Raw genomic sequence first — 57,671 nt, 5'->3', positions numbered from 1 at the left:
CGCGTAACATGGAAGTTGCACGGCTCATTTCTCCAATAATTCGGTCTCCAGCTTTCGCATCGACTAATTTAGCTAAACCTTCTTCCCATTTTGCAATGGAATCTTTTAGGTCGCGCTCCATTTCTTCCACCGCTTTACCCTCAGCCACGGTACGCACGATTACACCGTAATTTTTCGGCTTAATCGAGGTCATCAGCTTTTGAAGGCGATTACGCTCTGCTTTCGACGTGATCTTTTTCGAGATGTTCACACCATTTGCAAAAGGAACTAAAACAAGGAAACGACCTGCGATAGAAATATCGCAAGATAAACGAGGGCCTTTAGTAGAAATAGGCTCCTTAACGACTTGAACTAAAGCTAAATGTCCTTTTTGAACTGCTTTCTCAATCTTCCCTAATTTATCAATTTCGGGCTCAAGCTTGAAGTTCTCTAAACGAATAACTTTATTTTTCTTCGTCATCACCTCCCGCGTAAACTTCTGCAAGGTCGGTAAATTAGGGCCAAGGTCATGGTAATGCAAAAAGGCATCTTTCTCATAACCAATGTCGATAAAAGCGGCGTTCAGTCCTGAAACCAATTTCTTCACCGTACCGAGATAAATATCTCCTACGGAAAACTGTGGTTCAGACTGTTCAATATGGTACTCTACTATCCTTTTGTCTTGCAAAAGGGCGATCCGATCCCCCTTGGGAGTCGAATTAATGATTAATTCATTGCTCACAATTTATGTCGAGAAGAAGGGTACAAGGCTATTCTAGCCTAGATAGTCTAAAGATACAGGAAATTAAACACCAAAAACAGGCTATTTCGAAAAATGCCTGTTCCTGGGTTACCTAAATACAAATCCCAATCTGGAAAATGGATTTACGAAGACTACTTCTTCTTGTGACGATTCTTGCGAAGACGCTTCTTTCTTTTGTGAGTAGAGATCTTGTGACGTTTTCTTTTTTTACCGCAAGGCATAATGTTAAGAATTAATGTGTTAAATACTATACGAAGTTGACTTTCAACCTCAATGCTCCTGCATTTCTGCAAGCAACTCTTTCGCGGCTTTCTGCTCTTCTGCGTCCTTAGATAACTCTAAAACGCGCTTCAGAATCTTCTGAGCCTCTTCTTTTTTATCTAACTGGGCTAAACAAAAACCGAGATTTAACGCGGCTTTGTGGTTATTCGGCTCCAGCTTCAATATCTGGGTGAATCGTTCTTGGCCTTTGCCAAACTGATTCGATTTAATCGATAATATCCCTAAATTAAACAGCGCTGGCACAAACGTGGGCTCTTGTTCAATCACTTCGCGAAGTAGCGTAATGCCCTTCATCGGAGTAGGTGTATCTACGTAAGTCATCGCCATGTTCGACTTAACCAGCAGATTGTTCGGGTCGATGGCTAAAGCCTTCGTGAAGTACAATCTCGCTTTTTCGCCCATTTTACCGCCTTTCTGCGCATTCAAAGCATAAGTCTGTGCTTCGAAATACAGCTGACCGGCACGCAAAACGTTCGTCAAACTGGGATGCTGATCCGCATAATTCGCTGCATAAACCGCAGCAGAATCATAATGACTCGCATTCATAAAAGCACGCATCAAATTCTCCAAGGCTTTCACCTGTGAAGCATCTGTCTTAGCTGCAGCAAAAGCCGATTTCAATCCTGAAATCTCCTTTAGTTGAGCCGGAGTCAAAGGGGCTGCATGCTCCTCTTTCTCTTTTTCTGCGACTTTTTCCGTCTTTTCGCTACCCGCATCTCGGTTAGCGCCTCCCGCAGGAGTAGTTTGTGTTTTTCCCGCCACATTACCCTTTGGTAATTGGAATAACAGGGCGGAGAACCCTAGGCCTACCAGAAGAATGATCAAAAGGTTTTTTTTCATTATTCTAGACCCTTATCGCTTTGCAGCTTATTTAGTGGGGTCAGTACTAGTTTTTACTTGCTCTACAAACACTTTCGCTGGCTTAAAGCTAGGCACATAATGTGCATCGATCGTGATCGCTGTATTTTTAGAAATGTTGCGAGCGATCTTCTGCGCGCGTTTTTTGTTGATGAAGCTACCGAATCCACGAACATAAATGTTCTCTTGTTTCGCTAAATTATCTTTTACTACTTCGAAAAATGACTCTAACGTTTCCGATACATCTTTCTTGTCAATCCCTGTTTTGCTGGCAATCTCAGCAATTACATCTGCCTTAGTCACGTTTTATAAATTTATTAAATGATGATTCTTAGGTAATTACAATTTCCCTTCCGTAAAAGGGACACAAAAGTAACGTTTTTCTCCCAATTCTCTAAAATTTCTTTCGAAATAGGGCTGATTTTTTTCGTAAATTTGATTTCAATCATGCAAAAAAGCCCTATCCATCCTTTTTCGGCCACAATTATGGCTTGGTATGTCGAGCACCAGCGCGAGCTGCCTTGGCGACAAACGAAGGATCCGTATGCGATTTGGCTATCAGAAATCATTTTGCAGCAGACCCGCGTGGCGCAGGGCTTGCCCTATTACGAGCGTTTGCTGGCGGCTTTTCCTGCGGTGAAGGATTTAGCTGAGGCGCCGGAAGCCTCGTTGCTGCGTTTGTGGCAGGGTTTGGGCTATTATTCCCGGGCTAGAAACTTGCAAAAGGCGGCTCAGATGGTTGTGCGCGAATTTTCGGGTTCCTTCCCACAAACTTATGACCAGATCATCCGCCTGCCCGGCGTGGGACCTTATACGGCGGCGGCGATTGCGTCCTTTGCTTTTAATGAGGCCAAAGCCGTAGTAGACGGCAACGTCTTCCGGGTTTTGTCACGCGTGTTCGCGGTAGAAACAGATATTGCCTCTTCTGCGGCTCGAGGAGTTTTTACTTCACTAGCTCAGTCCTTGATTCCGGATGCGGATCCAGCGGGATTTAATCAGGCGATTATGGAGTTTGGCGCTTTGCAATGTACGCCGGCACCAGATTGTTCTGTTTGTCCTTTACGGATTTCTTGTGCTGCTTTTAGTGCTAGCCGAGTTGCTGAGTTACCGATAAAATCCAAGAAGACGAAGGCCAAAGAAATACAAATGGACTACCTGGTCATCGAGCAGAAGGGTGAACTTTTAGTGCGCGAGCGGACTGAAAACGGGATTTGGAAGGGATTGTGGGAGTTCTATTTAATCGAAGGATCGCTGGAATGGCTCCCATTTCCTCGTCAAACGCTTAAGTCCCCACCCGTTCATCTGTTAAGTCACCGAAAAATCAATTGCGAAGCGTGGCATGTTCAGGTTCCTGATAATTTTGACTTGGAAATTCCAGCGGGATATGGCTGGATGAGCCCCTCAGAGTTCGAGAGCAAAGGAAAACCAGTTTTGCTTTTGAACCTAATAACTGATAATTTAGACTGTCCTATTTTACAAGACATTTCACCCGCTTACCTTTAGGCAATGCAAGGAGCCTTGCTAAGCTAACCCTTTAAACGACAAATCATTATGGCTGGAGTAAACAAAGTTATTTTACTAGGAAATTTAGGCGCTGATCCGGAAGTGCGCGCGCTTCCTAGCGGTGTGAAAGTAGCAAACATTAACATCGCGACCTCCGAGTCGTATACCGGAAAAGACGGACAACGGGTAGATCAAACCGAATGGCATCGCGTGGAGCTTTGGGATAACCTGGCGAACATCGCGGAGCAGTATTTGAAAAAAGGAAATCAAGTATATATCGAAGGAAAAATTCGTTCCGAAGAATGGCAAGATAAAAATGGGGCAACCGTTCGCGGCTATAAAGTACGTGCTACCTCGATTAACCTAATCGGAGGACGAAATGAAGGCTCGCCAGCGTCTGCTCCAGCAGCAGAAAGACCGAAGCCAGAAGCCGTTTTAGCAGGGGCGACGAAGTCAGAGCCTTTCCCTCCGATGATGGAAGAAGGCGATGACCTGCCGTTTTAAATTTAATGTGACAAAAAAGGGAATATCGCTTTTCGTATTCCCTTTTTTGTAAATTTGCATCGATCAGTTCACTCAAAATATGGACCCAGACCCCTTACCCAATCTCTTTTTACTCGCCGTGGAGCCTTCCATTAGTGTGAGTTCAATTGCGCTTATTTCCTTCGTTTTAGTGGCTCTGTTGTTTCTATCTGCCGTTTTAGCCGGATCAGAGGTAGCTTTCTTTTCCCTGAATGCAGACCAGCGAATCTACTTGCGTGAAAGTGAGGTTAGCAGTGAGAAAAAGGTCAGTGTATTACTCGAAAAACCACAGCAATTACTCGCTACTTTGTTGATTTCCATCAACTTTGTGAATATTATTTTCATTACACTTGCAAATTATTTGACCTCTCAGGTGATGGGAGAACAGTCGATGGAGACGGTGTTAGTGACCCTGTTTTTATTGTTTGGGGTGACCTTTATTATTACGTTTTTCGGGGAATTAATTCCCAAAGTGTGGGCACAACAGAATAACCTGAATTTCGCCCGCTATTCTGCTCCGCTGATTAGCTTTTTAAGTTTCGTTTTTGCCCCGCTTTCGAAAGCGCTCTTAGGCATTTCTGGGTTGATCGAGAAACGCGTGAAGAAGAAGTCCTACACCCTGACTTCCCAAGAATTAAATCAGGCGCTGGAGATTACCACCGATGAGAATACGAGTGATCGGGAGAAGGATATTTTACGCGGCATTCTGAATTTTGGGAATATTTCCGTGAAATCGGTGATGCAGGCAAGACGCGATATTGTTGCCTTCGACACGAGCATGAATTTCCACGAATTAATGGACCTCATTAATAAGAATGGCTACTCTCGTGTGCCGGTATTCAATGAGACCATCGATAAAATCGAGGGTATTTTGTATATCAAAGACTTATTAAAACACATCGACCAAGACGAGAATTTCGATTGGATTCCCCTTTTGCATACCCCATTCTTCGTTCCGGAAAATAAGAAAATTGATGATCTTTTGTACGATTTCCAAGAGAAAAGGGTGCACATGGCCATCATCGTAAATGAATACGGCGAGACCGAAGGTTTAGTCACGATGGAAGATATCATCGAGGAAATCGTGGGTGAGATCAATGATGAGTTCGATGAGGTGGAAGCGGATTACAAGAAAATCGCTGAGAACATCTATGTTTTCGAGGCGAAGACTTCGCTAAATGATTTCTGCCGGGTATTTGAAATTGATGGAGCTTATTTCGAGAAGGCCAAAGGCGAGAGTGAAACCCTTGCCGGTTTGATTATCGAACTTTTTGGAAGAATCCCAAGTGCAGGAGAGGAAATCGAATTCGAAGATTTTACCTTTAAAGTGCAGTCTGTCGATACACGACGCATCAAAAAGGTGCGAGTGACCCAGCGTTTATCCGCGGATCAAGACGATTCCCAAAACTAATTAGCTTACCACCATCAGTTTCGCGAAGCTCAACAAGAGTGTCTTCTCGCCTACCCCTTTTTCAAAATCAATCACCGCTTTGCGTTCTGCGCCATTTACATCGATGCGTTTGATGAGACCGAAACCGAATTTAGCGTGTTCGACTTTTTGGCCGGCTGCTAAAGCTAGGGCATCCGTTGCTTGAAAGTTCGTGGACACCACGTGCTGGTAATTCGTATTCGTCGTTGACTTTTGAATCAGCTGAGCAGCTGAAGGCGCTGGTTTAGCCGTAAAGCCTGTTTTCTGAACGGGACGGAAACTCGCCACTTCTTTGCGAGCGCCGGCCGGCTTCGCCATTTTGACAAAATTAGGATCTAGTTCATTCAAGAAACGACTCGGCTCGCACGCTTTTCTTCGTCCAAATTGGTATCTTTCTTCTGCGTAAGAAATCATTAACTTCTTCTCTGCCCGAGTCACCGCCACATAAAACAAGCGACGTTCCTCTTCCAGGTCCTGCTGGGATTGCAACATCATTTGAGATGGGAATAAATCCTCCTCTAATCCCACCAAGAAGACGCGATTAAACTCCAAACCCTTTGCCGAGTGTATCGTCATCAAAGTCACCTTATCGCGATCGGCCGGATCTTCGTCCGCATCAGCGTTTGTTAACAGGGAAACGGATTGCAAGAAGGTCGCAAGTGACTTGTCCTCGTTTTCCGGATTGTCCACGAAGGACTTGATGGCATTCAGTAATTCTTGTAAGTTTTGGTAGCGTGCTAAACCCTCTACCGTCTTGTCTTCGTACAATTCGCGCAATAAACCCGAGGCTTTCGCCACGTGGTTCGCCACCTCGTAGGCATCTTTTTTCTCAACCTCGACCATCAATTTGAAGGACTTGATCAAATCAGAGAAAGCCTCGATTCCCGCACTTCCACGTGCCGCTTGAAATTGCCCAATATTCGAAACGATGTCCCAAACCGGCACATTGTTTTCAGCAGCCGTCACCACGATTTTAGCGATGGTCGTGTCACCGATGCCGCGTTTTGGCAAATTGATGATGCGCTTGAAAGCCTCCTCATCGTTCTGGTTCACCGTAAAACGCAGGTAGCCTAACACGTCCTTAATCTCCTTGCGTTGGTAGAAAGAAACGCCACCGATGATGCGGTATTTGATATTTAAGCGGCGCAAGGCCTCCTCAAAAGAACGTGATTGCGCATTCGTACGGTACAAAATAGCGAAGTCAGACCAGGTCAAATTCTCTTTCTGAGCTGCCTCGAAAATCGTCGAAGCAATCATCCGACCCTCTTCATTATCACTCGAAGCACGGATGATTTCGATATCATCTCCATCCTCGTTCGAAGTGAAGACGTCTTTCTTTAATTGATTCTTATTGCGAGAAATAATCGAATTTGCGACGGCCACAATGGCCTTCGTGGAACGGTAATTTTCTTCTAATTTAATGGTCACCAAGTCCGAATAATCACGCTCGAAATTCAGGATATTCTGGATATCCGCGCCACGGAAGGCATAAATGGACTGCGCATCGTCGCCCACCACACAGATGTTTCGATTCACCGCAGACAATTTCTTCGTGATCAAATATTGGGAAACGTTCGTATCCTGAAACTCATCCACCATCACGTGCTTGAACTTGTGTTGGTATTTGTTCAGTACGTCCAAATGGTCGCGGAAAAGGATGTTCGTTTGGAATAACAAATCATCAAAGTCCATCGCATTCGCCGCGAAGCAGCGCGCGCAGTAGAGTTGGTATAATTCGCCCATCGCTGGGATGCGAGCCAGGCGATCTTCTTCGGCTAAAATGGAAGAACCGGTATATTGTGCTGGACCGATTAAGCGGTTTTTCGCATTCGAGATGCGGTTCAAAACCAGGTTTACTTTGTATACTTTATCGTCTAAATTCTTCTCTTTAATCAGCGCACGGATTAATGATTTCGAATCGTCGGTATCGTAAATAGAAAAGTTCGAGGTATAGCCTAGACGTTCGCCTTCGAAACGAAGTATTTTGGCAAAAATCGAGTGAAACGTACCCATCCAAATGTTCTTCGCCGCATTCCCTATCACCGTCTCGATACGATGGCGCATCTCACCTGCCGCCTTGTTCGTAAAGGTCAACAGTAAGATCGCAAATGGATCCACGCCCTTCTCAATCAAATGTGCCGTACGATACGTCAGCACGCGGGTCTTTCCAGATCCGGCGCCGGCGATGATCATCAAAGGACCATCAATATGTTCGACTGCTTTTCGTTGAGGCTCGTTCAGGCCAGCTAGGTAATCCATCTGTTTTGGGCTAATCAATAAGGGCTGTAAAAATACGAAATTAAGCCCGGATTTGCCCTATGAAATTAGACTTTATAGTATCTTTTTCGGGAGTCGAAGAAGGCCAAAATCCCCGCCCAAATCACCACATAAATCAGCGCTCCCGCTAGTGAGGCATTGATTTTATCCGCAAAAAGCGGCTCGATTCCCTGCGAATAAATCCAAGAAGTTAGGCCATCCTCTCCTATTTTGATCATTCCCAAAACCCTGGGGATAATCCCCGAGAAGAAAAACACTAACATCGGGTTCATCCCAAAGATCAAAACCGGCTTCCAATAATGATCAGAACGAATCGTCGCCTGCAAAATGGCGAGCAATAAAAGATCCCAACCCGCCGCCACGAGCACATAAGAACTCGTCCACAAAGCCTTATTAATGGGAAAATACCAGCCCCAAATGGTCCCCGCTACTAAGGCAATTGCCCCCGCAGCAAACAATACGGAAGCCTTGGCTGATCCCTGCAAATACCTACCCGCAAACAATCCCGCTAATCCCGTCGCGACCGCCGGCAACGTGCTGAGAATTCCTTCCGGATCCCACGTCTTCGAGCTCGCCCAAAGATGTCCTTCCAACAAATAATTATCTAACCAAGCCGCTAAGTTCTTATTCACCTCCAGGTTAGCTGCACCGATACCAGGCACCTCCACGAAATGCATCAAGGCCCAATAACCTACAAGGCTAGCGATAAAAACAACGATCTGAATTCGCAGAGAGGCATAAAAATGCAATAATCCAACGAGCAAATACACCACTGCGATCCGCTGCAAGACTCCAGGAATACGCACATGCTCGAAATCAGTCAAACCAGAAAAGCAGAGGACTATCATAAACACAAAAGCACCCACGGCCACCCAAAACTGCTTCTTCAAAGAATAATCCCCTAAAAAGGCCACGGTTGCAGCCGCCATCGCGAGCAAGCGAACGACCAGCGTAAAGTCGCCGGCGTGGATTTTGGAGAAAAAACTTAGCGAAAGGCCTAGCAAAAATATCCGCAGAGCGCGTTTGAAAATCTTCCATAATTGATCCTCAGAAGGCTTCGAAAGAACCGTCGAAATCCCCACGATGAAAAGGAAGGACGGAAAAACGAGATCCGTCAAGGTATAGCCATGCCACTCCGCGTGCTCTAAAGGCGCATAAATGTGCCCCCAATCCCCCGGATTGTTCACGATCGTCATCAAAATGACCGTGAGTCCGCGGAAAATGTCAATCGATAAAAGTCGTTTGTTCTCCATATTATTTATATGACTACTGCTTCTCATGTAATATAAAAATACTAAATTACCTTAGAAATATACCCTATGATTCCTCAAATCTACGAATTAGGCGACAGCGCGCTCACGATCGAATTCGGCAACGAAATCAGCGAGAAATTGCACGAGGAGGTCATTAAGCGCTTTTATCAGTTTCAATCCGAGCCGCTTCCTGGGACTTTGGACTTAATTCCAGCCTATGCCAGCCTGACCATCGTCTTCGATTTAGGTTATGTGGCAAGTCGCTTTCAGGGCTTGTCCGGAATGAAAACCCTAATTGAAGAAAAATTAGCCCAGTCCTTCACTTCGCCAGCCATGGAAGGACGCCTCCACGAAATCCCCTGCGACTATTCAGGGCCAGATTTAGCAGCCGTGGCCTCCGCTTGTGGACTAACTGAAAAAGAGGTCATCACCATTCACAGCGAAAAAATATATACCGTTTTCTTCCTCGGCTTCTTGCCCGGATTCGCCTACATGGGCACCACAGACGAACGAATTACCGTGTCTCGTAAAGATCAACCCACCAGCATTCAAGCTGGGGACATCGGCCTAGCTGGCAACCAAACCGGCATTTATCCGAGCGCTTCTCCAGGAGGCTGGCAAATTATCGGTCACACCACTCAGATTCCCCATTTCAAAGCGGGGGATCGTGTCCGTTTTATCCCCGTAAAGGCATGAAACTAATCAAGAAAGGTTTATTGGATTCCTGGCAAAGCCTACCTATCTACGGCCTGCAACACGAGGGTATTCCGCCTGGAGGGGCCATGGACACCTTTTCTTTGCAATTGGCGAACGCGCTCGTGGGAAACGATGTATACGATAAAGCATTGGAAATGCACTTCCCGACTGGAGTTTATCAGTTCGAAACAAGCACCTTGATCGCTGTTTGTGGCGCAGACTTCTCGGCCTGCATCGATAACGTAGAAGTTCCCATGAACCAGCCCATCAAAGTTCCACCGGGAGCGATTATCAGCTGTAAAAAACCGGTTTCAGGTAAACGCGTTTACATTGCCGCAAAGGAATTAAAAGACGAAAAAGTCTCTCGCGTAAAAATTATGCCTTGGTCCATGGGACCCGAAGATGCCCCAAGCCAAGATCCGATTCGAATTCTGTGCGGAAGAGAGTGGGATCATTTGAAGGCTTGTTCGCAACAGCTAATATTAAGCAAGGATTTTGCCATTTCCGCGACGTCGAATCGCATGGGTTATCAGCTTGTTCAGGAACCCATGAAAACGGTTTCTTCGGCGACGATGTTATCCAGTGCCGTGACCGTAGGAACCATTCAACTCCTCCCCTCAGGGCAATTAGTTGTCTTGACGGCGGCGCACCAAACCACCGGAGGCTATCCTCGTATAGGCCACGTCATTTCGGCGGATTTGCCACGACTAGCGCAAATGGGGCCAGGAGATAGCGTCCGCTTTACGATGACAGACGCGATGACGGCTGAATACGAGTGGATTCTACAGCAAAATTACTTGCAACAAGTTCGGAATGTGTGTGCCTTGAAATTAGACCAGCATCGAATCGATCACCGCTAGTTCATCGCGAAGACGCGCGGCTAATGGGAAATCAAGATCACGCGCTGCTTTCTCCATCTCTTTTCGGATGGTTTCGGATTGCTTCTTCAGCTCTGCCGGTTTCATATAAGCTAATAATGGATCTGCCGCGACTGGCGCTTGATCTGGGTGAATCGTGTAATTCTTCGTCGGTTTCGCCATGCGATCTGCGATGGAGGTTTGCTCCATGATTTCATCGTGCGAACGCCAAATCGTTTTGGGCGTAATCCCGTGCTTCTCGTTATAGGCCATTTGGATGGCTCGGCGGCGATTCGTTTCAGAGATTGCAAGTTCCATCGAACCCGTGATCTTATCCCCGTACATCAACACCTTGCCATTTTCATTACGTGCCGCACGACCGATGGTCTGAATCAGCGAACGAATGTCGCGCAAGAATCCTTCTTTGTCCGCATCCATAATCGCAACTAAAGAAACCTCCGGTAAGTCCAAGCCTTCTCTCAATAAGTTCACGCCTACTAATACATCGATGACGCCTAAACGTAGATTGCGGAGTATTTCGACACGTTCCAGCGTTTTCACCTCCGAGTGAATGTACTGGCATTTGATTCCTACGCGGTCAAGGTATTTCGAAAGTTCTTCCGCCATACGTTTCGTCAGCGTCGTGATTAAGACACGCTCATTTTTCTTAATGCGATCGTAAACCTCTTCGAGTAAATTATCGATTTGATTTTTCGTAGGGCGGACTTCGATTAATGGGTCCAAAAGCCCCGTAGGCCGTATAATCTGCTCAACTACAACTCCTTCCGAGCGACGCAATTCGTAGTCGGATGGGGTGGCGGAGACGAAGATGGTTTGGCCGATTAAGTCTTCGAATTCATCGAATTTTAAGGGGCGATTGTCCATCGCAGAAGGCAAACGGAAACCATATTCTACTAGGGATTCCTTGCGGGAGCGGTCGCCGCCATACATCGCGCGGATTTGGGGCATCGTGGCATGGCTTTCGTCCACGACCATTAAGAAGTCGTCTGGGAAGAAGTCCAAAAGACAGAAGGGGCGCTGGCCGGATTTTCTTTGGTCAAAATACCTCGAATAATTCTCAATACCCGAGCAATAACCTAACTCGCGCATCATCTCTAGATCAAACTCCGTCCGCTGCTTAATCCGCTCCGCTTCCGTCAATCGACCTTCGCGACCGAAATAGGAAATCTGGTTCACTAAATCCTCCTGAATATGTGAGATGGCATTGTTCAAAGTCTCGCGACCCGTCACGAAGAGGTTTGCTGGGAAAACGGCCACCATCGTCTCCGATGAAATCTTTTTACCTGACCAAGGATCGATGCGGTGAATCTCCTCGATCTCATCACCAAAAAACACAAAGCGATAACCAAAGTCCGCATAAGCTAAGAAAATATCCACTGTGTCGCCCTTTACACGGAACGTTCCGCGCAAAAATTCGCCTTCCGTCCGCGCATACAAAATCTCGACTAAGCGGAATAAAAACTGATTACGCGAGATAACATCTCCCACGGCCACACGCATGATCGAGTTCCGGTATTCCTCCGGATTTCCCATACCATAAATGCAGGAAACGGAAGCAATCACAATGATGTCGCGGCGGCCAGACATCAACGAAGAGGTCGTAGCTAAACGCAATTTTTCAATCTCCTGGTTAATGGAGAGGTCTTTTTCTATGTAAGTACCCGTGGAGGCGATAAAGGCCTCGGGCTGGTAATAATCGTAATAGGAGATGAAATACTCGACCGCATTTTCCGGAAAAAAGGACTTGAATTCCCCGTATAATTGGGCGGCCAGTGTCTTGTTATGGCTCAAAATCAGCGTAGGCTTGTTCGTCTGCTGAATCACATTCGCGATCGTGAAGGTCTTTCCGGAACCTGTCACACCTAGTAACGTTTGTGCCTGCTCTTCCTTCTTTACCCCCTCGACTAATTGCCGAATTGCCTCGGGTTGATCACCGGTAGGTTTATAAGAAGAAATCAGTTTAAAATCCATCCCGAAATATACGAATATTGGAGAGGATAAATCCGGAGGAAATACTATTTTTGGGAAAAATCTATCAACACTATGCTTCGTCTTGCCATTCTATTCCTAAGTCTCGGTACTTTCACTTCGTGTAAATCCGAAGAGCCTGTAAAGCCTGCCATTAATATGAACGACTTTGTTGTTCCTCCTCCCAAAGAATATACCTTTGCGACGACGCCGTTTTGGGCGGATGAATTCGAGAAAGAAGGTTTGCCTGATGCTTCGAAATGGAGTTATGACGTAGGAAATAGTGGCTGGGGAAATAATGAACTTCAGAATTATACCAATGCGAATATTAAAAATGCGCACATCGAAAATGGCATTTTAACCATCGAAGCCATCAAGGAAACGGCAGGATCGAGTGCTTATACTTCAGCTCGTATCGTAACGAAGGGAAAGAACGACTTTTTATATGGTCGTATTGAGGCTAGGGCGAAGATTCCAGCAGGTCGTGGAAACTGGCCAGCGATCTGGATGTTAGCTAGTCAATCCGATTATGGTACACAATACTGGCCAGACAATGGTGAGATTGATATTTTAGAGCACGTAGGTTACAATCCTGGTGTTATTCATGCCAGCGTTCATACAAAAGCATATAACCACATCATAAATACTCAGAAGACAGCGACGACTGTGTTGGAAAATTGGGATACCGAATTCCATAAATTCCGTGTAGACTGGACACCAGACTATATCCGCGCTTTCATCGATGATAAGCAATATTTCGAATTCAAGAATCCGAAGGGTGGCTGGGAGCAATGGCCTTTTGACAAGAAACAACATATCTTGATGAACCTGGCGATCGGTGGAAACTGGGGAGGCCAAAAGGGTGTGGATGACACGATTTTCCCTAATAAGTTCCAAATCGACTACATTCGCGTTTACGCGCTGAACCCTTAATCATGAAATACCCCAAAGCCGCGGAGGCATTCGACCGATTACTCGTCATCATGGATGACCTACGCGAAAAATGCCCTTGGGATAAGAAACAGACGCTGGAATCATTGCGGCATTTGACCATCGAAGAGACCTATGAGCTTTCCGATGCGATTTTGGAAAATGACCTGCCTGAAATCCGTAAGGAACTAGGGGATATCTTCTTGCACCTCGTATTTTACAGTAAAATAGGCTCAGAAAAAGGGGCCTTCGATGTCAGCGACGTATTGCACGGCGTGTGCGAAAAACTCATCAGCCGCCATCCACATATCTACGGAGATGTAGTCGCTGAGACCGAAGAGCAAGTAAAACAGAACTGGGAAGCTTTAAAATTGAAAGAGGGGAACAAGTCCGTTTTAGGCGGCGTTCCGGGATCACTTCCAGCGCTTGTAAAGGCGATGCGCATTCAAGAAAAGGCACGCGGTGCGGGTTTTGACTGGGAAGAAAAAGAGCAGGTGTGGGAGAAAGTGGAGGAGGAGCTGGGCGAATTCAAAGAGACTTTCGTAGGCAAAGAATTAGACGAAGCGGGGAAAGCGGAGGCAGAGGGTGAACTAGGAGATTTGATTTTCAGTCTCGTAAACTTCGCGCGATTCATCGATATTAATCCAGAAACGGCCGTAGAGCGGACGAATAAAAAATTCATTAAGCGCTTCCAGCACCTCGAAAAGCGCGCAGCAGAGAATGGGAAGGCGCTTTCTGAGATGACTTTGGCAGAAATGGATGTCTACTGGAACGAAGCGAAAACGCTCTAGTTTACGCTAAATTGATACGCAGTCTTCGTTTTATAGGTGTCTCCTGGACGTAAAACCGTCGTAGGGAATGCCGGCTGATTAGGCGAATCCGGAAAATGCTCCGTCTCTAAACATAGCCCAAATCGCTTCCCATACGCTACCCCATATTTTCCTGTCAAGTGCCCATCTAGGAAATTCCCCGTATAAAACTGCACCCCCGGCTGATCTGTCGAAACCACCATCTTGCGTCCTGAAACGGGTTCCACGACAGTTGCGATCTTAGCATAAGTTCCGAAAGCCTTGTCCAAAGCCCAGCAATGGTCATATCCCCCACCTAATACAATCTGCTCCGATGAAGTATCGTTAATGCGATCGCCCACCACATGCGACTTCGTGAAATCAAATGGGGTACCCGCCACAGCGGTCAACTCGCCCGTCGGAATCAATACTTTATTCACCGCCACTAAACGTGACGCATCGATCTGCACCTCATGCGCTAAAATATCGCGCTTTGCATTTCCGCTCAAGTTAAAATACGAGTGATTGCTCAAGTTTAAAACCGTCGCTTTATCAGTCGTAGCCTCGTAAGAGATCCCTATTTCATTATCCTCCGATAAGGTATAGGTCATTTTAACGCTCAAGTTCCCAGGGAAACCCTCTTCCAGGTCTTTAGAAATGTAGCTTAATGATAAACTGCGATCCGACGCCTCCAGTACCTGCCACACTTTCTTATCAAAACCCACCAAACCGCCGTGAAGGTGTTGGCCGTTATTTTGGGCAGCTAAAGTATATTCCTTCCCGTCTAATGTAAATTTCCCTGCCGCAATCCGGTTTCCGAAACGTCCGACAATCGCTCCGAAATAGGGCGTGTCCTTGATATATTCATCTAGTGTTTCAAAACCCAACACGACATCCTCTAATTTCCCCGTGCGATCAGGCGTTAGGATTTTTTGGATGATGCCACCGTAGTTCATGATGTGAACTTCCATTCCTTTGGCATTCTTCAAAGTAAAAAGTGTAACTGACTCGCCCGCAGGCGTTTGGCCGAAAGGTTTTCCGGGATTATGCATGGCTAATAGGTTTTGGGACAAGAAAAACAGGGCTAAAAAGCAATATTTCATCGATTAAAGAGGTTTGTGGATTCAATTTACCACAAAAGATGGAAAATAAAATTATTCTTCGTAGCTTTGCACCCCAATTTAAAAATTGTTTCAAACTTAATTTCAGCAAGTTAGCCCAGCTTGTTGATGTAGGCAAAAAGCCAAACGGGCAAAAAATATGTCAAAACAACCAAAAGATTTCGACTGGGATTTAGTTGAAGGAAAAGGATTCGGTGGTAACTATACTACGGAGCAAAAAGAAAAAATGGAGGCTGCTATCGAAGCAACCTTGAACTCGGTCACTGAGAAAGAAGTAGTGAAAGGTATTGTGGTAAGCAAGACTGACCGTGAAGTAATCATTAACATTGGATTCAAATCTGATGGTTTAGTATCTGCTTCAGAATTCCGCGATATGCCGGATTTGAAAGCTGGTGACGAAGTGGAAGTATACATCGAGAACCAAGAAGACGCAAACGGACAATTAACGTTGTCACGTAAGTTAGCTAAGGTGATGGGTGCATGGACTAACATCGAGAAAGCATTAGAAGAAGATACCATCATCAATGGTTTCGTTAAGCGCCGTACAAAAGGTGGTTTAATCGTAGATATCTTTGGAATCGAGGCATTCTTACCTGGTTCTCAAATTGATGTGAAGCCTATCCGTGACTTCGATATTTTCGTAGGTAAAAACATGGAGGTTAAGGTGGTTAAAATCAACCACACAAATGACAACGTAGTTGTATCTCACAAAGTATTAATCGAGAAAGATCTTGAGGCTCAACGTCAAACGATCTTAACGAACTTAGATAAAGGTCAAGTACTAGAAGGTGTGATCAAAAACATGACTAATTTCGGTGTGTTCATCGATTTAGGTGGTGTAGATGGTTTACTTCACATCACAGATATCTCATGGGGTCGTATCAACCACCCACAAGAGGTATTGAAATTGGATCAAAAAATCCAAGTGGTGGTATTAGACTTCGACGAAAACAAAAAACGTATCTCTTTAGGTATGAAGCAATTACAAGCTCACCCTTGGGAAGCTTTAGCTGCTGGAACGGAAGTAGGTTCGAAAGTAAAAGGTAAAATCGTTAACGTAGCTGATTACGGTGCTTTCTTAGAAGTATTGCCAGGCGTTGAAGGTTTAATCCACGTGTCTGAGATGTCATGGTCTCAACACTTACGTAACCCACAAGATTTCTTAAAAGTAGGCGACGAAATGGAAGCAGTAGTGTTAACATTAGATCGTGCTGAGCGCAAGATGTCATTAGGTATCAAGCAATTAACAGAAGATCCTTGGACTAAAACTGATTTATTAGCGAAATATGCAATCGGTACGAAGCACAAGGGAACTGTTCGTAACTTAACTAACTTCGGTTTATTCCTTGAGTTAGAAGAAGGAATCGACGGTTTAGTTCACGTTTCTGACTTGTCTTGGACAAAGAAAATCAAGCACCCATCTGAATTCGTTAAAGTTGGTGATTCTTTAGATGTTGTTGTCATCGAATTAGACGCGGATAACCGTCGTTTAGCTTTAGGACACAAGCAATTAGAGGAAAACCCTTGGGATACTTTTGAGAGTGTGTTCACTTTAGGTTCTACGCACAAAGCAACGATCATTTCTAAGAATGAGAAGTTCGGTGTATTAGAATTGCCTTACGGTATCGAAGGATTAGCTCCTTTGAAGCAATTAACTAAGGCGGATGAGTCAGCAGCGGAAGCTGGTGAGGCGTTAGACTTCGTGGTAACTGAGTTCCACAAAGAAGAGCGTAAGATCATCTTATCTCACACACGTACCTTCACTGCAGCTACGGCTGAAGAAGTAGCGGCTGATGCTGCTGCGGCGAAACCAGAGAAGAAAAAAGCAACTAAGTCTGCTGACAAACCAGCGACTACTACAGCTGAGAAATCGACTATGGGCGATATCGGTGCATTATCTGCTTTAAAAGAGCAAATGGAAGGCGCTGAAAGAGAACAAGCGATTAAAAAATTAGAGAAGAAATCTAAAAAAGCTGAATAAGAGCGTTTATCTGTTCTATCATGAAAGGGGTTAGCGAAAGCTGACCCCTTTTTTTGTTTTCTTGATTTTTTTTCCAAACTTACACTCCATCATTAAAACCTATCAACCATGAGTAACAATTCAAGACGGGACTTCCTGCGTAAAGCTGGATTAGCCGCAGCTAGTTTCTACATTGTCCCTCGCCACGTCCTAGGCAAAGGGTACATTGCTCCTTCAGATAAATTAAACATTATGGGTGTCGGTGGTGGCGGAAAAGGCTACAGCGATATCATGAGTTCTTATAATAAGGGAGCTGAAAACATCGTCGCTATCGTCGATGTAGATGATCGCCAAATCGCTCGAATCAAAGGCGACCTCCCGAAAGCAAATTACTACCGTGATTTCCGTGCTGCCTTAGATAAAGAGGGTAGCAATGTAGATGCGGTCATCGTTTCTACGCCAGATCATACCCACGCAACGATTGCGATGGAGGCAATGCGTCGCAAGAAGCACGTATATGTACAAAAACCTTTAACGCACGACATCTACGAGGCGCGTCTTTTAGGCGAAAAAGCAGCAGAGATGAAAGTGGTAACCCAAATGGGTAACCAAGGATCTTCGGGCGATGGCGTTCGTAAAATGGTCGAATGGTTCGATGGTGGTGCGATAGGTAAAGTAAAAGAAGTCTATGTATGGACGAACCGTCCGGTTTGGCCACAAGGAATTGCTTATCCATCTGCTGGATCACCTACTCCATCTGAGGTGGATTGGGATCTTTGGTTAGGACCTGCAAAATACAGAGAATACAATCCGGCTTTCCTTCCATTTAAGTGGAGAGGCTGGTGGGATTATGGTACAGGTGCATTAGGTGATATGGGATGTCACTTATTAGATCCTCCATTCAAGGTATTAGGTATCCGTGATGCGATCGACGTAGAATGTTCGGTGGGTTCTGTCTTCTTGCAAGATTGGACGCCAGAATACATTCCACAAGGATGTCCTCCTAGCTCGATGGTCACTTTACACTACGGGCCTTCGAAAAAGAATAATTCCCCAGTGAAATTAACCTGGTTTGATGGTGGCCTTCGTGCTCCACATCCAGAAGGTATCCCATCGACCGATGTCATCGGAGATGCAGATGGATCAAACGGTGTCATCTTAATCGGATCGAAAGGAATCATGACTTGCGGTACCTATGGTATGAATCCAAAAGTATACAGAAACGGAGCTCGTGTAGATGAGTCTGAACTTCCGAAAGCAAGCATTCCGCGTGTGAAAGGTGGAGACGGCGGTCATAATACTCAATGGGTAGAGGCTTGTAAGGCTGGTTTTGGCAATATGGAAGTAAGTTCTCCATTCGAATATGCAGCACCATTTACGGAATCTGTTTTAATGGGTAACCTAGCGATTCGCTCGTACATGTTACGCGAGGGCGAAGGCCGTAACGCGAAGTTCACCGGTCGTCAAAAACTGGAGTGGGATGCGAAAAACATGCGCATCACGAACTTCGATGCTGCGAACCAATTCGTACGTCGCGAATACCGCAACGGCTGGACGCTATAATTGACCATTCGATAATTAGATCAGAAAAGACGGGATGCTCTCCCGTCTTTTTTTTATTTTTGTCCCATGAATTTTAGCTCAACTACCCCTGCTTCTGAAGTCTTCGCGCAAGTCGAAGCTTACATCATCTCTCAAGGTTATACGATTATTGACAAAGACCACAGCCGCCCATGGGGAGGATTCTTTGTGTTAGATGAAAACCAAGCAGCGAAGTTCGCAGCACAATTCTTTCCACAGCTTACCCTTGATTCCATTCAGATCACCCAAAAGCTAAGCCCTAAGTTCCTAGTGGTTGCTCCTAATAAGCGCTTGTCTTGGCAATACCATTTCCGCAGAGCGGAGGTTTGGACGGTCAATGCAGGTCCGGTAGGGGTCGTTATCTCCGAAACGGATGAGCAATCCGATCCTGGAATATATCAAGAAGGTGATTTAATAACTTTGCCCACGGGCATGCGCCACCGTTTAGTTGGATTAGACAGCTGGGGTGTGGTGACGGAGATTTGGCAGCATACGGATGTGGAGCATCCATCGGATGAATCGGATATCGTCCGTTTGCAAGATGATTTTGGCCGTTAATCAAATTTAACCGAGTCATAATCTTAAAATAATACAAGAAAACTTTGTAGTCTCTAAAAGTTTCCATAGTTTTGCTTCCCGATTAATCAAAGGGATTAGCAAATGAAATCGCGTATTCTAGAAAAAGGAACTGAATTATTCTTCCGCTATGGTGTTAAGACCGTAACGATGGATGCGATTGCGAGCGATCTAGGCATTTCTAAAAAAACGATTTATCAACATTTTCCGGATAAGGATTCGATGGTATATGAAGTCGTGAAAAACTTCATTGAACTGGATGTGGCGAAATGGGAAGAGCTCGATCGGCTGTATTCGAACGTGATTGAAAAGATGTTTAAGTCCTTTGAAATGACGAAGGATCTTTTAACTCAAATGAATCCTCGCTTACTTTTCGAAATTCAAAAATACTTTCCAGCGGCTTTCGAACTTTTTACTAATCACGGCGAAAAATACATTCACAGCAATCTCATCGCGGACTTTAAAAAGGGCGCCCAATTCGGCTATTTCAGAAGTGATATCGACTTCGAATTGCTTGCGCGTTTGCGTATGGCTGAAGTGAACTTAGCCTTCAACCCAGACTTCTTTCCGAATAATAAATTACCCCTTTTCGAAACTCAAATGGTCCTGATGGATGTTTTCATGCGCGGGATTTTGACCGAGAATGGTTTAACACTTTATACATCTTACCAAAACAATTTAAAATGATGATCCGCCTAAGAAAAATTTGTGCCGGTCTATTTTTACTGACCTCCCTAGCAGCAAACGCGCAGAGCTTCAGCTTGAAGCAGGCCGTGGATTATGCCATCACGCACCAAGTGCAGGTTAAAAATAGCCAAATCGACTTGCAGAATGCAAGTGCGAAGATCAACGAGATCAAAGCGATGGGCTTGCCGCAAGTCAATGGTTCACTTGCTTTAACAAACAACATCGTCTTGCAACGTGCCTTCATTCCTGCTAAAATTTTCAATCCAGCCGCAGCTGAGGGGGAATTAATCGCAGCGAAATTCGGCGTGGACAATTCAGGCTTTGCCAGTGTGGGTCTAAGTCAACTCGTTTTTGACGGTTCGTATTTATTAGGCTTGAAAGCAACTTCGGTTTACAAGGATTTAGCGGTGAAGTCAGTAACACAATCAAAGCAACAAGTAGCGGAGAATGTGACGAAGGCTTATTACGGCATTCTAGTGAACGAGAAGCGCATGGGCTTATTAAGCTTGAATTTGGCTCGCCTAGACACCTTATTAAAAGAAACTCGCGAATTAAATAAGCAAGGTTTCGTAGAGAAGATCGACGTGCAGCGTTTAGATGTGCAAGCAAATAACTTGCGCACGGAATTAGACAACGTGAATCGCCTACAAGAATTGAGCTATTCTTTATTGAAGTTCCAAATGGGCTATCCAATAGAAGAGCCAATCAAAGTAACTGAAAGCTTAGAGAAAATCGAATTGGCGACTTTTAATACGAACACAGCGAGCGAATTTAGCTATGCAAATCGCATTGAGTATTCCATCTTACAAACGCAGGAAAACCTGGCTGAACTTGATTTGAAGAGCATTAAAGCAGGATACTTACCTCGTTTAGTCTTGAACGCGAACTACGGTTATAACGCGGGAGCGAATGCCTTCGGCGATTTAGTTTCTAAACCTTGGTTCGATAATGCCGCAGTGACTGTGGCGCTACAGATTCCTATTTTCGACGGATTCTCGAAAAAATACAAGGCGGTTCAATCAGCAAATAACTTACAAAAGGTACGCCAGTCTTATGGTTTGTTAAAGTCGTCCATCGATTTGCAACGTTCACAGGCGAGCATTACGATGAAAAACGCTTTGGAATCTATGAAAGAACAAAAAGCGAACTTGGATTTAGCGAATGAAATTTCACGCGTGACACGTGTGAAATACCAACAAGGTGTAGGTTCTAACCTAGAGGTTTTGAACGCAGAATCATCGATTAAAGAATCACAAGCGAATTATTTTACCGCATTATACAATGCGTTGATTGCCAAAGTAGAAGTAGAAAAAGCAAACGGTACACTATACATAGACTAATAGAAACATGAAAAAATTAGCCATCCTCCTAAGTGGAATCATTTTATTCGCGGCATGCGGATCGAAGGACAAAAAACAAGAATTAGCTGACTTGAAGAGTCAGGCTAAGGAAATTCAAGCGAAAATTGAAGCGCTTGAGAAAGAAGTAGGCAAGCCTTCAGATAAAGCTGCAGAGAAAATTATCACGGTTAGCGTGAGCCCATTAGCTCCACAAAACTTCCAACACTTCGTAGAGGCGCAAGGGAATGTCGTAGCAGAAAACACCGTTTTAGTAAGCCCACAAACAGGTGGTGTGATCTTAAGCTTGCCAGTGGTGGCGGGTCAAACCGTTTCGAAAGGACAATTGATCGCGACTTTGGACAATAACATCTTAAAAGAGTCATTAGAAGAGATTCGCCAGCAATTATCGTTAGCGAAGACGATTTACACGAAGCAGAAAGCGCTTTGGGATCAGCAAATCGGAACGGAAGTGCAGTATTTGAGCGCGAAGTCGAACATGGAGTCTTTGGAGAAAAGAATCGTAACCGTGAAAGCACAATTAGGTCTTTCTCGCGTAACGGCTCCAATCTCAGGTACGATCGAATTAGTACGCCAAAAAGCAGGTGAAATGGGCGCTCCAGGTGTGCCTATCGTTCAAATCGTGAACTTAGGTAACTTAAAAATCGCCGCTAAAATCGCTGATTCTTATGTTGGAACCGTAAAGCAAGGCGACGAAATCACCATCAAATTCCCAGATTTAAACAAGGAATTAAAGGCACGTATCTCGTTAGTATCTAAAATGGTGAACCCATTAACGCGTACATTCGACATCGAAGCACGCATCCCGAACGCAGGTGGCGAATTAAAGCCGAACTTATTAGCGGTGATTAACATCAACGATACATCGAAGAAAAACGCGATCGTCATCAGCGAAAACATCATCCAAAAGACCGAAAAAGGAAATCTAGTGTACGTAGCCGTGGAAGAAAATGGCAAGAAAGTAGCTCGTGCGCGCGTGATCACAATAGGTTTAACGTACAATGGTCAAGCAGAGATTACAGAGGGTCTGAAAGCAGGCGAAGCACTTATTACACAAGGATTTCAAGATTTAGTAGATGGTACAGCCATCTCATTCTAAGTAGAAAATGGAAAAAAATATCAAAAATGAGCAGTTGCCAGAAGGCAAAGGCTTGATTTATAACATGGTGGGCTGGTTAGCCCAAAACCGCACGACGGTTTACATCTTCACCTTCATCATTTTTGTGGCGGGGATGGGAATCTATTCGAGCTTACCTAAGGAACAATTCCCAGACATCGTGGTGCCCCAAATGGTCATCCAGACAGTCTATGCCGGAACAACTCCTTCGGATATCGAGAACACGATCAACAAACCAATCGAAAAGCAAATCAAATCCATCACGGGTGTTAAGCGCGTAAAGTCAAACGCATTGCAAGACGTTTCTGTGATCATCGTTGAATTCAACACCGACGTCACCGTCCCCATCGCAAAGCAGCGAACACAGGATGCAGTAGACAAGGCGATCGCCGATTTGCCCAAAGACTTAACGCGTGAGCCATCGGTAGCTGAGGTGAACTTCTCGGAGTTCCCGATCATGAACATCAACATCGCAGGTGATTATCCACTCGATAAGTTGAAGAAATACGCAGAGGATTTACAAGACGAGATCGAAGGCATGCCCGAGATCAACCGTGTGGACATCATCGGTGCGCTAAAGAGAGAAATCCAAATCAACCTGGATCTATACAAGATGCAGAGTTATGGTTTGACTTTCTATGACATTCAATCGGCTGTTCAAGGCGAAAACGTGAACATTTCTGGCGGTGATTTAGCCGTGAATGGCGTTCGTCGTTCCCTTCGGGTGACGGGCGAGTTCAAGGCGGTAGATCAAATTGCGAATTTGGTAGTCGGTTCTTCTACAGGTGCACGCGTTCGTTTAAAAGACGTGGCAGAGGTGGTAGACAGCTATGAGGAGAAGCAAGACTTTGCGCGTTTGAACAATAAGTCAGTTATCACGTTAAACGTCATCAAACGTGGTGGTGCGAACTTAATCGAGGCGGCAGATCGCATCGAAAAAACGATCGAAGAATACAAAGAAAACAGATTCCCAGAAGGCTTAACGGTAACGACAACGGCGGATCAATCGGAGCGTACACGTGGCGACTTAGCGGATTTGATTAACACAGTTATCCTAGGATTCATCTTCGTGGTAGTTGTATTAATGTTCTTCATGGGAGTACGTGATGCGGTTTTCGTTGGTTTATCTGTGCCTTTATCGGCCTTATTGACCTTCTTATTCATGCCCTCATTAGACTTCAGCTTGAATACGATCGTCTTATTCGGTTTTCTTTTAGGCCTGGGTATTGTGGTGGATGATGCGATTGTGGTGATCGAGAATGCGCACCGTTTGTTCAATAACTTCAAGAAGTTGACGATTACGGAGTCGGTGAAATTAGCCGCTTCAGAGGTATTTATCCCGGTATTATCAGGAACGTTAACGACGATTTCCCCATTCTTACCTTTGCTATTCTGGCCAGGTATCGTGGGTGAATTTATGAAGTACTTGCCTATCACGTTGATCATTACGCTTTTTGCGTCCCTATTTGTGGCCTATGTCATGAACCCGGTGTTCGCGATTACGTTTATGAAGCGTCACGATGAAGAGGTGAACGATGTGAAATCTCCGAAGTTTTCGGACATTCGCCGCACCGTATTTATCTTGTTGAGCTTAGCCGTTTTCGGCTATGTGATGGGCTTCGGTTTAGGCCACTTTGGATTCGGTAACTTCTTCATTCTGTGCATTATCCTGTATGTGTTCAATCACTTTGTGATTACGCCGAAGTGGATTGTGCCGTTCCAGGAAGTTACGTTGCCTAATTTCAAGACGAACTACCGTAAGTTGATTTCGTGGGTTTTGATGGGTCGCCGTCCTATTTATGCGACTATTTCTGCCTTCGTTTTATTAATTGTAACGATCGGTTTATTAGGCGTAGTGAAGCCTAAGGTGGTTTTCTTCCCTTCAGGTGATCCGGATTACATTTATATTTATGCCAAAAACCCGATCGGAACTGACGCAACCGTCACAGATTCGGTTTCCAAAGTAATCGAAAAGCGCGTATTCACTTTCTTAAACAAAGAAGGTTACAGCAAAATAGTGAACTCGGTCATTTCGAACGTGGGTAAAAACGCCGGCGATCCGATGCAACCAGACCGTGGTGCTACTCCGCACAAAAGTAAGGTGACGATTGCTTTTGAGAAATTGCAATTACGGGAGGGAATTAAGACGGGTGAGGTATTAAGTAAAATTCAAGCAGACTTCGCCAAAAATCCTCTAGCCGGTGTAGAAATTGCCATCGAACGCGAGAACAACGGCCCTCCTACAGGTAAACCTATCTCCATCGAAATCGCTGGAGACGACTTCGTGGTTTTACAAGATTTAGAGAAGAAAGTGCGCGCGGCTGTCATCAAGTCTGGCATCCAAGGTATCCAAGAGTTGAAATCTGATTTAGTGACGAACAAACCAGAAATCATCATCGACGTGAACCGCGAGAAAGCATCCCGCGAAGGTATTTCATCTGCTCAAGTAGCGATGGCCGTTCGTACCGGTTTATTCGGTTCGGAAATATCTAAATTCCGTGATGCGAAGGACGAATATCCTATTCAATTACGTTTAAAAGGCGATTCTCGCAACCAAATCGAGAAGCTTTTACAAATGAACGTAACCTACCGTGATATGAACATGGGTGGTGCCTTGCGCCAAGTACCTTTGAATTCCATCGCAGACATTCGCTACGCGACTTCATTCAGCCAGATCAACCGCAAAAACCAAGAGCGTGTCATCACCTTAGGTTCTGATGTAGTTCAAGGCTATAATGCGAATGAAATCGTAGGCGAGTTAACTACGCTTTTCGAAGAAATCGACGTGCCTCAGGGGTATAACATCCGCATGGGTGGAGAGCAAGAGGACCAAAAAGAATCCGGTGCCTTCCTAGGTGTCGCATTCCTTGCTGCCCTTGTATTAATCTACTTAATCCTAGCGACACAGTTTAACTCAGCGGTAAAACCAATGATCATCTTTGCAACGATCTTATTATCGTTAATCGGTGTATTACTTGGCTTCATGGCCTTCGGCATGACCTTCTCCGTGATTATGTCAGGTGTAGGTATTATCGCCCTTGCCGGTATCGTGGTAAAGAATGGCATTCTTTTGATCGAATTCATCGAGGAGCTTCGTTTCAAGCGTGGCTACGATTTGAAGGAAGCGATCATCGAAGGTGGTGGTATCCGTTTAACACCGGTATTATTAACGGCTTCTGCTGCGGTTTTAGGCTTAATTCCATTAGCCCTAGGCCTTAGCATCGACTTCGTTACCCTATTTACGGAACTAAATCCACACATTTTCATCGGTTCTGAATCCGCAGTTTTCTGGGGAATCTTAGCCTGGACGATCATCTTCGGATTAACGTTCTCGACCATTCTTACCCTTGTTATCGTTCCATGTATGTACTACATCTCGGAGCGCATCAAGCAAAAGTGGTTTACAAAAGCAGTATAATTATTTTAGGTTCAAAAATTGCAAAAACCCCTGGGCGTTGGTCTAGGGGTTTTTTGTTTTAGCCAGAGTAGCTACTTTTTTCGCAGGTGTTTGATTCTGTTTCTGATCTCGGATATAATGGCTGATCATTTTTTCATCTGAAGGAGTCAGACTGCCGTTTCCTCCTATTTGGTCCACATCTAACCGAATTTTTGTCGTTTTCATAGCTTAAGAATTAAAATACTGGTTAACTAATATTTTAGCTGCATTTGTATTAATAATCATTCTTCTATTGCCAAAGTGAAATGCGCCAATGGACCTCTCGTAATGATTAATCAATTGTTCTTTTGCAATGAAGGAAACATTGCCATCGTTCCCAAAATGAAATGATTGTTTGCAAGCATAAGCAACCAGATTGCCCGCGACACCTAAAAACTGTTTCTGGCTTCCTTTATTGAAAGAAGAACTTTCAAGTAGATGTATGTAAATATGATCAGGTTTTCGCTCTAAACAAATTAAACCCTGGATTAAATTGGGATTATTTTCAGCAACCAATTTATAAACAAAATGGCTTTCTTTTTCGAGTTCTAATTCCCAATCAAACTGCCATTTTAAACCTAATAAATCATCTAATTTTAACGGCAAAATCAGCGTAGATATGTTTTGCCCTGAAGAAACTTCCTCAATTGATTTTGTTAGTTTATCGATAATGAAATCTGCTTCAACTATTTTCCTATTTCTCATTTTGAAAGGTAGAGAACATTTTGATCTGAATTTTACCTCTGCCCTTTTTTATAAGTTAGTTGATAATTGCATTTAAAGCCGCCATTCCCTAATTTACTGTTTCAAAATCAACAACATGAAAAAACTATTCCTACTCTTGATTCTTCCTTTACTTGCGAGCGCGCAAGATCGTCCGTATGGTAAGGTTTGGGCGACACGTTCGCAGGCCATTGCTCAAAATGGGATGGCCGCTACTTCACATCCTTTATCGACGCAAGCGGCACTTGATGTGCTGAAAGCGGGTGGCAATGCCATCGACGCGGCGATTGCGGCGAATGCGATGGAAGGCGTGGTGGAGCCACATGTGAATGGAATTGGAGGGGATTTGTTTGCCATTGTTTGGGATGCAAAAACGAAGAAATTATATGGCTTGAATGGGTCGGGTAGATCGCCAAAATCCTTGACTTTAGCTGAGTTTAAAAAGCGCGGATTAACGCACATTCCTTCGCTGGGTCCATTGCCGGTAAGTGTTCCGGGTTGTGTGGATGGCTGGTTTGAATTGCATAAAAGATTCGGTTCAATGCCAATGAATAAGGTGTTGGAAAAAGCGGTTTCGTATGCGCGCAATGGTTTTCCGGTACATGGTGAGTTTGCTTCTGCATTAGGTCGTGTTCCAGCAGCTTATGGTAAGTTTCCGAACGTCGCGAATCACTATTATCCGAATGGTAAGCCGCCTGTCGAGGGGGATATTTTCAAGAATCCGAACTTAGCGAATACACTAGAAAAATTAGGAAAAGAGGGGCGTGATGCCTTTTATAAGGGAGATATGGCGCGGACAATGGACGCGTTTATGAAGAAGAATGGAGGGTTTTTGAGCTATGAGGATTTAGCGTCGCACACGTCCACTTGGGTGGAGCCGGTATCGGTGAATTACCGCGGATATGATGTGTGGGAGTTGCCGCCGAATAGCCAAGGAATCGCAGCTTTGCAGATGTTAACGATTTTAGAGGGCTATGACTTCTCTAAAATTAAATTAGGTTCAGCGGAGCATGTGCACTTGTTTACGGAGGCCAAAAAACTGGCTTTCGAAGATCGCGCGAAATATTATGCAGACCCTGAGTTTGCCAAAATTCCAGTAGCGGAATTAATATCGGAAGAGTACGGCGCGAAGCGCCGGGCGTTAATCAATCCGAACCGCGCGGGTCGCCATTACGAGGCAGGAAATCCAGCATTGAAAGAGGGAGATACCATCTACTTAACGGTGGCGGATAAGGATGGCAATATGGTCTCTTTGATTCAGAGTAATTATAGAGGTTTTGGGTCAGGTATGATGCCGGATGGTTTGGGATTCATGTTCCAAGACCGTGGCGAATTATTCAATTTAAAAGAGGGCGAAAATAATAGCTACGCACCGGGTAAAAGACCTTTCCAAACGATCATTCCAGCGTTTATGACGAAGGATGGTCAGCCGGTGATGAGTTTTGGCGTAATGGGTGGCGCGTTTCAGCCGATGGGTCATGTGCAGATTGTGATGAACGTGGTAGACTTTGGCCTAAACGTACAAGAAGCAGGCGATTATCCACGTATTAATCACGAGGGATCTTCAGAACCGACAGGTGAAACAATGGAGACGACAGGGGGAATGATCACGCTGGAGCACGGTTATCCGTATGAAGTCATTCGTGATTTATTGCAAAAAGGCCACCAGGTGGGCTACATGAACGGTATTTACGGAGGTTACCAATGTATTAAATACGACCCAGTTCGCAAGGTGTATTATGGTGCAACGGAATCGCGTAAAGACGGACAAGCGACTGGATATTAAGATGTTTGCAAGCCGCATTTTTACGGGCCACAAATGGCTAGAAAACCAGGAAATTTCGATAGAGAATGGCCTTATTTCGGCTATTTCTTTGGGTTCGGGGGCTTCCTCTGACAATTTCCTCGTACCCGGATTTATCGACTTGCAAATCTATGGTGGAGGAGGTATTCTCTTCTCGAATCACCAAACAACAGATGCGATTCAAGCGACTTTCGATGAACACCATAAAACGGGAACGGTGGCTTTTCAAATTACCTTGAATTGCTCGCCGGCTGACTCGATGTGGAAGGCTGTCGATGCTTACTCGGCTTATTCCGGACCTGGATTAGTGGGTTTACACCTAGAAGGGCCCTTTTTTAATCCGGTAAAACGCGGGGCGCACCAAGAGCAATTCGTTCAAAAACCGTCTTTAGATTTTCTTCGCGAGCTCATCACCCGGACAGCGGGCGTTCCTACCTACTTAACGATCGCTCCGGAAATGTTCAGTGATGAGGAACTTTCATTGCTGTTAGAAAGTCACATCATGTGCTCCTTAGGGCATAGCGATGCGACCTATTCGGAAGCGATGAATGCCATAGATAAGGGCGTTTCTCGCATCACGCACCTCTTTAATGCGATGTCACAATGGCAATCGCGCGCGCCCGGATTAGTGGGTGCTAGCTTCGATTCTGATGCCTGGACGAGCATCATTGCGGATGGCTTACATTGCGATTTTAAATCGCTTTCTCTCGCATACCGTTTAAAGAAGAATCGATTGTTTTTAATCACGGATGCGGTGACGAATGATGTGTCGGGTCCGTATTCGTTTTTGGCCAAAGACGGTCGTTTCACGAACGAGGCAGGAGTACTTTCCGGTTCTTCTTTAACGATGATAGAGGCCATTCAAAACTGCGTTCAAAAGGCTTCAATCCCACTAGAAGAAGCTATCAAAATGGCGACCGTTTATCCGGCAGAGGTGGCAAATTTAGATCAATTAGGCAGTATTGAAGTAGGAAAACGTGCGTGTTTTGTGGAGTTGAATGCGGCTTTGGAGGTGGTGCAAGTTTGGTACGATGGAAAAGCCTTGTTAAATTAGGCTATGATTACATTTCCTTCGAAGCAGCCACACGTTCAGACCACGATATTTACCAAAATGTCAGCCCTCGCCCTCGAGCACGGGGCCTTAAATCTTTCCCAAGGTTTTCCTGGTTTCGATTGTGCGCCTGCTTTGCAAGAACTGCTTCAGCACTATTCCAAAGGACATAACCAATACGCCCCCATGGCCGGCGTGCCGGTTTTTAGACAATCACTGGCGGCAAAAACCGCCTCCTTTTATGACATTCCAGTGGATGCTGATTCAGAGGTAACCATCGTTTCTGGCGCTACTGAGGCCCTTTTTGCAGCAGTTCATTGCTGCGTTTCGCCGGGTGATGAGGTGATCATGTTTGACCCAAGCTATGATGCCTACGATCCCATAGTTCGACTGGCCGGAGGTATTCCGATTCATATCCCCTTGAAGGCTTCGAACTATTTTGCCATTGATTGGGCTGAATTAGCTTCGAAAATTACACATCGAACGAGAGCAATCATGGTGAACAGTCCACACAATCCGACGGGAGCGGTTTGGTCGATGGCAGATCTGGATGCTTTCGCGGAGATCGTTAAAGGAACCAATATCTTGATTATTTCAGACGAAGTGTACGAGCACATCGTCTTCGATGGGGCTCAGCATGCTAGTGTTTTATTGCATCCAGAATTGGGGAAACGCAGTTTTGTGTGTGGGTCTTTTGGCAAAACCTATCACATCACAGGTTGGAAAATAGGCTCTTGTATTGCACCTGCCTACCTTACGGCTGAATTCAGAAAACTACATCAGTGGGTCACTTTTTCGAGTGCGACACCTTTGCAATATGCGCTGTCAGACTACTTAAAAGAGCCGGCACATTACCTGGGTTTGTCTGATTTTTACCAAAAAAAGCGCGACCTTTTCGCCTCCCAATTCGCAGGAAGTGCCTGGAAAGTCCTACCGAGCGCCGGAAGTTTCTTCCAATGCCTTGATTATTCAGCTATCACTTCAGAAAAAGATATCGATTTAGCGGATCGTTTGACTCGCGAAATTAAAGTGGCCTCTATACCCGTCTCTGTTTTCTATGAAACGGATCCAGGCGACAAAATCCTGCGATTCTGCTTTGCAAAAGAGGATGAAGTGCTTTTAGAGGCCGCAAAGCGACTTGTGCAACTCGCTTAAATTATCAGTTTCTTGGTTATTTCAGCTCTTTTTTAGAGGTTTCCGTTATTTTCCAAAAAACAATCCTACATTTACCCCGGCCTTAATCATCAAAAGGCACATCTGTTCCCCCCCCTCATTTATTCCCTGTTTTCCCCTTTTTTAGGGTGATCACGCTTTTGCTAACCACTAGAATAATAAGGTATGTCGTTTTATCACAACTACATAGGAACACTGTCGATTCCTACCGCTGAAAAAGAGGCGCTTTTAGACCCTAAAATGCTGTCTGAGCACCACTTATATCTTCATTTAATAAGCTACCTCGCACCGGCTTTTCCCTCGATAAGTGCTGCCCAACTAGAGTCGCTTTCTTTAAGCAGTTACCTCTATTTTCGATTTCTGTTATGCTTTGATCAGTTGATTGATTCCTCGCATTTCTCTCTTGGTGAAATGCGATTAAGCTTTGAATTCTATGAAAAAGCCATGCGCGGGCTTGCTGCCTTGTATCCAGAGGGCAGTCCGTTTTGGGAGCAGTTTAGTAACTTGAAATCGAGGTATTTTAACTCTGTTATATCAGAGAAAAAGGGTTCTCATAAAAAGGAGGAAATGACTCCAGAGATTTTCCAAGAAATAGCGATTGGGAAATCTGCCATGAGCCTTGCTGCCGTAGATTCCCTTGCCTTTTTAGCCGGTTTCAACTTGAGGCGAGATGAATTAATCGACTGTATTTCCCAGCTCCACATCGGTCTTCAGTACATGGATGATATCGACGATTTTAAACTAGATTTCAAAGAAGGCCAATGGACCTATCCGATGTCTTTAACGCAGATGTACTTGAAGCAAAACGGGATCGTAACCCAGGATCCTGCCCTACTTCACACCTATTTATATGTGTCCGGCATCGCACAAAAAAACCTCGGTTTAGCGATAGCACATTTTGAAAAAAGCGCTCTTATTGCTTCATCAGCAGGTCTTTCTTCTTTTTTTAGCTTCCTGGAGAAACAAATCAGTAGCTGTCAATCACACCTCCAAGAAGTAGATGACCTATTCTTGAAAACGGAAATTAAGTCCCAAAAAAGCTTCTCCATTTTGAAGTATAATTCCCTAGATTCCTCAATAGAAAATGCTCTTGGTTACCTAGCGAAGAACATCGAAGATTCAACTGAATGGACAGATTTTATGACCTCCGCTGGCCAAAGCACCACCTGGACAAGCGCCTACATAGGAATGCAATTAGCCGAGATTGATAACTCGAACCCCCTATTAAAACCGGTACTACAAAAGGTTATTTCAATTTCCTCCACCGCTTTCAATGGGGCGATGATTCAAGACGGAGATTCGAGTAGTTTTCTCGTGGGTTTCCAACAAAAAATGGGCTTTGACACTGACCTAACACAGCGGAATTGGCTAGCCTTTATGAATGCAGATGGCGGGTGGGTTACCTACCGGGATCCTACAGCTTTGCGGAAGAAATTAGATTTACCCGTTTCTGTTTCTGTGAAAGGTTGGACAAACTCACATGCCTGTGTTAGCGCTGCGGCAGCCTATGTTTTAGCTGATATTCCATCGCTTAGATTAGACTTTGAAATAAGTTGTCTGCACCTGGCCTCACTACTAGAATATAAAACCCATTGGAGTTCCTATTGGTGGACAAGCGATGTGTACGCGACCTCTTTTGGCATTCAAGCCTTATCGCATCATTCCGAATTAAAAAGTCGTTGTGAAACGCCGGCGCTTTGGCTAGCGAATGAACAAGAAACGAGTGGCTATTGGTCTAATCCAGCAACGCAGGAACCGAGTGCTTTTTATACCGCTTTGGCGATTAAAGCCTTACATGCCTATGATGCCAAAGCATTCGATAAATCGATTAAAAAAGGAGTGGACTGGCTTTTAAAAAATCAGATGACTGATGGCAGCTGGCTAACGACCCGCATCCTTCGAATTCCGGCTACCGATGTCCTAGATCCGAGCAGTGTTAAGCGATGGAGAAAAAGCTCCTTTGGCGTGAATTGTATTGTCGACGATCACAACCGACTTTTTACTACAAGCACAGTGTTAAATACCTTATATCAATTGACTAAATCCACGGTATCATGCTAGTAAAAGAGAATTTACAAATCAGACCTTTTGATGCAACAAATTCCGTTTTGCAAATCGATGAAAATCGGCATTTGTTAATTAATCGCGCAACCACGGAATTAGTACACATTCTTTCTGCAGCGACAAGTTTAGAAGCTGCGCATAAAGTGTTTAATCAGTCATTTAATCAAACGATCTCGATGCAATCTTTTCGGGAATTGGTGGATGAAAAGTTAGGGGGATATCAAATTATTCAGGAGGATACTATACCTGAAAAACCGGGTCTTAAAAATGCTTATTTAAAACTAAAAATTCCATTGCTGAACGCGCGCATAGCCCGTTTCTTGTCTATTCCTCTTCAGCCCTTTTTCAAGCCATTGGTATTTTGGTTTTCCGCGGGTGCGATGATTTTATTCTTACTCGGAATGGCCATAGGCTTCGAATCTCCTTCTATAAACCAAGTAAATTACTTGAACTTGATGGCTTTGATTTACCCTACCATGCTCATCCACGAATTGGGTCACATTGCTGCCTGCGCTAAATATAAGTTAAAGCCTGGTGGCATAGGATTTGGATTTTATTTCATACTACCTGTCATGTATGCTGAAATAACGAACATTTGGATGGGGACCAAAGAGCAACGAATTATTGCCAACTTAGGGGGTATTTTTGCGGAGGTTTTGTATGCAGTAATTCTCAGTCTTGTTTACTTAATTTCCCAATCCCCAGTCTGTTTATTCGCCTCCTTATCGATCAGTGTTTTTGTGCTGTGGGAGTTTAACCCTTTCGTTCGCTTTGATGGCTACTGGTTACTGTCGGATCTAACAAATACTCCTAATCTACTCCTGAAATCTAAGCAGGTTTTATCCAAAGTCATGCGAAGATCTTTCCTTCATTCTTGGCGAAAAAATAACTTTAAAGTAAATGCCAGCCGCCGCGAAATGTTACTTTTTGCCTACGGCTTTTTGAATACCTTCTTCATTTTACTTGTTCTTGGCTATACGCTGATGAGCTACCAAAAAGAGATCATCCGATTCCCTTTTTCAATCTATCAGATAGTCGTAAAAGTGAGTCAATTAAACCTACACATTCAAGACCTACATGTTCAACTCATTCATATCCTGCTGTTTTATATACTAGCCATTCGATTTCTAATCAGTCAATTAAAATCGCTGCTTAGGTAATCACAAAGTCCTCCCAAAACCTGCTTTAAAGGGTCAGCAGAATTGGGATTCATCAGACCCTCTAACCATTAATACTACCCATTATGAAACCTGTAAAAAACAACATTACCCCAGAATTAATTGCGCTATTCGAAGTGGAAGAATTAGAAGAGCGTCTTGAGAACAAGTGGACACTATCCACTAGTGCTACAACAGATGAGAAAGGCACGTCTGTCACTGCTAGCGCTAGTGTCCAATTTGAGTAATTGAATGAGAGGGGGCTCTAGCTCCCCTTTTTTAAAAGAAACATATGAAAAAATATAGCTATACTCTCCTTATCCTGCTCCTAAGCTATCTAACTAGTTCGGCACAAATCTCCTTAAAAGGTCAAATTGTCGATGCTGAAACAGGTGATAAAATCCCTTTTGCTAGTATAAGTACTAAGGACAACAGAAACACCCTTTCGAACGAAATGGGCGATTTCTCCATTCCCGTTAACGAGCTTCCTGCTGAATTAATCATCTCCCATCTTTCCTATGGAAAATCAGTTCTCAAATTAGAAGAAAATGGCGATCACATCATTCGACTAAAAGCCACCCCCATATTACTACCCGAAGTTCGTGTGGGGAACTATGCTAGAGAATTAGTCTCTCATGCCGCCCAAAAACTAATGCAGAATTTTTCTCTAAAGTTTTACGGCAAGGCCATTTACAGACAAAGCACCCAAATAAATCAACAAACCAGCGAGTGGCAGGAAATCATCTATGCGACTAAATCAAGCAATAGTCGCTTAGAAGGAACCGCTGTATTAAAGGGTCGATATGCGGCTCAGGATGCGGTCTATAAATTTGAAGACTTCTCCTATTATACCAAAGCCTACGGACTCATCGACCTCGATACGAACAGGCACGCAGTCATTAGCCTAACAGGTAGTGATCTATACCACTACAGCATCGCGAACCTTCGAAAAGAGGGCGAGCGGGAAATAGCGGAGATCCACTTTACCAATAAATTGCCAGCCCAAGCAAACTCTAAATATGGAACCGTTTTCATAGACACCGACACCTATGATATTTTGAAAATTACCTTTATTACCCACTCCGATTTAGGAGTAAAAATGAAGAATAAGCATCCCCTTTGGGTGATGAAAATGGTCAACCCAAAATATGAATTCGAAATAAGCTTTAAAGATGTTGCCGGTGGCCGATCGATAGAATACCTGAAAGTACAATACCGCGTGGATTACCACTTAAAAAAAGAAATCCTACCCATTCACGTTTCCTCCTTGACTTATCTCTATGAAACGAGTACCCAAGCAGTTACGATGAACTATGAAAGAGCGAATGCAGGTGGGAATGATAGGGATCTAATAAAAAAGTTCGCCTATGACCCTGAATATTGGAAAAGAAATACCGTCATAGAACGCACTCCTGAACAAAACAAGGCCATTCAAAATCTGGAGGGTAAAGGTGCGTTTGGGAATGCGCTGGGAATTAAAAAGAACTAATTATGGCAATAGTATCCCCTTTTGACTCCATGATTGCAGGTATGCTGGTTCGAATGATAATCTGTGCTACAGTCGTTTTATTCATTGTTAAAATAGTTCGTCGATGCCGTTCAAATTGAAACTTCATTCAGTCTAAAATTATCAGTTTCTTGATAATTTAATTGAGAGTTCACCGATACAGTTGTTTATCAAATAAAGAACCTTACATTTACCTCGGCCTAAGCAATCAATTAGGCCCCATCTGTTCCCCCATCATCTATTGTATTTGCTTTTGAATGACGTCTACTGAATAGGTGCGATTCATTCCATTTGATTCGATGGTGCAACCCGAAAAACCAGACAAGAGTAGGGATTAAAATTAAAAATTTAAGGCAATGAAAAAAGTTCTTTTAGGCATTTTAACCTGCACCACCATGATTCTAGGAACCAAGGGGATATTAAGAAACAAAAGTGCAAATGTTGGGTATGTTGTAGCATCTTATGTTACCACAAATGCAGCAGCACAAGCAACGGTTGCAGGAGCCGTTAGTGCAGTAGGCCCAATAGCAGCAGCTAGACTTGGAGCCCAAGTAGGCGTTAGAGTTGGGGTTATAGCAGCTGGACCATGGGGCATGCTAATTGGAGGTGCTGTAGGGGCGCTTTAATGAATTATACGAGAATTTGATTTTAAAAGTCAAATTCTCGTATCAAAATAAATCAAAATACATATGGAAATTTGCTTCATAATCTCTTTTGGCTTAGTCCTCACCCTATTAGTAACAAAAATTCTTTTACTATTTGTTTCGTGTATAATTACAAATTCGTTACAACCATTTAGAGACATTGAATACAAAGAGGATGCATTTCACTACTTCTCCATCTACCTTCTATTTTTTGGCGTATCCTATTTAATGCAAAGGAGTGGGATTTTTGAGAATAACACTGAATCTTTTGTAACCATCTGGATAATAACATTCGTATTTTCACTTGTCCCGCTTAGCGTTTTATATATCATATCACCGATCTATTATTTATTAAAATCTAAGAGAAATCACTCTTTAATTGAGAGGGACCTAGTTGATCGATTCTATGGTAATCAAAAAATAGTTGTTATTGAGAATGGAGGGGCCAATGCTTTTGCTTCTGGTATTATTCCTTTTACAAAAGTAATATTGTTGACAAAAAGCATATTCGAACAACTCTCAAACGAAGGCCTAAATGCAATTATTGCTCATGAATTAGGTCACCTAAAATTAAACCATCTACGTAAACTATATATTATCAATATCTTATTGTTAGCAATAACAACTTTAGTCTATAGCCTATTGGTTTTACCATATATGGCTAGTCCATATTATGTGTATTATTTAATGGCTTTTGGAGGTGTTTTTTATGGTCTCATTCCTATGTTGATTTTAGGTTTTTTTCAAAAAAAATTTGAAACTCAAGCTGATGCCTATGCGGCACGTAAAGTTGGTAAAAAAGCAATGATTACTGCACTAGAAGATTTAAATAAAGCAAGTAAAGGCCAAATGGAGAGATGGTCTCCTAACTATCCGACACTAGATCAAAGAATTAGCCATGTTACCAACCTTTCAATATAATAGGATATTAATTTTAGGGTTAATTGGGGTGCTAAGTTATTTCATAGGCTTTTATTATGACCTACCCCAAATTGGCCATAAAGAGTTATTCATAGAATTAAAAAAAAATGTCAACCATTGGGAGCTATTTATTTTCCTATTCTTTACCAATTTGAAAGTTGGTCTATTAATTCTGTTGGTGGGATATATTACCGGGGGTATTGCCTCAGTTATCTTATTTACTTGGAATTTATTTTCACTTGGCATGTTAATAAGTGGAATAAATTCATCATTTTCAAACCCTTTAATTGTAATTGAAAACCAAATTTTACCACATGCAGTAACAGAAATTTTAGCTTTCTTCATATGGACCTACCTTAGCTTTGAAGGGATTCCATTTATGAGAAAAATAGTTGTAAATTCTGAATTTGCCATTGAATTAATTCCCTCTCCTAAATTACTCATTGTGCCTACAGGGCTTCTTGCTTTATCAGCATTAATTGAATCATTTATATCATTTAATTAACACAATATGAAAATTGAGGGCATTGGTGGTTACATCAAAATTCTATTACTTTATACGAGTCTAATTTTCTTAGCAGGTATAATTAAGACAGAGATTCTTATTGAAAATCAACCTCATTCTATTAAAGGGATTGCTAGAATTTCAAGCATATTAAGCATATTTATTTCAACAATTTCACTCCTATTTATTTTATTAATCGAGTCTATCCTGGTTTGGTTTTTGATACAATTACATAAAATATATGTGCCAATAAGTGATTGGTTTTACTGCCTTAAATTTTTTATTTTTTCATTAATTGGAAGTGAAATTCTAAAATTCATGTCACTGTATTTATTCTTAGTTGATGATATAAAAAATATCAACTTAACACTCGCCAACTCATATGAAAAAATGTCTTTTTTCTGGGTTTCAAGAATTTCTGATTTTATGTTTCTCATTTTAGGTATTGTACTATTTAGCATAGAAATTAAAAATGTACGAGGCAATAGCTTTCGTACTTCTTTTTTTGCAGTTACCTATTTTTCCATTTCCATCAGCTTGATCTTTTTATTATTTAACAACTGATGAAAGCTCTCTTGATTATTACACCAGCTCAGGGACACTATTCGGCAACTTTTTCATTGGTCGACTCGTTGACACATCTTGGATATTTAACGTACATATCTACAAATATCGAATATGAAAGTAATTTGAAATCTTTGAGATATAATACTTGTATACTAAATGCCATCCCCTTTGGTTTAGATTATGACCTATATGGCGATTATTCAACTAGTCAATTAAAAGAGATTTTAAGTGAAAGAATGGAATTTAAAATCTATGAAAGCAGAAAACTTGAATTAGAAAATATCATCGAAAATATCGCCCCTGATTTAGTATTTATCGATTCACATAATTCAACAGATTTTATCCCATTATACCACATTTTGAAAAAGAATAAATGCAAATTATTTTTTCTGCAAACTACATTATCTACATCTCTATGCTGGAATTCTCCTCATCTGACTAGCGCGTATTCGCCTGATAAACCAGTAAAAATACTTATTGAAAATACCTTAATAAAGGCTAATTTATTGAAAAATAGATTTTTTGAATGGGTGAAATTTATGGGATTTGATGATAAATCAACCATAAAAAAGAAATTCACTCAGGAAAATATTAATAAGAAATACGCTCTAAAATGGACCTATCCAATTGGCTGTACATTCAATTCAATTGATACCATCGCAGTAAGTCCAATTGAATTGGAATTCAACACTACAATTCATGATACGATATATTTAGGAACCTCCGTAATGCAAGCAACTGAAAGCGCAATAAACGGACAGGGGCATTTTAAAAAAGAGCTACTTTATGTTTCATTTGGCACATTAAACATTCACAAAACTCGTATAATAGAAACCTTTCTTGATAAACTAAATGAAGTATTATATGAGCTCCCTAATGTTAAGACAATAGTCACGGTGGGAAAGAACATGGCATTATATAATTCGAACCAAAGTAGGTGGAACCAAATTCAATTATTACAATATGTTGATCAAAAAGATATTTTAAAATCGTGTGATTTTTTTATTTCACACGGGGGACTAAACTCCATTAAAGAAGCAATACATTTTAACGTTCCAATGTTAATTTATCCATTGGAAGGTGATCAATTCGGAAATGCACAGAAAGTTAAATATCACAATCTAGGGCTAACGGGAAATATAGAACTAATAACACAGGAATCGTTGAAATCTAATTTGTCAATCTTGATAAAAGAAAGGTCTAAGTACAAATCCAATTTACAGGATTTTAACCAAAGAATCAGTAATTACAATTCTACAGAAGTTCTTCTTAAGGCAATTAACAAAGCGAAAATATTAGAATAGAAAAAACCACCTAATTCAAATACTTTAACGCTATCTCCTCTCCAATCTGCTCTAAAAGCTCAGCGGCATGTGCGAGGGAATCAATAGAATTAGCGGCACGGGAGGAGATGGTTATAACATCATTTTCATCCAGGAAAAGCGGAAAGTTTGCTGAACTTTCAAAGGTACCGGAGACCAGGATCGTTTGTTTGAAGACTTTGTCGCAGCGTTTTACCACTTCTGAGACGACTTTGCCATCCCAGGTGGAAGAGTCAATCTTTCCTTCGCCGGTGATTATGAAGTCTGCTTTTAGGAGAGCACGGTTGAAGTGGACTTTGTCCATCACCCAGCTGGAACCAGGGACTATTTTTGCCTTAAAGAAATAAAGAGCGCCAGCTCCGAGGCCACCAGCTGCGCCGGCACCTGCTTCTGTGGCAAGAGAACCGAAGAAAGAAGCGATATTGTTTAGACCTTTGTCTAATTGTTTAATTACTGTAGCGCTTGCTCCTTTTTGAGCTGCAAAAACGTAAGCTGCACCAGTAGGTCCTGCGAGTGGATTTGCAACATCGGTAACAACGGTGAAAGCGCAAGGGCCGAGTTCCACTGAGCTAATCGATGCGATTTGAATCAAATTTTCACCTGTAGGGGCTAATTCGAGACCTTTCGCATCTAAAAATTTCCAACCCAGGGCTGCTGCCATTCCAATGCCGGCATCGTTAGTAGCGGAGCCACCGATAGTCAGGATAATTTGTGAGGCGCCGCGGTGTAAGGCGTCCGCAATGAGAATCCCGGTTCCGAAGGTGGATGTTTTTAAGGGGTTGCGCTCTTTATCATTTAAAAGGGCTAGTCCAGAGGCGCGAGCCATTTCGATGTAGGCGGTTTTTTGGTCCGCTAAATACAAATAGTCCGCTTGGATGGGGCGCATTAAGGGATCAAAGGTGTCTACTGTGATCCATGTGCCGCCATGTAATTGCTGAATGACTTCGAGTGTTCCTTCGCCACCGTCGGCGAGGGGCATTCTGGTGAAAATGGTTTTGGGGCGACGTTTTTTTATTCCCTTTTCTAAGGCCTCACAGACTTGAGAGGCGGATAGAGATCCTTTAAACTTATCAGGGGAGATTAATACGTGCACGGCGATGGATTTATGTCGCAATTTACCGACAATTCCTTAAATTTAATGCATGAGAATTTTGACAACCTTCGGCCTACTACTAGTACTATTCACTTCCTGCACGAATCAACCGGATTTAAGCGGATTCGATGTGGAAGCGTTTAAAAAAGATAGAGGCGCTTGTGGTGGGACGAGGGAAAAACAAATCGACTGGCTGAAAACGCATAAAATGACGTGGAAGGGAGTTAGCTCGAATGATTTGGAAGATATCCTAGGCAAACCAGATATTCAGCAATTAGCAGATCGCAATCAAGAGTATTATGTCTACTTTTTGGAAAAAGGAGAACAGTGTGAAAATATAAAAAACCCATCCATGGCACGCACTATGGCCTTTCGATTTAGTGCGATGGGCTTAACTACGGAGATAACTTTCCAACAGGGTCTCCCCTGATATAAACCAAACACAAATCTAAACCTATGAAAAAAACACTACTCGCGTCGCTGCTCCTAATCAGCACGCTGGCCTTCGGCCAAACCTACACTCCTTCGCCAGCAAACCTTCAGGCGAGAACACAATTCCAAGACAATAAATACGGATTATTCATTCACTGGGGCATTTCGTCAATGCTAGCAGATGGGGAATGGGTTATGAATAACCGAAAAATTGACAAAAAAGATTACCAAAGACTCCTGAAGGGCTTTTATCCCTCCGAATTTAACGCGGCAGAATGGGTCTCCATGGCAAAGAATTCCGGGATGAAATACATCATTTTCATCACGCGTCACCATGACGGATTCTCGAATTGGGATACACAAGCTTCGGATTGGAAGATTACAAATACCCCGTTTAAGCGGGATGTGTTGAAAGAATTAGCGGCGGAATGCCAAAAACAAGGCATAAAGCTGGGGCTGTATTATTCGACTTTGGACTGGTACAGAGAAGATTATCCTTGGAAAACAGGACGGACTGGGCAAAACTCTGGCCGCAAGGGTCAGGGCGATTATGCGTCGTATTTGAAATTCATGAAGACACAGTTAACGGAATTATTGACGAACTATGGCGAGATCAGCAACATCTGGTTCGATGGGCATTGGGATCAAACAAATCCGGAGGGAAACAAGGATCGCAGCTCTCGAATTGATTGGAAATATGACGAGATTTATGGACTGATTCACTCCTTGCAGCCACAATGTATGATTGGGAATAACCACCACTTGGATCCGATTCCTGGGGAGGATTTCCAAATGTTTGAACGCGATCTTCCAGGAGAGAATCAACATGGTTTGAGCTTTCAAGCTGCCTCAGCACTGCCTTTGGAAACCTGCGAAACCATCAATGGAGCCTGGGGCTACAACATGATGGACCACAAATATAAAACGCCTACCCAAATTCATCAGCTATTAGTGGGCGCAGCGGGTAGAAACGCGAACCTGCTTTTAAACGTGGGGCCGATGCCTACGGGTAAGATTCAGCCAGAATTTACAGATAGTTTAGCGGTAGTGGGCAAATGGTTAGAAGCCAATGGGCGTTCGGTGTATGGAACGCGAGGTGGTCCAGTAAAACCGCAGAAGTGGGGTGTGACAACAGAAAATGCGACGAGCGTTTTCGTACACTTATTCAATAAACCGGGCGAAGAAACTCTGCTTATTCCGGGCAAATACAAAAAGCTTGCTGTCTTGAACGGTGCCGCTGTGAAGGCGAAGTTCGAGAAGGAAGGCGCACGTATCTTAGTCGCAGATGTGCCAGAAGGAGCGCAAGTCTTAGAATTGATTAAATAAAAATTGGGGCCCGCGGCACGCATGCATCTTTATGCAGTCATGTAGCCGCGGGCCCCTTATTTTATTTCAAAGCTCCGTAGATAATATTCTCTATTTTTTCTTGGTAATCACCATGGGAATTAGGCGTGTGTTGTGACATGATCAACACAATCATCTTCTCTTTAGGATCTGCCCAATAGGTCGTTCCATAATAGCCTCCCCAAGAGAAAGAGCCTTTATTACGCATCTTGCGATTCGCTGACTTTTCGCCAGCTAACATAAATCCTAAACCAAAGGAATCATCCCCCAATGGGAAGTTTGGACTTACCATCAATTCCGCTGTACGACGGCCGATGATCTGCTTTCCGTTGTATTTACCGCCATTCAAGATGCATTGCAAGAAGATCGCATAGTCAAAGGCAGTAGACGAAAGTCCTGCACCCCCTGAGAAGAAAGTCTTCTTAAATAAGGGGTAATTAGGATTAATACCGCGGAAGGTAGGTGACCAGGTGATGATTTGGTTCTTCTCATTCTCCGTATAAACCGTAGGCAGACGAGATCCTTTTTCAGCTGGCAGATTGAAATAAGTGTCCTTCATGCCTAATGGGATGAAGACATTTTTCGTCAAATACGCTTCCAAGGTTTCCCCACTAATCACCTCAATCAAACAACCTAATACATCCGTGTTCAATCCGTAGGTGAATTTCTCACCCGGATTATGAATGAGTGGCAAGGTGCCTAATTTTGTGATCGCTTGTAATAAGGTCGTTCCGTTATCGCCTAGACCTGAAGGAACACCCGCTTTTGCGTAGATCGCCTTCATTTTATCCGAACCAATTCCTGCATAATCGATACCTGAAGAGTGGGTTAGCAAATCGCGAATCGTTATCTCCCGCTTCGCAGGCTCGGAAGTAAACGAGGAATCTGCCGCATTGAAATCCTTGAGGACGCGTGGGGATTTGAAGCTAGGAATAAAATCTGAAAGCGGTTGATCCAAGCGGATTTTGCCTTGTTCGAAAAGTTGCAAGATGCCTAAGCTGGTTAGAGCTTTGGTTTGGGACATGATACGGAAAATCGCGTCAGCAGGCATCGGTTTTTTGGTTGCCAAATCCGCGTAGCCATGGCCTTTGTAGTGAACGAGTTGATTGTTTTTCACGATGAGTGTAACCGCACCCACCAGGTGGTTTTTCTCCACATAGGATTTAACTAAGGCATCGATAGCCTCTAGTTTTTTTAGATCAAAATCTGCCGTAGGTTGAACTACGGGAGATAAAACTTGCGCCGCTAGCGAAAGCGGAAGCAAGAAAAGAATTAAGAGTTTTTTCATTCGTCTGTTTTGATATTTCGGTTAAAAGGTAGGTTTAGTTGGTAAGCGAATGAGCGGTCTTTGTCGTTTTCTAAAACATCTAAGCCATACTTGATTTTCTCCATCGGCGTCGCGTCGAAAGTCCCGAATAAGCGATCCCAAAAAGCGAAGATATTCCCGTAATTCGAATCGGTTTGTGGTCGCTCGAAATGGTGGTGCACTTTGTGCATATTAGGCGAGATGATCACATACGAAAGCGCCGTATCTAACCAAAGTGGCAAACGAATATTCGCGTGATTGAACTGAGAAAGAACGACGCTGAGGCTTTGGTACAAAAACACCATCCACATAGGGGCTCCACAGACTAAAATGGCTAAAATCGCAAAGAACGCACGGATCACACTCTCCCCCGGATGGTGGCGATTTGCCGTCGTCGTATCCACCTGCGTATCCGCGTGGTGTACCATATGGAACTTCCAAAGCACCTTGATCTTGTGCTCGATCAAGTGCACTAAATAGGCCCCCACTAAATCCATCAGCAATAAACCCACGATTAAAAAGGCCCAACTAGGCATCGCAAACCAGTGTAAAATTCCGAAATTCGCTGAGGTCGTCCAGTCACTCGCCGACACTAAAAGTACCGCAAAAGGAAAATTAACCGCGATAGTGGTGAAGGTCAAAAACAAGTTAAGCTTCGCGTGAGCCCACTTTTTATACTTGAATGTGAATAGCGGAATCCCTGACTCAATCAGCCAAAAAATGAGAATTCCTCCAGCTAAAATCAACGCTCGGTGCGCACTAGGAATGGTTGCAAAGTAAGATTCAATCATCATTTTTTAATGTTACGTAAGACATATATAAAATTCTTCACGGTAGGCCTTTTGTCATAAAAGTCCAAAATATAGTAATAAGTCCCGTCTGGAACTTCTCCCGTTTTCTCAAACAACTCAGTCCCCTTAGATGTTTCGCCGCCCCAATTATTTTGGTAATTCTCCGTCTCATAGACCAGGCTACCGATGCGGTCAAAAATCGAAATATGGTTCGGGATGGGCTTCGTTAAGAGCCCCTCAAAGACCAAAACATCATTTTTACCATCTCCATTAGGCGAAATTCCTTGTGGCTCGAAGAACGGACATGGATCTGCATCCAACCTATTCTCTATCCCATCACCATCGCAATCTGGTTTGTATTTTAAGGGGTTTTCCTCGTCTTCATCATATATCCCATCGCCATCCGTGTCCAAAGTTCCCGCTGATAAAACCGTCACCGTTAATGAGGTCGTGCTATTGCAGCCCGTATTATTCGTGCCTTTAATCGAATAGGTGGTCGTTTTTAGCGGGTTTGCGTTCACCACCGCTTTGTCTACCGCAGATAATCCATAGCGTGGAGACCAAGCATAGCGATCTGCCCCAGAGGCCGTAATCACTAAAGTGGACCAACGAACAACCTCGGCTGGATTAGGCACAAAACTCAAAACTGGAATGGGGTGAATGACCACCACCGTGCCAGAACTGTAGGCCGTGCCACAGACAGGCTGAGTAATCACTGCCCGGAAGTATTTCGTGTTAGGCAAATTCGTCGCTGTATAACTAGAATCAGTATTTGCAATATCCGCGACTCCCACTAAAAAGTCGGGAGTATCAGCAGATTGCCATTTCGCAATGGTCCCAATATGCCCACTCAGCTTCATTAACTGGCTATTTTTATCGCCGCAGAATGTCCCTGTTCCCGTTAATTTTCCGCCTGCAATTTCTTCGGTTCGGATCACCACAGAATTCGTAAACTCAAGGCTATCTACAGAAGAACGCGCGCCGCGGCGGTAATAATAAACCGTTTTTGAAAGGGGTGGCAGGTAGGTTTTCGCGGTTGCACCAGGTATCTGGGTGAACGAAATGTTATCCGTACTAACTTGCCAAATATAGGTAATGGGCCTTGGGACGCCGTAGGCATCGACTTTAGAGGTTAACAGCGAGGGCTTAGCCGGGTAACACAGGGATTGATCGGATTCTATAGAACCCGGCCAGAGGTAAGGTAATATAGTCACGGTATCAGTTTGAACTGCGTTTGCGCCATTGATGGTGAAGCTGATGATCGCCGTTCCGGCCGTAATTCCGCCGGTTAAGATGGCTGTATAGGTTCCGTTATTGTTATTCACCACGGCGGAAACAGTTCCTAAGGTGGAGGAGATGGTGACTAAGCCTCCGTTACCCGTTAAGTTATTTCCTTTGAAATCCTTTAATTGGACAAAGATGGTGGAGTAATCTTTTCCATTGGCCTTAATAACTTTAGGGCTGGCGTTAATAGTCGAGGTCGTGGTGTCGGAGACATTGGGAACGGAGCCACAGAGGTCGATGGTGGGAGTTTGGTCGCAGTTAAAGATGGGCTCGCGCGCGTCAAAAGATGTGCCATCGCCCATACTTCCGTTAATCCGGTGTCCTACATAACAAAACTTAGAACTTCCTTCTTTTACATAGAGCAATGTGTGACCGCCCATTTCTGCGAAGAGTGCTTTATCAGTTCCTTGATTAAAACCGCCGGCTAAACCCGGATCATAGGAGGCGTTTTCAATGGGCCTGCCTAACATATTGCGGGCATTATATCCCCAAGAATAAAAATCCCCCGCTTTTGTGATGGCCGCCGCTGCCGGAACGGAATTACTATGTTCTTGCACCGTAAGGAAAATAACATTCGTCAAAAAGTCATTAGGAGCTGCTGATTTTTTCGCTTGTACCCAATTGAGATGTAAAAGATCTCTCGAGAAATCGCCACATTGGTAATTTTTATTATCCCCCATCGCGTAGAGGTTTCCGGAATTACTCAAGACATAATAGGTGTTATAAGAGCTCCCACCCATCACACCGCCGGTTACACCGATCATCCGAATACCTTTGGATTTCACGTCATCCGGAAGCGTCATCTCTGTCGCGTACGACCGATACGCTACCCCTGATCCATCGCCTAAAATGGTGGTACGACCCCAAGTATACAATTTGCCGTCATTCGTTTCAGCGATTAATGCATTAATATTTGTGTTTCCAACGTGTCCACGTACCGCTTTTACCCCCGTTAAATAGGTAGTGGGGTCTATTTTTACCCGTTGCCATACGTTCGATCCAGCCGTTCCTTGCACCGCTCCATTCCCATCCAATGCGCCAGATATATAACCTAACACATATACGTCTCCCGCTTTACTTAATAAAATAAGGGTTCGATACATCGCAAACAGCATTTTTACATCGGAAGGCTCTAAGCCGATAGGAAGGCCGATGGAGGAAGATCCAGCAGGAGGGGTGATTTGGGCGACTCCAGGGGAAGTCGTCAGCGTAGGACTGAAAAGTGACCCCACGGCACCCCAAGCAAATAAACCCGTAGAGGTTAATACGACTGCTTGGTCAATCGACGTTCCCGTGTAAGAGCCTCCAATACCTGCTTTATAGATAGTGCCTGAAAGATTAGAATAATTAGTTGAATTAATTTCTAAAGGCGTTAGCTGGCCCGTTAAACCCGAAGGAGCCATGTTTGCCCCCCAAATAGAATATTCCCCCGTACTTTTAATCGCGACTGAGGCGTGATAACCACTGATGAGCTTATCGTATGGGTCGTTTACATTGCACTGGGCCATGCCATCGACGGCTACACAAAAAAATAGGATCAGCCAGCCCCATACCCTAAAGTAACAGTATCTGCTCGCTGATCCCATATAATAAATTTCAATGATTGATTTTAAACCCTAAATATAGGCTTTAAAAATTGAAATTTATTATTTGATTATTCTAATTTCAATGCGACGGTTTAGAGCCATGCCCTCCTTCGTTTTATTCGATGCCGCCGGCTTATCTTCACCATACGCATTCACTTGTAAACGCGCAGATTCAACACCTTGCTTCATTAAGAAATTCGCCGCCCCTTGTGCTCTGAAGCGAGATGCCTTTAAATTATTTTTAGAGGTTCCAAAAGCATCGGAATGACCGTCTACCCGAACTTTAATATCCGGACGAGCGATTAGCGCTGAGGCTACCATTTTTAATTTCGCCACGGACTCTTCCGTTAATTCCCACTTATTATTCATGTAAAGAATCGTCGTTTCAGCCATCGCTTCTTGATCTAACTTCAATTGAGCCGCTGCCTTCGCTTCCGCCTCTGCCTTCGCAACTGCCTCTGCTTTCACTTTGGCTTCTGCCTCAGCTTTCGCCACCGCTTCTGCTCTAGCTTTTGCCTCTTCTGCCGCCTTCTTGTCAGCTGCAATTTTAGCTAAGCGATCTTGCTCTGCTGCCTCCGCTGCCGCTTTCGCCGCTGCTTCTTCCGCTAACTTAGCAGCCACCTCATCCATTTTCTTCTTCGCTGCCTTCCATCCGAAATGATAAACTAGGCCAAAAGACGTGCTATTATTAGACCCTCTCACGGAAGCTATTTTAACTCCTGCCTCTGTCGACTGTGCCATCGGAATCGCTAAGTTAGACTGAGCGATGATGGAAAGTCTTTTCGATAATTTCACATCAATACCAATTCCACCGGCTGCACTTAATTCATAGGCATTACCTGGGAAACCATAATCGCGACGGGCAAAAGCCTCGGCGCCTATTTGGAAGAATGGTTTTAATACCGATGTTTTCTTACGTGGAATGAAGAAGTAACGCATGCTCGCATTAGCAGATAGAAATTTGCCATTCCACTCGCCTGGGCTAAAGAAATCGCCCTTGAATCCTGTCAAACCTGTATAAACGACATCCATGCTCGCCGTTTTGCGCTTCGAGAATTGAACGCCTAAGTTCGTGAAGGCATTGAATTCGTCCTTTGCCGTTCCGCGGTTATTCGTCCATAAATCGGTAGGACCACCAATGATGACCAGGGATTTATCGTTTTCTTGTGCTGCCAAAGTCCCGCTTAAGAACAATAGCCCGAGTAGTAATTTCTTCATTTTTCTTATTTACAATATTGTGCAATCGCCGCGGCTGCATCCGGGTACCCTTTTGCTTTTGCTCGTGCGAAACTAGCGCATGCCTCCGCCTTCTTACCTGTTGAAATCTGGGACATGCCCGCAAAGTACGCAGATTTGCCGGTATTGTTTCCGGGGTGTTGTTCGGATTTGGCAAAATAGAACAAACTTTCCGCAAAACGTTTGCCCGCATAATAGCAGATTCCCACGTTCTCTAGGTGAGAGAAATTCCCGGGATCTTGCTTCGAAAGTTCCGTATAAATCGCAGCAGCTTGGAGGTACTTTCCTTTCACAAAAAGGCTATTCCCTTTCGCTGTCAAGCCGCGTAAATCTCGGCTTCCACCACGCAGCAGGTTGGCCGTAGAATTCAAGATAGCAGTATCCCCTGGAAATTTTTTCAATGTCTTTTCCAAAGTAGCTAATAGCCCATTGTCCGCCCCTTGTTTCACCTCAAACATGCCCAACATGTATTGATTCCAGGTCAGGGCATTATTGTTATTTACGTCCAAAGAAACCTGCAAAGCGCGCTTTATCTCGTTTGTGTCTTTCAATTTAGCCGAAGTGAAAATCATATTCTTGTAATAACTAGATGCGCGCGGCCAGGCGTCGAAGGCACGTTTGGCATAATAATGTGCCGAATCCATCTTGTTCAAGGAGGCATAAATCGATGTGCGCAAGAAGTCGTTATAATGCAAGAAAGGATTATCGTTTTCACTTTCTTTCAAGACCCGAAGTGCATCATCAAATCGCTTATCGCGTATATAATAACGCGCCATCATCGCCTTCATCGGTAATGTCGACGAGGACAAATTAGGAATATCAGGCAGCTTCTCCACATCAACCGTCGCCATCTTCGGGTCGGCGTTCACCTCACCCATCACGAATTTTTGGATCTTTAAGGACTCAAAAGTCTCGTTCGCCACGTAGATGGACGGGACTAAAAGGGCGACGCCTAAGAGTAAGTAAATGACTGGCATTGCATTGAAATTCCGCGCCGACTTGTCCAAGGGAATCAACACCAAAGCCGCCGCTAACGACAGCATCGACTGCATCGCCGTCCGCTCTGCTGGGAAGTTCAAAAGCGCATCCACCCCATAGCATGTCACCGCTAAAAAGGCGATGATCACCATCAGCGGATCGCCACGTTTTGTGCGCAAAAACTCAAATGTATAATACAACAATAGCAAGAACATGCCTGCAAAACACAGACCACCTAAAAGCCCTAAATCCGCAAACATTTCGATGAAATCGTTGTGCGCATGATACGGCACAAAAAGCTCGTTCGCCACTTCACGCTCGTAAGGAATCGAAGCTAATTTCCAGTTACCGTAACCGGCCCCTAGAATGGGATGGTGAATCGAATAATCCAATGCCGTTCCCCATAAGTGAATACGCGAATTCTGCTCGCTGGCGATGTTGATATCGCCGATACGCTTCGTTACTGTGCCATAACCCGTCTCGGTCTCTTGCCCCGCGACTGCTAATTTCAAGCGAGCGTTCGACACGAAAATCGCTACTAAAGCCGGGAGTAAGAAGAATAAAAGTGCGGATTTTAAAGCAGCTTTATTTTGCCAAATAAGCCCCACAAAAAACAACACCGTGATCAGCGCAAAGCCCACATAGGTCGAACGTGTGTTCAATAAAAAGAGCGCAAAAACGCCTAGGAATAAAGCGATAATCCCAGCGATTCGGCCTAACCATTTGGAAGACATAAGCACATACATCGCAAACGGGATCATGATGAGCAAACTAGCCGCCGTCACGTTCTTATTCCCGTGGTATTTATTAATGCCAAGGATCGCGGCATCTAAATTCATCGTGCGCAGATTCGTCGAAAAAGTCTTCAGAATATAGACCGCATCAAAGAATAATAAGAGCGTAATTCCGTAGGCAATCCCCGTAAATAAAACAGCGCGGTCCTGCTGATAAAACAGAATAGACAGGTTAATGAAAACAAAATAGGTCGTAATCAGACGGGCCAAAGTCACCAGGGTTTCCGTCGGATTTATCGCATAAAAGTAAGACCCAATCGCCCAAAAAAGCAGCAACGAAAACACCAGCGTAAACTTGTAGGCAAATACCTGACTAATCGCCTCCGCGTATTCCTTGTAGCGAATACCGATGAATCCAACCAACACTAAACTCAAGCTACTCGCATACAACCACTGCGCGCCCATCACGTCCGATGCACCCATGTCCGGAATGAAATAGACAATCAGGTAAAGCAAGCTGGCCAAGATGGCGATGAAGGAGGATAGGGTTAATTTCATGGGGGCAAATTTAGCAAATACATTATTATTAAACCCAGAAAACACTTTAGGCAAGCAGAAACGGGCATGACGCCTAGCCAATATTTGGAAAAAATAGCTTAATTTTAGTTCTGCGTTTTGAACTAAATGAAAAAATTCCTCCTCTTAATCTTGCTGTTGTCCAGCTTTCTAACCCAAGCTGAACCATTGCGTTTATCCTACTTAGGGGAGGCGAATATCTTTTATTCAAAGCCCTACATTTATTTACTGGAGAAGACCCATTATAGAACCATCAAGGTGCCCGAATTAACTATATCGGAGCCCATCTATTTTAAGTTTAGCGACAGTACCTTTTACAAGAAATTCACCCCCTCCTCTTTTACGATAAATCGGATTGATAAAAAGATTTTTATCACCTTAAATTTAGGCGGACTTGTTTACGAAATTAGGGGAAATGAATTAGTTCGAATTGATCATTCCTTCGAACATAAAATGCAGATTAATGCCCAACAATTTGTGTATGATAATCGCATATTTCGGTTCGGGGGTTATGGCTTTTGGTCCGCTAGAAATTTCTTTACTTACTTCGATATTAATTCCAAAGAATGGGAAAGTTATTCTCCCGTTCAAGGCGATAAAGTTCCTCCCGGAATGTTTGATGTAAACCAGTACATCAATGGAGATGAAATTACCTATTTCAATGGCATTATTATAAATCCATTCGATAACCTCAAGTTTGAACGAAGTCAGGAGATATGGCAGTTTAATTTAACAACAAAAACCTGGGAAAATAAAGGGAAAACCACCCTCTTTTTTGGGAACAATCCGCAAAATTTTCAGTACGAAAATTACTACATCGCCTTTAATGATGAACGCAGAATTGTTCGAGTGAATTTTAAGAACTATACCTACGAAATATTTGAAAATGAGGCGGTTTCGTCTAAAATTTCTCCACAACTCAAGCCATTTGTAGAAAATGGGTATATCTATTATTTTGCCAATAACCACGCGAATGGTGACATCGAATTAGTATCTCTTCCCATTGATCAATTTTTAGGCAAATCCATTTTAAAAGAATCCTTTATTGAACGGGATTTTTGGAAAGAATATTCCCCCTATGTTTTAGGATTGCTAGCTATTTTAATCGTGTCATCAGGCATTTATTTATTCCTTAAATACCGCCCTTCAAAAGCCCGTTTTATCAAAGACAAAGACGGCGTTTTATACCTGGGCAATGCGGCCATTAATTTCGATGAAAACGAATTAAAAGTACTACGGTTCTTATTAAAATTTGATGATGTTCCGAACTCCGAATTATTGGGATTAATTGAACAAAAGGGGGTTCACTTTTCGCATAACATTCGCATGAAAAACGATGTCTTAAATCAGCTTAATTTGAAGCTAAAAGCCATCCTGCAAGTCGATATGAATTTCATTATTTTCAAGAAATCAGATACCGATTCACGCCTGAAAGTGTATCGACTGAACAAGCAGTATTTTAAGGTGAGTGAGGAATTTTTGCAAGATTAATATGATCCAAATCTTCGTAACCGGCGGGACTTTTGACAAAGAATACAACGAGCTAAATGGGTCCTTGTTTTTCAAAGACACACACCTTCCTGAGATGCTCGAAAAAGGCCGCAGCAGACTTGAGGTTTCCATCGATACTTTGTTGATGAAAGACAGCTTGGAGTTTGATGACACGGATCGACAATTGATTTCTTCTGCCTGCTCCTCTGCCTCGGCTGATCGCATCTTAATTACGCATGGGACTGATACGATGGTCCAAACAGCTCAGTATTTAGCCGCGCAGAATTTGGCTAAAACCATCGTCCTCACCGGCGCCATGATTCCCTATAAATTTGGTAGCTCTGATGGGATGTTTAATCTGGGAAGTGCTTTGGCATTCCTCCAAATTCTAGAGCCCGGCGTCTACATTTCGATGAATGGGAAGATTTTTGCGACGAATAACGTCCGTAAGAACCTAGAAAAGGGTGAATTCGAGACAATAAATTGATACCTTGCGTTTACAAATAACAACCCTGTAAACCATGAAAAACAAAATCATCGTCGGATTAATCATCGTATTAATCGCCATCCAATTCGTTCCCACAGAAAAGAATCTATCGAACGATAACGCATACGCCATCGAAACAAAATACGAAGTTCCTGCGGACGTAAAAGTCCTTTTAGAGAACGCGTGTAACGATTGCCACTCGAATAAATCCACTTACCCTTGGTACAGTTCGGTACAGCCGGTGGGCTTTTGGCTGGATCACCACGTGAATGATGGCAAGAAGCACTTGAACTTTGCGACGTTCACGAAATTGCCTATCGCAGTACAGAACCATAAATTAGAAGAGGTAGTAGAACAGGTCGAATCTGAAGAGATGCCTATGCCGTCTTATACGTATTTTGGATTACATAGTAATGCCAAATTAACAGAGGCAGATCGTGCTAAAATCATCAGCTGGGCGAAATCACAAATGGCAATGTTGAAAGCCACTTATCCAGCAGATAGCTTAAAGATGAAGCCAAGGCCGCGCGGCTAGTCGCGGCGTAGCCGCTTAGTCGTCCTGCGGACTTAGTCATCGCTTCGCGATTTAGTCGTCACTTCGTGACTTGGTCTAAAAGTCGCTTGCTGGCTCCATTGGCACTATGTAGTGAAATAAACCTCGCGGTACTCAGAGAGCTTTTCAGGTATTGACAGATCTTGTCAATACCTGAATTTGTTTTTAAGGTAAAATTTAATTTACAGAAGCACTCGACCCAATCCACAGATTGGCTAAACAAAAAAGTCGACTTCCCCATATTGACAAAATCTGTCAACACCTGAAAATCGACTTTCATACTTTGTCTTTTATTTCGCCCAATAATGCGTTTATAAGCCGCAGGCGACTTTTTGACCAAGTCACGAAGTGACGACTAAATCGCGAAGCGATGACTAAACGCCGTAGGCGTGACTAGCGGCTCAGCCGCGACTACAACGTCTTCATATCAATCACAAAACGGTACTTCACATCTGACTTGATGACACGCTCGTAAGCCTCATTCACGTCTTTCATGTCAATCATTTCGACGTCTGAAAGGATGTTGTGTTCTGCGCAGTAATTTAGCATTTCTTGTGTTTCTTCGATGCCACCGATCATGGAACCGATGATGGAACGTCTTTTGGAAATCAACGTAGCCGCATACACTTGAGCCGCCTCAGGAGGAATTCCCACCAAAAGCATCTTGCCTTCTACCTTCAAAAGTCCCAAAAACTTATTCAAATCATGTGACGCTGCCACTGTGTTCAGAATAAAGTCAAACGAACCTTTCAAGGAATCCATCGTCGCCGGGTCTGTCGATAGAGCGAAGTGGTGTGCGCCTAAGGCTTTGGCATCCTGCTCCTTCGATGGCGACGTACTTAACATCGTCACTTCAGCACCAAAAGAGGCCGCAAATTTCACCGCCATATGGCCTAAACCACCTAGACCTAAAACCGCCACTTTGTGACCTTTACCCACGCCTGCATAGCGCAAAGGGGAATAAGTAGTGATCCCCGCGCAAAGAAGCGGAGCAACACGCTCAAGCTCTTTCGTGAATGGAATATGCAAAGTATAAGCCTCATCGATCACATAAGTCGAAGAATATCCGCCAAAAGTCTGCGTCACCCCATCCCTATAATACCCATTATACGTAGGTGTCATCTCCTCGTCACAATACTGCTCCTGCCCTTTTTTACATGACGGACACTCGCGGCAAGAATCCACAAAAACACCCACACCAGCCAGGTCTCCCACTTTGAATTTCGTCACTTCCGAACCCACCTCCGTAACCGTTCCCACAATTTCGTGGCCAGGAACAATCGGATAAACCGAAGGACCCCACTCGGAGCGCACCATGTGAATATCTGAATGGCAAACGCCACAATAAAGAATGTCGATTTTTACGTCTTTTGGCCCTACATCACGTCTCTCAAAATCAATCGGCGCCACTGGTGCCTGCGGATTCACCGCCCCATATCCATGTACTTTTATCATAGTTCTGTTTTTTATTATAAGGTAAATGTACGTGTTAAATACTCACATATATGTCACGATTTAACCTTTAAATTGTAAAATTGTTTTAGGCCAAACAGTGGGCACTTATTGAAATAAACTTCAAGACACGCAAGCCACATTTGGGGTATTGACACATACTGTCATTAGCCTCATTTCGATTATCAATAACCTGATAGGATTCATTCTTTCTTTTATTAGTGGTGCTTTGTAAAAATAACCACTAATAAATGGCTCAATTTTGACTGGAAGTTTGCCAAACAATAAACTAAAGCTAGTACAAGCATGGGCAGAAATTCATACATTAGAATTAATCACCATGTGGGATAGCAAAAGCTTTCACAGTATTAAACCACTTCAATAATGATACGCATAGATAGAATAATCGAAGTTGCTCCCTATTATGTTGACTGCCTATTCAATACAGGAGAATTAAAGCGAATTGAAGTACTCCCACTCCTATTAAATCACCAGCATTTAAATGGAATTGATCAATTAAAAGACCATTCTATCTTTGAAAAAGCGGTGATCGGAGAAATGGGTGAATTAAAATGGAAAAAAATCATTTTATCCCCTAAAGATGATTCCGGACAGCGTTGGGATTATGATATCTCACCTGAATTTGCTTATGAAATAGGCAATAATTTAGTTTAAAGCCTGTTATTCAGGCTTTTTTTATGACCAAAAATATCAGTCAAACAATTCTACGAACTAACGTCCATTTTAGCTTATTGACACATTCTGTCAATACCTGAAAAGCCCTCTGAATACCTCGACGTTTATTTCACACAATAATGCCCTCTGGCTCTCTAATCGACATAATAGACTAAATCGCGAAGCGATGACTAAGCCACGAAGTGGCGACTAAACGACAAAGTCGTGACTAGGCCGTAGGACGCCTTCCGCCAGCACCCGATCATTGGAGAGGCGGGGAACTTTGTTTTGGCCCCCTAATTTACCCTGAGACTTCATGTACGAGATAAATGCGCCTGATGGTAATGAGGTAAGAACTAAAGGCTGCAAGATGGACCCGGTGATTAGGTCGCGGTAATAGATATTTTGGGCGCACATCGAGGCATCTACTGCCGCTTGAAAAGCCTCAAAAGACGCAGGTGGTGAAGAAAATTCCACTAACCACTCATGATAAGGTAAACCAGACGAGGGAGCTACTTGAGGTGCCACGGTAAATTCAACTACACGAGCTTCGGGACAAGCGGCGAGGCCGGCAGCTAAAGCCTTTTCGACTTCCTCTGCAATCACGTGCTCGCCAAAAGCCGAAATAAAGTGCTTAATTCGGCCCGTCACCACAATGCGGTAAGGATTTAAAGAGACAAACTTCACGGTATCGCCGATGGAATAAGACCAAAGGCCCGCATTCGTCGTCAATAAGAGCGCATAATTAACACCTAAAGAAACCTCCGTGAGGCTCAAGCGGACCGGATTAGCACCAAAATACGTATCCGTAGGCACAAACTCAAAGAAGATGCCGCCGTCTACGTTCAATAATAGCCCTGGTTCGCCCGAAGAGTCTTGAAACGCTATGAACCCTTCTGAAGCCGGATAAGTCTCCACTACGTCGATTTCTCGGCCTATCGAGGCCATCAGTTTCTCGCGATACGGCTCAAAGTTCACGCCGCCAGTGACGAAGACTTGGAAATCGGGGAAGAGGTCACCTATTTTTTGGCCTGATAATTCTTCTAACCGATCAAAATACATCTGCACCCAAGGCGGAATACCCGAAATCAAACCCATTCGCTTCGAAATCGTTTCCTGCACGATGGCCTCGAGCTTTTGCTCCCAGTCTTCGATGCAATTCGTCTTATAGGAAGGCATTTGGTTGCCGCGCAGATACCCTGGAACATGGTGATTCACGATTCCAGACAGGCGGCCAGTGGGCACACCATTAGTCTCTGACATCTCTGGTGAGCCGCTTAAAAAGATCAATTTGCGGTCTAAAAACGAGGCATTTCCACTGTAATGCACGTAATGCAAAAGCGCATCGCGAGCGGCAGTAATGTGAAAAGGCATGGATTCCGATGAAATCGGGATGTATTTGACGCCGGAGGTAGTGCCGGAGGTTTTGGCGAAATAGGCCGGTTTTCCTGGCCAAAGAATGTCTTCCTTGCCTGCCACCACTTCATCAATATAGGGCTTAATGTCTTCGTATTCGAAGATGGGCACATTCGAGCGGTAGTCGAGGTAGTTCTTGATTTTAGCGAAAGAATGGCCGCGGCCGAAGAGGGTTTTCTCCGCTTTTGCTACCATTTGCTTCAACCAAAAGTCTTGGCGCTCGAAGGCCTGCTCTTGACTTAAGCGGTACTTTTTAACGACACGGGCCGCTAGAGGTTTGGCAAAAAAGGAACGCATACCCATCGCTACACTATTTAAAGATGCCTTTCGGGTCTGGCATTTTCGCCGCTAACAATGACCCAAAATTCAAGTCCAATTGCAAAATATCTGCCATGCGAGCTTCGTGGAAATAGGTCCACGCTAACTCGTAGTTCTCTTTATAATACGCCACCTGACAACGCTTCATCCAGGCATTCGCGTTCTTTGGATCCTGCGCTAAGGCATGCTTCAATTCAGTTTCAACTTCGTCCAATGTTCCACAATCCATACCCTTCTGATAGCAATCCAACTTCACAATCGCGTAATCAACGCGCATCATTGACTGCGTCGAATCTATTTCTAATCCTTTGTTTAACAGACGAATAGCTAAATCATTATCCCCTCTTTGGAAAGATATAACACCTAAACCCCAAAACGCATCCACGCTATTCGGGTCCAAGGCACTAATCAAATTAAACCTCTGAGTTGCGGTGTCCAAGCGTGCCGTAGCCACATATTCCCAGGCTCTTTCCGCAAAGAAAGCAACGGCCTCAGCTCTCGAGCCAAAAGAGGCATCAC

The 57,671-nt window shown here is 43.7% G+C and carries 51 protein-coding genes (2 of these 51 running past the window's edge); 33 read left to right on the top strand and 18 right to left on the bottom strand.

All coding sequences use genetic code 11. The features are described 5' to 3' along the window. The 3 genes from V7S74_RS06780 to V7S74_RS06770 all read right to left on the bottom strand — a co-directional run. Nucleotides 1-721, bottom strand: partial view of an Rne/Rng family ribonuclease gene (locus V7S74_RS06780; RefSeq protein ID WP_406778020.1) — the 5' end (the start) only. The gene continues 836 nt to the left of window position 1, outside the view; the window shows 721 of its 1,557 coding nt (coding positions 1-721); it begins with the start codon at nucleotides 719-721; the stop codon falls past the left edge of the window. Between the two features lie 291 nt (nucleotides 722-1,012). Continuing rightward, on the bottom strand, nucleotides 1,013-1,864 hold the full coding sequence (locus V7S74_RS06775) for a tetratricopeptide repeat protein (RefSeq protein WP_406778019.1): 852 nt from the start codon (nucleotides 1,862-1,864) through the stop codon (nucleotides 1,013-1,015). 27 nt (nucleotides 1,865-1,891) lie between these two features. Further along, complete coding sequence (locus tag V7S74_RS06770; RefSeq protein WP_406778018.1) at nucleotides 1,892-2,185, bottom strand: HU family DNA-binding protein; 294 nt, start codon at nucleotides 2,183-2,185, stop codon at nucleotides 1,892-1,894. A 144-nt stretch (nucleotides 2,186-2,329) separates the two neighbouring features. On the opposite strand from V7S74_RS06770, the gene mutY reads away from it, so the two are divergent. The 3 genes from mutY (at nucleotide 2,330) to gldE (ending at nucleotide 5,318) form a co-directional block, all read left to right on the top strand. Continuing rightward, on the top strand, nucleotides 2,330-3,385 hold the full coding sequence (gene mutY, locus V7S74_RS06765; RefSeq protein ID WP_406778017.1) for an A/G-specific adenine glycosylase: 1,056 nt from the start codon (nucleotides 2,330-2,332) through the stop codon (nucleotides 3,383-3,385). 48 nt (nucleotides 3,386-3,433) lie between these two features. Continuing rightward, on the top strand, nucleotides 3,434-3,889 hold the full coding sequence (locus tag V7S74_RS06760) for a single-stranded DNA-binding protein (protein ID WP_406778016.1): 456 nt from the start codon (nucleotides 3,434-3,436) through the stop codon (nucleotides 3,887-3,889). 79 nt (nucleotides 3,890-3,968) lie between these two features. Beyond that, a complete protein-coding gene (gene gldE / locus V7S74_RS06755) occupies nucleotides 3,969-5,318 on the top strand; it encodes a gliding motility-associated protein GldE (RefSeq protein ID WP_406778015.1) in 1,350 nt (449 codons plus the stop codon). On the opposite strand, the gene V7S74_RS06750 is transcribed toward gldE, so the two are convergent. Both V7S74_RS06750 and V7S74_RS06745 read right to left on the bottom strand, forming a co-directional pair. Further along, the gene (locus V7S74_RS06750; RefSeq protein WP_406778014.1) at nucleotides 5,319-7,595 is read right to left on the bottom strand and encodes an ATP-dependent helicase; all 2,277 of its coding nucleotides are present in this window, start codon (nucleotides 7,593-7,595) and stop codon (nucleotides 5,319-5,321) included. It lies immediately after the preceding gene. A 65-nt stretch (nucleotides 7,596-7,660) separates the two neighbouring features. Next, nucleotides 7,661-8,866 carry an acyltransferase family protein gene (locus tag V7S74_RS06745; protein ID WP_406778013.1) on the bottom strand — a complete coding sequence of 402 codons (1,206 nt, stop codon included), beginning with the start codon at nucleotides 8,864-8,866 and terminating at the stop codon, nucleotides 7,661-7,663. Between the two features lie 66 nt (nucleotides 8,867-8,932). Between V7S74_RS06745 and pxpB the strand changes: the two genes are divergently transcribed. Beyond that, the gene (gene pxpB, locus V7S74_RS06740) at nucleotides 8,933-9,562 is read left to right on the top strand and encodes a 5-oxoprolinase subunit PxpB (protein WP_406778012.1); all 630 of its coding nucleotides are present in this window, start codon (nucleotides 8,933-8,935) and stop codon (nucleotides 9,560-9,562) included. Further along, complete coding sequence (locus V7S74_RS06735) at nucleotides 9,559-10,422, top strand: 5-oxoprolinase subunit C family protein (protein WP_406778011.1); 864 nt, start codon at nucleotides 9,559-9,561, stop codon at nucleotides 10,420-10,422. Before pxpB ends, V7S74_RS06735 begins: the two co-directional genes overlap by 4 nt. Here the strand turns inward: V7S74_RS06735 and uvrB are convergent. Further along, complete coding sequence (gene uvrB / locus V7S74_RS06730; RefSeq protein ID WP_406778010.1) at nucleotides 10,393-12,411, bottom strand: excinuclease ABC subunit UvrB; 2,019 nt, start codon at nucleotides 12,409-12,411, stop codon at nucleotides 10,393-10,395. The two genes, V7S74_RS06735 and uvrB, sit on opposite strands and share 30 nt — an antisense overlap. Nucleotides 12,412-12,483: 72 nt before the next feature. Between uvrB and V7S74_RS06725 the strand changes: the two genes are divergently transcribed. Together V7S74_RS06725 and mazG are read left to right on the top strand one after the other, a co-directional pair. Next, nucleotides 12,484-13,341 carry a glycoside hydrolase family 16 protein gene (locus V7S74_RS06725; RefSeq protein ID WP_406778009.1) on the top strand — a complete coding sequence of 286 codons (858 nt, stop codon included), beginning with the start codon at nucleotides 12,484-12,486 and terminating at the stop codon, nucleotides 13,339-13,341. A 2-nt stretch (nucleotides 13,342-13,343) separates the two neighbouring features. Continuing rightward, on the top strand, nucleotides 13,344-14,129 hold the full coding sequence (mazG, locus tag V7S74_RS06720) for a nucleoside triphosphate pyrophosphohydrolase (RefSeq protein WP_406778008.1): 786 nt from the start codon (nucleotides 13,344-13,346) through the stop codon (nucleotides 14,127-14,129). Here the strand turns inward: mazG and V7S74_RS06715 are convergent. Beyond that, a complete protein-coding gene (locus V7S74_RS06715) occupies nucleotides 14,126-15,229 on the bottom strand; it encodes an aldose epimerase family protein (protein WP_406778007.1) in 1,104 nt (367 codons plus the stop codon). The genes mazG and V7S74_RS06715 overlap by 4 nt on opposite strands. Nucleotides 15,230-15,386: 157 nt before the next feature. On the opposite strand from V7S74_RS06715, the gene rpsA reads away from it, so the two are divergent. From rpsA to V7S74_RS06680, 7 genes are all read left to right on the top strand, one after another. Next, entirely contained in the window at nucleotides 15,387-17,228 is a 1,842-nt protein-coding gene (gene rpsA / locus V7S74_RS06710; RefSeq protein WP_406778006.1) for a 30S ribosomal protein S1, read from the top strand. Between the two features lie 108 nt (nucleotides 17,229-17,336). Then, nucleotides 17,337-18,770, top strand: coding sequence for a Gfo/Idh/MocA family protein (locus V7S74_RS06705; protein WP_406778005.1), 1,434 nt, complete (start codon nucleotides 17,337-17,339; stop codon nucleotides 18,768-18,770). Between the two features lie 66 nt (nucleotides 18,771-18,836). Continuing rightward, nucleotides 18,837-19,346 carry a cupin domain-containing protein gene (locus V7S74_RS06700; RefSeq protein ID WP_406778004.1) on the top strand — a complete coding sequence of 170 codons (510 nt, stop codon included), beginning with the start codon at nucleotides 18,837-18,839 and terminating at the stop codon, nucleotides 19,344-19,346. Between the two features lie 102 nt (nucleotides 19,347-19,448). After that, nucleotides 19,449-20,051 carry a TetR/AcrR family transcriptional regulator gene (locus V7S74_RS06695; RefSeq protein ID WP_406778003.1) on the top strand — a complete coding sequence of 201 codons (603 nt, stop codon included), beginning with the start codon at nucleotides 19,449-19,451 and terminating at the stop codon, nucleotides 20,049-20,051. Beyond that, nucleotides 20,048-21,391 (top strand): TolC family protein, encoded by a 1,344-nt coding sequence (locus V7S74_RS06690; RefSeq protein ID WP_406778002.1) that lies wholly within the window; start codon nucleotides 20,048-20,050, stop codon nucleotides 21,389-21,391. The genes V7S74_RS06695 and V7S74_RS06690 overlap by 4 nt, the downstream gene beginning before the upstream one ends. Before the next feature lie 7 nt (nucleotides 21,392-21,398). Further along, nucleotides 21,399-22,508, top strand: coding sequence for an efflux RND transporter periplasmic adaptor subunit (locus tag V7S74_RS06685; protein WP_406778001.1), 1,110 nt, complete (start codon nucleotides 21,399-21,401; stop codon nucleotides 22,506-22,508). Nucleotides 22,509-22,572: 64 nt separating this feature from the next. Beyond that, nucleotides 22,573-25,944 carry an efflux RND transporter permease subunit gene (locus V7S74_RS06680; protein ID WP_406778256.1) on the top strand — a complete coding sequence of 1,124 codons (3,372 nt, stop codon included), beginning with the start codon at nucleotides 22,573-22,575 and terminating at the stop codon, nucleotides 25,942-25,944. Nucleotides 25,945-25,986: 42 nt separating this feature from the next. Here the strand turns inward: V7S74_RS06680 and V7S74_RS06675 are convergent, their stop codons facing one another. Beyond that, nucleotides 25,987-26,148 (bottom strand): hypothetical protein, encoded by a 162-nt coding sequence (locus tag V7S74_RS06675; RefSeq protein WP_406778000.1) that lies wholly within the window; start codon nucleotides 26,146-26,148, stop codon nucleotides 25,987-25,989. Between the two features lie 3 nt (nucleotides 26,149-26,151). After that, on the bottom strand, nucleotides 26,152-26,667 hold the full coding sequence (locus V7S74_RS06670; RefSeq protein ID WP_406777999.1) for a hypothetical protein: 516 nt from the start codon (nucleotides 26,665-26,667) through the stop codon (nucleotides 26,152-26,154). A gap of 115 nt (nucleotides 26,668-26,782) precedes the next feature. Between V7S74_RS06670 and ggt the strand changes: the two genes are divergently transcribed. The 12 genes from ggt to V7S74_RS06610 all read left to right on the top strand — a co-directional run bounded on the left by ggt (nucleotide 26,783) and on the right by V7S74_RS06610 (nucleotide 39,382). Then, entirely contained in the window at nucleotides 26,783-28,471 is a 1,689-nt protein-coding gene (ggt, locus tag V7S74_RS06665) for a gamma-glutamyltransferase (RefSeq protein WP_406777998.1), read from the top strand. Next, complete coding sequence (gene nagA, locus V7S74_RS06660; RefSeq protein WP_406777997.1) at nucleotides 28,425-29,543, top strand: N-acetylglucosamine-6-phosphate deacetylase; 1,119 nt, start codon at nucleotides 28,425-28,427, stop codon at nucleotides 29,541-29,543. Before ggt ends, nagA begins: the two co-directional genes overlap by 47 nt. Before the next feature lie 3 nt (nucleotides 29,544-29,546). Continuing rightward, nucleotides 29,547-30,695: a methionine aminotransferase gene (locus V7S74_RS06655; RefSeq protein WP_406777996.1), complete on the top strand. Its 1,149-nt coding sequence runs from the start codon at nucleotides 29,547-29,549 to the stop codon at nucleotides 30,693-30,695. A 183-nt stretch (nucleotides 30,696-30,878) separates the two neighbouring features. After that, nucleotides 30,879-32,774 carry a prenyltransferase/squalene oxidase repeat-containing protein gene (locus V7S74_RS06650; protein WP_406777995.1) on the top strand — a complete coding sequence of 632 codons (1,896 nt, stop codon included), beginning with the start codon at nucleotides 30,879-30,881 and terminating at the stop codon, nucleotides 32,772-32,774. Further along, nucleotides 32,768-33,937, top strand: a complete 1,170-nt coding sequence (locus V7S74_RS06645) for a hypothetical protein (RefSeq protein WP_406777994.1) — start codon at nucleotides 32,768-32,770, stop codon at nucleotides 33,935-33,937. The genes V7S74_RS06650 and V7S74_RS06645 overlap by 7 nt, the downstream gene beginning before the upstream one ends. Nucleotides 33,938-34,020: 83 nt before the next feature. Further along, complete coding sequence (locus V7S74_RS06640; RefSeq protein WP_406777993.1) at nucleotides 34,021-34,182, top strand: hypothetical protein; 162 nt, start codon at nucleotides 34,021-34,023, stop codon at nucleotides 34,180-34,182. A 44-nt stretch (nucleotides 34,183-34,226) separates the two neighbouring features. Beyond that, nucleotides 34,227-35,423, top strand: a complete 1,197-nt coding sequence (locus V7S74_RS06635; protein WP_406777992.1) for a carboxypeptidase-like regulatory domain-containing protein — start codon at nucleotides 34,227-34,229, stop codon at nucleotides 35,421-35,423. A gap of 374 nt (nucleotides 35,424-35,797) precedes the next feature. Beyond that, nucleotides 35,798-36,067 carry a hypothetical protein gene (locus V7S74_RS06630; protein WP_406777991.1) on the top strand — a complete coding sequence of 90 codons (270 nt, stop codon included), beginning with the start codon at nucleotides 35,798-35,800 and terminating at the stop codon, nucleotides 36,065-36,067. Nucleotides 36,068-36,130: 63 nt separating this feature from the next. Continuing rightward, nucleotides 36,131-37,006 carry a M48 family metalloprotease gene (locus tag V7S74_RS06625; protein ID WP_406777990.1) on the top strand — a complete coding sequence of 292 codons (876 nt, stop codon included), beginning with the start codon at nucleotides 36,131-36,133 and terminating at the stop codon, nucleotides 37,004-37,006. Continuing rightward, nucleotides 36,984-37,511 carry a stage II sporulation protein M gene (locus tag V7S74_RS06620; protein WP_406777989.1) on the top strand — a complete coding sequence of 176 codons (528 nt, stop codon included), beginning with the start codon at nucleotides 36,984-36,986 and terminating at the stop codon, nucleotides 37,509-37,511. The genes V7S74_RS06625 and V7S74_RS06620 overlap by 23 nt, the downstream gene beginning before the upstream one ends. Before the next feature lie 6 nt (nucleotides 37,512-37,517). Continuing rightward, entirely contained in the window at nucleotides 37,518-38,075 is a 558-nt protein-coding gene (locus V7S74_RS06615) for a hypothetical protein (RefSeq protein WP_406777988.1), read from the top strand. Beyond that, the gene (locus V7S74_RS06610) at nucleotides 38,075-39,382 is read left to right on the top strand and encodes a glycosyltransferase (protein ID WP_406777987.1); all 1,308 of its coding nucleotides are present in this window, start codon (nucleotides 38,075-38,077) and stop codon (nucleotides 39,380-39,382) included. Before V7S74_RS06615 ends, V7S74_RS06610 begins: the two co-directional genes overlap by 1 nt. A 10-nt stretch (nucleotides 39,383-39,392) precedes the next feature. On the opposite strand, the gene V7S74_RS06605 is transcribed toward V7S74_RS06610, so the two are convergent. Then, a complete protein-coding gene (locus tag V7S74_RS06605) occupies nucleotides 39,393-40,493 on the bottom strand; it encodes a glycerate kinase (RefSeq protein ID WP_406777986.1) in 1,101 nt (366 codons plus the stop codon). A 49-nt stretch (nucleotides 40,494-40,542) separates the two neighbouring features. Between V7S74_RS06605 and V7S74_RS06600 the strand changes: the two genes are divergently transcribed. Together V7S74_RS06600 and V7S74_RS06595 are read left to right on the top strand one after the other, a co-directional pair. Beyond that, nucleotides 40,543-40,923 carry a hypothetical protein gene (locus tag V7S74_RS06600; protein ID WP_406777985.1) on the top strand — a complete coding sequence of 127 codons (381 nt, stop codon included), beginning with the start codon at nucleotides 40,543-40,545 and terminating at the stop codon, nucleotides 40,921-40,923. Nucleotides 40,924-40,949: 26 nt separating this feature from the next. Beyond that, a complete protein-coding gene (locus tag V7S74_RS06595; protein ID WP_406777984.1) occupies nucleotides 40,950-42,251 on the top strand; it encodes an alpha-L-fucosidase in 1,302 nt (433 codons plus the stop codon). A 61-nt stretch (nucleotides 42,252-42,312) separates the two neighbouring features. Here the strand turns inward: V7S74_RS06595 and V7S74_RS06590 are convergent, their stop codons facing one another. The 5 genes from V7S74_RS06590 to V7S74_RS06570 form a co-directional block, all read right to left on the bottom strand. Next, nucleotides 42,313-43,557: a serine hydrolase domain-containing protein gene (locus tag V7S74_RS06590; protein ID WP_406777983.1), complete on the bottom strand. Its 1,245-nt coding sequence runs from the start codon at nucleotides 43,555-43,557 to the stop codon at nucleotides 42,313-42,315. Further along, entirely contained in the window at nucleotides 43,554-44,369 is an 816-nt protein-coding gene (locus tag V7S74_RS06585) for a sterol desaturase family protein (RefSeq protein WP_406777982.1), read from the bottom strand. The genes V7S74_RS06590 and V7S74_RS06585 overlap by 4 nt, the downstream gene beginning before the upstream one ends. After that, the gene (locus tag V7S74_RS06580; RefSeq protein ID WP_406777981.1) at nucleotides 44,366-47,158 is read right to left on the bottom strand and encodes an invasin domain 3-containing protein; all 2,793 of its coding nucleotides are present in this window, start codon (nucleotides 47,156-47,158) and stop codon (nucleotides 44,366-44,368) included. The genes V7S74_RS06585 and V7S74_RS06580 overlap by 4 nt, the downstream gene beginning before the upstream one ends. 138 nt (nucleotides 47,159-47,296) lie before the next feature. After that, nucleotides 47,297-48,454 (bottom strand): OmpA family protein, encoded by a 1,158-nt coding sequence (locus V7S74_RS06575; protein ID WP_406777980.1) that lies wholly within the window; start codon nucleotides 48,452-48,454, stop codon nucleotides 47,297-47,299. Nucleotides 48,455-48,459: 5 nt separating this feature from the next. Then, on the bottom strand, nucleotides 48,460-50,742 hold the full coding sequence (locus tag V7S74_RS06570) for an O-antigen ligase family protein (RefSeq protein ID WP_406777979.1): 2,283 nt from the start codon (nucleotides 50,740-50,742) through the stop codon (nucleotides 48,460-48,462). Nucleotides 50,743-50,868: 126 nt separating this feature from the next. Between V7S74_RS06570 and V7S74_RS06565 the strand changes: the two genes are divergently transcribed. The 3 genes from V7S74_RS06565 to V7S74_RS06555 are packed head-to-tail and all read left to right on the top strand — an operon-like array spanning nucleotide 50,869 to nucleotide 53,273. After that, nucleotides 50,869-52,251, top strand: a complete 1,383-nt coding sequence (locus V7S74_RS06565) for a hypothetical protein (protein ID WP_406777978.1) — start codon at nucleotides 50,869-50,871, stop codon at nucleotides 52,249-52,251. Nucleotide 52,252: 1 nt separating this feature from the next. Beyond that, a complete protein-coding gene (locus tag V7S74_RS06560) occupies nucleotides 52,253-52,738 on the top strand; it encodes an asparaginase domain-containing protein (RefSeq protein WP_406777977.1) in 486 nt (161 codons plus the stop codon). A gap of 34 nt (nucleotides 52,739-52,772) precedes the next feature. Continuing rightward, nucleotides 52,773-53,273 (top strand): heme-binding domain-containing protein, encoded by a 501-nt coding sequence (locus tag V7S74_RS06555; RefSeq protein ID WP_406777976.1) that lies wholly within the window; start codon nucleotides 52,773-52,775, stop codon nucleotides 53,271-53,273. Nucleotides 53,274-53,702: 429 nt separating this feature from the next. On the opposite strand, the gene V7S74_RS06550 is transcribed toward V7S74_RS06555, so the two are convergent. Then, the gene (locus tag V7S74_RS06550; protein ID WP_406777975.1) at nucleotides 53,703-54,746 is read right to left on the bottom strand and encodes an NAD(P)-dependent alcohol dehydrogenase; all 1,044 of its coding nucleotides are present in this window, start codon (nucleotides 54,744-54,746) and stop codon (nucleotides 53,703-53,705) included. Between the two features lie 259 nt (nucleotides 54,747-55,005). On the opposite strand from V7S74_RS06550, the gene V7S74_RS06545 reads away from it, so the two are divergent. Beyond that, nucleotides 55,006-55,128: a DUF4160 domain-containing protein gene (locus tag V7S74_RS06545; protein ID WP_406777974.1), complete on the top strand. Its 123-nt coding sequence runs from the start codon at nucleotides 55,006-55,008 to the stop codon at nucleotides 55,126-55,128. After that, nucleotides 55,128-55,418 (top strand): hypothetical protein, encoded by a 291-nt coding sequence (locus tag V7S74_RS06540; protein WP_406777973.1) that lies wholly within the window; start codon nucleotides 55,128-55,130, stop codon nucleotides 55,416-55,418. Before V7S74_RS06545 ends, V7S74_RS06540 begins: the two co-directional genes overlap by 1 nt. Nucleotides 55,419-55,628: 210 nt before the next feature. On the opposite strand, the gene V7S74_RS06535 is transcribed toward V7S74_RS06540, so the two are convergent. Both V7S74_RS06535 and V7S74_RS06530 read right to left on the bottom strand, forming a co-directional pair. Further along, a complete protein-coding gene (locus V7S74_RS06535) occupies nucleotides 55,629-57,137 on the bottom strand; it encodes a GH3 auxin-responsive promoter family protein (RefSeq protein ID WP_406777972.1) in 1,509 nt (502 codons plus the stop codon). Nucleotides 57,138-57,144: 7 nt separating this feature from the next. Beyond that, nucleotides 57,145-57,671: the 3' portion of a tetratricopeptide repeat protein gene (locus V7S74_RS06530; RefSeq protein ID WP_406777971.1), read on the bottom strand. It continues 184 nt past the right edge of the window; the window shows 527 of its 711 coding nt (coding positions 185-711); its start codon lies off the right edge, out of view; the stop codon is at nucleotides 57,145-57,147.

The organism is Aquirufa novilacunae, from assembly GCF_045310505.1.
Lineage (GTDB): Bacteria > Bacteroidota > Bacteroidia > Cytophagales > Spirosomataceae > Aquirufa > Aquirufa novilacunae.
Note: the sequence above shows the minus strand (reverse complement) of the source record. Positions and strands in the feature narration are given on the sequence as shown.

Excerpts from the sequence above, each read along its gene's own strand:
- V7S74_RS06600 (WP_406777985.1), top strand. The coding sequence starts at position 40,543 with ATGAGAATTTTGACAACCTTCGGCCTACTACTAGTACTATTCACTTCC.
- V7S74_RS06560 (WP_406777977.1), top strand. The coding sequence starts at position 52,253 with ATGATCCAAATCTTCGTAACCGGCGGGACTTTTGACAAAGAATACAAC.
- ggt (WP_406777998.1), top strand. The coding sequence starts at position 26,783 with ATGAAAAAACTATTCCTACTCTTGATTCTTCCTTTACTTGCGAGCGCG.
- V7S74_RS06540 (WP_406777973.1), top strand. The coding sequence starts at position 55,128 with ATGATACGCATAGATAGAATAATCGAAGTTGCTCCCTATTATGTTGAC.
- V7S74_RS06760 (WP_406778016.1), top strand. The coding sequence starts at position 3,434 with ATGGCTGGAGTAAACAAAGTTATTTTACTAGGAAATTTAGGCGCTGAT.
- V7S74_RS06650 (WP_406777995.1), top strand. The coding sequence starts at position 30,879 with ATGTCGTTTTATCACAACTACATAGGAACACTGTCGATTCCTACCGCT.
- V7S74_RS06630 (WP_406777991.1), top strand. The coding sequence starts at position 35,798 with ATGAAAAAAGTTCTTTTAGGCATTTTAACCTGCACCACCATGATTCTA.
- mutY (WP_406778017.1), top strand. The coding sequence starts at position 2,330 with ATGCAAAAAAGCCCTATCCATCCTTTTTCGGCCACAATTATGGCTTGG.
- rpsA (WP_406778006.1), top strand. The coding sequence starts at position 15,387 with ATGTCAAAACAACCAAAAGATTTCGACTGGGATTTAGTTGAAGGAAAA.
- V7S74_RS06695 (WP_406778003.1), top strand. The coding sequence starts at position 19,449 with ATGAAATCGCGTATTCTAGAAAAAGGAACTGAATTATTCTTCCGCTAT.
- V7S74_RS06725 (WP_406778009.1), top strand. The coding sequence starts at position 12,484 with ATGCTTCGTCTTGCCATTCTATTCCTAAGTCTCGGTACTTTCACTTCG.
- V7S74_RS06625 (WP_406777990.1), top strand. The coding sequence starts at position 36,131 with ATGGAAATTTGCTTCATAATCTCTTTTGGCTTAGTCCTCACCCTATTA.
- V7S74_RS06685 (WP_406778001.1), top strand. The coding sequence starts at position 21,399 with ATGAAAAAATTAGCCATCCTCCTAAGTGGAATCATTTTATTCGCGGCA.
- mazG (WP_406778008.1), top strand. The coding sequence starts at position 13,344 with ATGAAATACCCCAAAGCCGCGGAGGCATTCGACCGATTACTCGTCATC.
- V7S74_RS06535 (WP_406777972.1), bottom strand. The coding sequence starts at position 57,137 with ATGGGTATGCGTTCCTTTTTTGCCAAACCTCTAGCGGCCCGTGTCGTT.
- V7S74_RS06610 (WP_406777987.1), top strand. The coding sequence starts at position 38,075 with ATGAAAGCTCTCTTGATTATTACACCAGCTCAGGGACACTATTCGGCA.
- V7S74_RS06590 (WP_406777983.1), bottom strand. The coding sequence starts at position 43,557 with ATGAAAAAACTCTTAATTCTTTTCTTGCTTCCGCTTTCGCTAGCGGCG.
- nagA (WP_406777997.1), top strand. The coding sequence starts at position 28,425 with ATGGTGCAACGGAATCGCGTAAAGACGGACAAGCGACTGGATATTAAG.
- V7S74_RS06680 (WP_406778256.1), top strand. The coding sequence starts at position 22,573 with ATGGTGGGCTGGTTAGCCCAAAACCGCACGACGGTTTACATCTTCACC.
- V7S74_RS06620 (WP_406777989.1), top strand. The coding sequence starts at position 36,984 with ATGTTACCAACCTTTCAATATAATAGGATATTAATTTTAGGGTTAATT.
- V7S74_RS06775 (WP_406778019.1), bottom strand. The coding sequence starts at position 1,864 with ATGAAAAAAAACCTTTTGATCATTCTTCTGGTAGGCCTAGGGTTCTCC.
- V7S74_RS06575 (WP_406777980.1), bottom strand. The coding sequence starts at position 48,454 with ATGAAGAAATTACTACTCGGGCTATTGTTCTTAAGCGGGACTTTGGCA.
- V7S74_RS06690 (WP_406778002.1), top strand. The coding sequence starts at position 20,048 with ATGATGATCCGCCTAAGAAAAATTTGTGCCGGTCTATTTTTACTGACC.
- pxpB (WP_406778012.1), top strand. The coding sequence starts at position 8,933 with ATGATTCCTCAAATCTACGAATTAGGCGACAGCGCGCTCACGATCGAA.
- uvrB (WP_406778010.1), bottom strand. The coding sequence starts at position 12,411 with ATGGATTTTAAACTGATTTCTTCTTATAAACCTACCGGTGATCAACCC.
- V7S74_RS06640 (WP_406777993.1), top strand. The coding sequence starts at position 34,021 with ATGAAACCTGTAAAAAACAACATTACCCCAGAATTAATTGCGCTATTC.
- V7S74_RS06705 (WP_406778005.1), top strand. The coding sequence starts at position 17,337 with ATGAGTAACAATTCAAGACGGGACTTCCTGCGTAAAGCTGGATTAGCC.
- V7S74_RS06570 (WP_406777979.1), bottom strand. The coding sequence starts at position 50,742 with ATGAAATTAACCCTATCCTCCTTCATCGCCATCTTGGCCAGCTTGCTT.
- V7S74_RS06700 (WP_406778004.1), top strand. The coding sequence starts at position 18,837 with ATGAATTTTAGCTCAACTACCCCTGCTTCTGAAGTCTTCGCGCAAGTC.
- V7S74_RS06670 (WP_406777999.1), bottom strand. The coding sequence starts at position 26,667 with ATGAGAAATAGGAAAATAGTTGAAGCAGATTTCATTATCGATAAACTA.
- V7S74_RS06585 (WP_406777982.1), bottom strand. The coding sequence starts at position 44,369 with ATGATGATTGAATCTTACTTTGCAACCATTCCTAGTGCGCACCGAGCG.
- V7S74_RS06675 (WP_406778000.1), bottom strand. The coding sequence starts at position 26,148 with ATGAAAACGACAAAAATTCGGTTAGATGTGGACCAAATAGGAGGAAAC.
- V7S74_RS06550 (WP_406777975.1), bottom strand. The coding sequence starts at position 54,746 with ATGATAAAAGTACATGGATATGGGGCGGTGAATCCGCAGGCACCAGTG.
- V7S74_RS06655 (WP_406777996.1), top strand. The coding sequence starts at position 29,547 with ATGATTACATTTCCTTCGAAGCAGCCACACGTTCAGACCACGATATTT.
- V7S74_RS06745 (WP_406778013.1), bottom strand. The coding sequence starts at position 8,866 with ATGGAGAACAAACGACTTTTATCGATTGACATTTTCCGCGGACTCACG.
- V7S74_RS06735 (WP_406778011.1), top strand. The coding sequence starts at position 9,559 with ATGAAACTAATCAAGAAAGGTTTATTGGATTCCTGGCAAAGCCTACCT.
- gldE (WP_406778015.1), top strand. The coding sequence starts at position 3,969 with ATGGACCCAGACCCCTTACCCAATCTCTTTTTACTCGCCGTGGAGCCT.
- V7S74_RS06555 (WP_406777976.1), top strand. The coding sequence starts at position 52,773 with ATGAAAAACAAAATCATCGTCGGATTAATCATCGTATTAATCGCCATC.
- V7S74_RS06580 (WP_406777981.1), bottom strand. The coding sequence starts at position 47,158 with ATGGCCCAGTGCAATGTAAACGACCCATACGATAAGCTCATCAGTGGT.
- V7S74_RS06750 (WP_406778014.1), bottom strand. The coding sequence starts at position 7,595 with ATGGATTACCTAGCTGGCCTGAACGAGCCTCAACGAAAAGCAGTCGAA.
- V7S74_RS06635 (WP_406777992.1), top strand. The coding sequence starts at position 34,227 with ATGAAAAAATATAGCTATACTCTCCTTATCCTGCTCCTAAGCTATCTA.
- V7S74_RS06595 (WP_406777984.1), top strand. The coding sequence starts at position 40,950 with ATGAAAAAAACACTACTCGCGTCGCTGCTCCTAATCAGCACGCTGGCC.
- V7S74_RS06615 (WP_406777988.1), top strand. The coding sequence starts at position 37,518 with ATGAAAATTGAGGGCATTGGTGGTTACATCAAAATTCTATTACTTTAT.
- V7S74_RS06565 (WP_406777978.1), top strand. The coding sequence starts at position 50,869 with ATGAAAAAATTCCTCCTCTTAATCTTGCTGTTGTCCAGCTTTCTAACC.
- V7S74_RS06715 (WP_406778007.1), bottom strand. The coding sequence starts at position 15,229 with ATGAAATATTGCTTTTTAGCCCTGTTTTTCTTGTCCCAAAACCTATTA.
- V7S74_RS06645 (WP_406777994.1), top strand. The coding sequence starts at position 32,768 with ATGCTAGTAAAAGAGAATTTACAAATCAGACCTTTTGATGCAACAAAT.